The sequence below is a fragment of the Methylobacterium sp. A49B genome (genome assembly GCF_053346215.1).
In genome coordinates, this window is the sequence record NZ_JBKFBO010000150.1 from 1 (window position 1) to 55,082 (window position 55,082).

At 72.1% G+C, this 55,082-nt stretch carries 46 protein-coding genes; 23 read left to right on the forward strand and 23 right to left on the reverse strand.

What is annotated here, in order from left to right:
- Positions 1 to 258 precede the first annotated feature (258 nt).
- From ACLBX9_RS31665 to ACLBX9_RS31675, 3 genes are all read left to right on the forward strand, one after another.
- Complete coding sequence (locus ACLBX9_RS31665) at positions 259 to 1,164, forward strand: NAD(P)-dependent oxidoreductase (RefSeq protein ID WP_447721690.1); 906 nt, start codon at positions 259 to 261, stop codon at positions 1,162 to 1,164.
- 67 nt (positions 1,165 to 1,231) lie between these two features.
- Positions 1,232 to 1,522 carry a type II toxin-antitoxin system RelE/ParE family toxin gene (locus tag ACLBX9_RS31670; protein WP_447721691.1) on the forward strand — a complete coding sequence of 97 codons (291 nt, stop codon included), beginning with the start codon at positions 1,232 to 1,234 and terminating at the stop codon, positions 1,520 to 1,522.
- Between the two features lie 2 nt (positions 1,523 to 1,524).
- Complete coding sequence (locus ACLBX9_RS31675; RefSeq protein WP_447721692.1) at positions 1,525 to 1,821, forward strand: addiction module antidote protein; 297 nt, start codon at positions 1,525 to 1,527, stop codon at positions 1,819 to 1,821.
- 19 nt (positions 1,822 to 1,840) lie between these two features.
- On the opposite strand, the gene ACLBX9_RS31680 is transcribed toward ACLBX9_RS31675, so the two are convergent.
- Together ACLBX9_RS31680 and ACLBX9_RS31685 are read right to left on the reverse strand one after the other, a co-directional pair.
- Positions 1,841 to 3,763: an ABCB family ABC transporter ATP-binding protein/permease gene (locus ACLBX9_RS31680; RefSeq protein ID WP_447721693.1), complete on the reverse strand. Its 1,923-nt coding sequence runs from the start codon at positions 3,761 to 3,763 to the stop codon at positions 1,841 to 1,843.
- Between the two features lie 87 nt (positions 3,764 to 3,850).
- On the reverse strand, positions 3,851 to 4,072 hold the full coding sequence (locus ACLBX9_RS31685; protein WP_447721694.1) for a DUF1127 domain-containing protein: 222 nt from the start codon (positions 4,070 to 4,072) through the stop codon (positions 3,851 to 3,853).
- A gap of 104 nt (positions 4,073 to 4,176) precedes the next feature.
- Between ACLBX9_RS31685 and ACLBX9_RS31690 the strand changes: the two genes are divergently transcribed.
- Positions 4,177 to 5,511, forward strand: coding sequence for an aminotransferase-like domain-containing protein (locus ACLBX9_RS31690; protein ID WP_447721695.1), 1,335 nt, complete (start codon positions 4,177 to 4,179; stop codon positions 5,509 to 5,511).
- Between the two features lie 6 nt (positions 5,512 to 5,517).
- Here the strand turns inward: ACLBX9_RS31690 and ACLBX9_RS31695 are convergent, their stop codons facing one another.
- Complete coding sequence (locus ACLBX9_RS31695; RefSeq protein ID WP_010685568.1) at positions 5,518 to 7,020, reverse strand: LysM peptidoglycan-binding domain-containing protein; 1,503 nt, start codon at positions 7,018 to 7,020, stop codon at positions 5,518 to 5,520.
- Between the two features lie 223 nt (positions 7,021 to 7,243).
- Here ACLBX9_RS31695 and ACLBX9_RS31700 point away from each other — a divergent pair, with 223 nt between their 5' ends.
- Positions 7,244 to 7,840: an LOG family protein gene (locus tag ACLBX9_RS31700; protein WP_010685569.1), complete on the forward strand. Its 597-nt coding sequence runs from the start codon at positions 7,244 to 7,246 to the stop codon at positions 7,838 to 7,840.
- A 16-nt stretch (positions 7,841 to 7,856) separates the two neighbouring features.
- On the opposite strand, the gene otnC is transcribed toward ACLBX9_RS31700, so the two are convergent.
- Both otnC and ACLBX9_RS31710 read right to left on the reverse strand, forming a co-directional pair.
- Complete coding sequence (otnC, locus tag ACLBX9_RS31705) at positions 7,857 to 8,534, reverse strand: 3-oxo-tetronate 4-phosphate decarboxylase (protein ID WP_447721696.1); 678 nt, start codon at positions 8,532 to 8,534, stop codon at positions 7,857 to 7,859.
- Entirely contained in the window at positions 8,531 to 9,538 is a 1,008-nt protein-coding gene (locus tag ACLBX9_RS31710) for a LacI family DNA-binding transcriptional regulator (protein ID WP_447721697.1), read from the reverse strand. Before ACLBX9_RS31710 ends, otnC begins: the two co-directional genes overlap by 4 nt.
- 462 nt (positions 9,539 to 10,000) lie before the next feature.
- Between ACLBX9_RS31710 and ACLBX9_RS31715 the strand changes: the two genes are divergently transcribed.
- From ACLBX9_RS31715 to denD, 5 genes are all read left to right on the forward strand, one after another.
- Positions 10,001 to 11,323, forward strand: coding sequence for an MFS transporter (locus ACLBX9_RS31715; RefSeq protein ID WP_010685572.1), 1,323 nt, complete (start codon positions 10,001 to 10,003; stop codon positions 11,321 to 11,323).
- Positions 11,324 to 11,384: 61 nt separating this feature from the next.
- Positions 11,385 to 12,293, forward strand: coding sequence for an L-threonate dehydrogenase (gene ltnD, locus ACLBX9_RS31720; protein WP_447721698.1), 909 nt, complete (start codon positions 11,385 to 11,387; stop codon positions 12,291 to 12,293).
- 207 nt (positions 12,294 to 12,500) lie between these two features.
- Positions 12,501 to 13,283, forward strand: coding sequence for a 2-oxo-tetronate isomerase (otnI, locus tag ACLBX9_RS31725; RefSeq protein ID WP_010685574.1), 783 nt, complete (start codon positions 12,501 to 12,503; stop codon positions 13,281 to 13,283).
- Positions 13,280 to 14,554, forward strand: coding sequence for a 3-oxo-tetronate kinase (otnK, locus tag ACLBX9_RS31730; protein ID WP_447721699.1), 1,275 nt, complete (start codon positions 13,280 to 13,282; stop codon positions 14,552 to 14,554). The genes otnI and otnK overlap by 4 nt, the downstream gene beginning before the upstream one ends.
- Positions 14,555 to 14,580: 26 nt before the next feature.
- Positions 14,581 to 15,558: a D-erythronate dehydrogenase gene (gene denD, locus ACLBX9_RS31735; protein WP_447721700.1), complete on the forward strand. Its 978-nt coding sequence runs from the start codon at positions 14,581 to 14,583 to the stop codon at positions 15,556 to 15,558.
- Between the two features lie 4 nt (positions 15,559 to 15,562).
- On the opposite strand, the gene ACLBX9_RS31740 is transcribed toward denD, so the two are convergent.
- Positions 15,563 to 15,964 carry a type II toxin-antitoxin system VapC family toxin gene (locus ACLBX9_RS31740; RefSeq protein WP_447721701.1) on the reverse strand — a complete coding sequence of 134 codons (402 nt, stop codon included), beginning with the start codon at positions 15,962 to 15,964 and terminating at the stop codon, positions 15,563 to 15,565.
- Positions 15,964 to 16,203, reverse strand: coding sequence for a type II toxin-antitoxin system VapB family antitoxin (locus ACLBX9_RS31745; protein WP_010685578.1), 240 nt, complete (start codon positions 16,201 to 16,203; stop codon positions 15,964 to 15,966). Before ACLBX9_RS31745 ends, ACLBX9_RS31740 begins: the two co-directional genes overlap by 1 nt.
- A gap of 83 nt (positions 16,204 to 16,286) precedes the next feature.
- Between ACLBX9_RS31745 and recQ the strand changes: the two genes are divergently transcribed.
- From recQ to grxD, 6 genes are all read left to right on the forward strand, one after another.
- Positions 16,287 to 18,128: a DNA helicase RecQ gene (gene recQ / locus ACLBX9_RS31750; RefSeq protein ID WP_447721702.1), complete on the forward strand. Its 1,842-nt coding sequence runs from the start codon at positions 16,287 to 16,289 to the stop codon at positions 18,126 to 18,128.
- Between the two features lie 190 nt (positions 18,129 to 18,318).
- Positions 18,319 to 19,443, forward strand: coding sequence for a hydrolase (locus tag ACLBX9_RS31755; protein WP_447721703.1), 1,125 nt, complete (start codon positions 18,319 to 18,321; stop codon positions 19,441 to 19,443).
- Positions 19,444 to 20,081: 638 nt separating this feature from the next.
- Positions 20,082 to 22,307, forward strand: a complete 2,226-nt coding sequence (gene purL, locus ACLBX9_RS31760) for a phosphoribosylformylglycinamidine synthase subunit PurL (protein ID WP_010685581.1) — start codon at positions 20,082 to 20,084, stop codon at positions 22,305 to 22,307.
- 24 nt (positions 22,308 to 22,331) lie between these two features.
- Positions 22,332 to 22,568 (forward strand): BolA family protein, encoded by a 237-nt coding sequence (locus tag ACLBX9_RS31765; protein WP_007568343.1) that lies wholly within the window; start codon positions 22,332 to 22,334, stop codon positions 22,566 to 22,568.
- A gap of 23 nt (positions 22,569 to 22,591) precedes the next feature.
- Positions 22,592 to 23,086, forward strand: a complete 495-nt coding sequence (locus ACLBX9_RS31770; RefSeq protein WP_447721704.1) for a DUF29 domain-containing protein — start codon at positions 22,592 to 22,594, stop codon at positions 23,084 to 23,086.
- A gap of 42 nt (positions 23,087 to 23,128) precedes the next feature.
- Positions 23,129 to 23,467 (forward strand): Grx4 family monothiol glutaredoxin, encoded by a 339-nt coding sequence (grxD, locus tag ACLBX9_RS31775; protein ID WP_010685583.1) that lies wholly within the window; start codon positions 23,129 to 23,131, stop codon positions 23,465 to 23,467.
- A 157-nt stretch (positions 23,468 to 23,624) separates the two neighbouring features.
- On the opposite strand, the gene ACLBX9_RS31780 is transcribed toward grxD, so the two are convergent.
- Entirely contained in the window at positions 23,625 to 24,281 is a 657-nt protein-coding gene (locus ACLBX9_RS31780; RefSeq protein WP_447721705.1) for a class I SAM-dependent methyltransferase, read from the reverse strand.
- Positions 24,282 to 24,379: 98 nt separating this feature from the next.
- Here ACLBX9_RS31780 and rlmN point away from each other — a divergent pair, with 98 nt between their 5' ends.
- Entirely contained in the window at positions 24,380 to 25,654 is a 1,275-nt protein-coding gene (rlmN, locus tag ACLBX9_RS31785; RefSeq protein WP_039894048.1) for a 23S rRNA (adenine(2503)-C(2))-methyltransferase RlmN, read from the forward strand.
- Positions 25,655 to 25,757: 103 nt separating this feature from the next.
- Here the strand turns inward: rlmN and ACLBX9_RS31790 are convergent, their stop codons facing one another.
- The 4 genes from ACLBX9_RS31790 to ACLBX9_RS31805 form a co-directional block, all read right to left on the reverse strand.
- Positions 25,758 to 26,882, reverse strand: a complete 1,125-nt coding sequence (locus ACLBX9_RS31790) for a mechanosensitive ion channel family protein (protein ID WP_447721706.1) — start codon at positions 26,880 to 26,882, stop codon at positions 25,758 to 25,760.
- A gap of 290 nt (positions 26,883 to 27,172) precedes the next feature.
- On the reverse strand, positions 27,173 to 32,479 hold the full coding sequence (locus ACLBX9_RS31795) for an alpha-2-macroglobulin family protein (RefSeq protein ID WP_447721707.1): 5,307 nt from the start codon (positions 32,477 to 32,479) through the stop codon (positions 27,173 to 27,175).
- A gap of 109 nt (positions 32,480 to 32,588) precedes the next feature.
- Positions 32,589 to 32,888 (reverse strand): antibiotic biosynthesis monooxygenase family protein, encoded by a 300-nt coding sequence (locus tag ACLBX9_RS31800; protein ID WP_010685588.1) that lies wholly within the window; start codon positions 32,886 to 32,888, stop codon positions 32,589 to 32,591.
- Positions 32,889 to 32,904: 16 nt separating this feature from the next.
- Positions 32,905 to 33,765: a Kdo hydroxylase family protein gene (locus tag ACLBX9_RS31805; protein WP_447721716.1), complete on the reverse strand. Its 861-nt coding sequence runs from the start codon at positions 33,763 to 33,765 to the stop codon at positions 32,905 to 32,907.
- Positions 33,766 to 33,972: 207 nt separating this feature from the next.
- Between ACLBX9_RS31805 and ACLBX9_RS31810 the strand changes: the two genes are divergently transcribed.
- On the forward strand, positions 33,973 to 34,422 hold the full coding sequence (locus ACLBX9_RS31810) for a hypothetical protein (RefSeq protein ID WP_010685590.1): 450 nt from the start codon (positions 33,973 to 33,975) through the stop codon (positions 34,420 to 34,422).
- Between the two features lie 189 nt (positions 34,423 to 34,611).
- On the opposite strand, the gene ACLBX9_RS31815 is transcribed toward ACLBX9_RS31810, so the two are convergent.
- Both ACLBX9_RS31815 and ACLBX9_RS31820 read right to left on the reverse strand, forming a co-directional pair.
- Positions 34,612 to 35,625: a GNAT family N-acetyltransferase gene (locus tag ACLBX9_RS31815; RefSeq protein ID WP_447721708.1), complete on the reverse strand. Its 1,014-nt coding sequence runs from the start codon at positions 35,623 to 35,625 to the stop codon at positions 34,612 to 34,614.
- A gap of 152 nt (positions 35,626 to 35,777) precedes the next feature.
- Positions 35,778 to 36,260, reverse strand: a complete 483-nt coding sequence (locus ACLBX9_RS31820; protein WP_010685592.1) for an Hsp20 family protein — start codon at positions 36,258 to 36,260, stop codon at positions 35,778 to 35,780.
- A 194-nt stretch (positions 36,261 to 36,454) separates the two neighbouring features.
- On the opposite strand from ACLBX9_RS31820, the gene ACLBX9_RS31825 reads away from it, so the two are divergent.
- Positions 36,455 to 37,489, forward strand: coding sequence for an alpha/beta fold hydrolase (locus ACLBX9_RS31825; protein WP_447721717.1), 1,035 nt, complete (start codon positions 36,455 to 36,457; stop codon positions 37,487 to 37,489).
- 4 nt (positions 37,490 to 37,493) lie between these two features.
- On the opposite strand, the gene ACLBX9_RS31830 is transcribed toward ACLBX9_RS31825, so the two are convergent.
- Positions 37,494 to 38,018, reverse strand: a complete 525-nt coding sequence (locus tag ACLBX9_RS31830) for a SixA phosphatase family protein (protein WP_447721718.1) — start codon at positions 38,016 to 38,018, stop codon at positions 37,494 to 37,496.
- A gap of 242 nt (positions 38,019 to 38,260) precedes the next feature.
- Between ACLBX9_RS31830 and ACLBX9_RS31835 the strand changes: the two genes are divergently transcribed.
- The gene (locus ACLBX9_RS31835; RefSeq protein ID WP_010685595.1) at positions 38,261 to 39,190 is read left to right on the forward strand and encodes a class I fructose-bisphosphate aldolase; all 930 of its coding nucleotides are present in this window, start codon (positions 38,261 to 38,263) and stop codon (positions 39,188 to 39,190) included.
- Between the two features lie 15 nt (positions 39,191 to 39,205).
- Here the strand turns inward: ACLBX9_RS31835 and ACLBX9_RS31840 are convergent, their stop codons facing one another.
- From ACLBX9_RS31840 to ACLBX9_RS31850, 3 genes are all read right to left on the reverse strand, one after another.
- On the reverse strand, positions 39,206 to 40,057 hold the full coding sequence (locus ACLBX9_RS31840) for an AAA family ATPase (RefSeq protein WP_039894050.1): 852 nt from the start codon (positions 40,055 to 40,057) through the stop codon (positions 39,206 to 39,208).
- A gap of 235 nt (positions 40,058 to 40,292) precedes the next feature.
- Positions 40,293 to 40,934 carry a hypothetical protein gene (locus ACLBX9_RS31845; protein WP_447721709.1) on the reverse strand — a complete coding sequence of 214 codons (642 nt, stop codon included), beginning with the start codon at positions 40,932 to 40,934 and terminating at the stop codon, positions 40,293 to 40,295.
- Complete coding sequence (locus tag ACLBX9_RS31850; protein ID WP_447721710.1) at positions 40,931 to 42,190, reverse strand: ATPase; 1,260 nt, start codon at positions 42,188 to 42,190, stop codon at positions 40,931 to 40,933. The genes ACLBX9_RS31845 and ACLBX9_RS31850 overlap by 4 nt, the downstream gene beginning before the upstream one ends.
- A 298-nt stretch (positions 42,191 to 42,488) precedes the next feature.
- Between ACLBX9_RS31850 and ACLBX9_RS31855 the strand changes: the two genes are divergently transcribed.
- Entirely contained in the window at positions 42,489 to 44,336 is a 1,848-nt protein-coding gene (locus tag ACLBX9_RS31855; RefSeq protein WP_010685599.1) for a cation:proton antiporter domain-containing protein, read from the forward strand.
- A 35-nt stretch (positions 44,337 to 44,371) separates the two neighbouring features.
- Here the strand turns inward: ACLBX9_RS31855 and ACLBX9_RS31860 are convergent, their stop codons facing one another.
- A complete protein-coding gene (locus ACLBX9_RS31860; RefSeq protein WP_447721711.1) occupies positions 44,372 to 44,779 on the reverse strand; it encodes a hypothetical protein in 408 nt (135 codons plus the stop codon).
- A gap of 335 nt (positions 44,780 to 45,114) precedes the next feature.
- Here ACLBX9_RS31860 and ACLBX9_RS31865 point away from each other — a divergent pair, with 335 nt between their 5' ends.
- Complete coding sequence (locus ACLBX9_RS31865) at positions 45,115 to 46,290, forward strand: vWA domain-containing protein (protein ID WP_010685601.1); 1,176 nt, start codon at positions 45,115 to 45,117, stop codon at positions 46,288 to 46,290.
- Positions 46,291 to 46,318: 28 nt separating this feature from the next.
- On the opposite strand, the gene ACLBX9_RS31870 is transcribed toward ACLBX9_RS31865, so the two are convergent.
- The 4 genes from ACLBX9_RS31870 to ACLBX9_RS31885 form a co-directional block, all read right to left on the reverse strand.
- Positions 46,319 to 46,609 carry a type II toxin-antitoxin system RelE/ParE family toxin gene (locus ACLBX9_RS31870; protein WP_447721712.1) on the reverse strand — a complete coding sequence of 97 codons (291 nt, stop codon included), beginning with the start codon at positions 46,607 to 46,609 and terminating at the stop codon, positions 46,319 to 46,321.
- Positions 46,610 to 46,633: 24 nt separating this feature from the next.
- Positions 46,634 to 46,864 carry a hypothetical protein gene (locus ACLBX9_RS31875; protein WP_447721713.1) on the reverse strand — a complete coding sequence of 77 codons (231 nt, stop codon included), beginning with the start codon at positions 46,862 to 46,864 and terminating at the stop codon, positions 46,634 to 46,636.
- Between the two features lie 279 nt (positions 46,865 to 47,143).
- Positions 47,144 to 47,464, reverse strand: coding sequence for a 2Fe-2S iron-sulfur cluster-binding protein (locus ACLBX9_RS31880; RefSeq protein WP_010685602.1), 321 nt, complete (start codon positions 47,462 to 47,464; stop codon positions 47,144 to 47,146).
- 159 nt (positions 47,465 to 47,623) lie between these two features.
- The gene (locus ACLBX9_RS31885; RefSeq protein WP_447721714.1) at positions 47,624 to 47,944 is read right to left on the reverse strand and encodes an Hpt domain-containing protein; all 321 of its coding nucleotides are present in this window, start codon (positions 47,942 to 47,944) and stop codon (positions 47,624 to 47,626) included.
- A 287-nt stretch (positions 47,945 to 48,231) separates the two neighbouring features.
- Between ACLBX9_RS31885 and ACLBX9_RS31890 the strand changes: the two genes are divergently transcribed.
- On the forward strand, positions 48,232 to 55,082 hold a 6,851-nt coding region (locus ACLBX9_RS31890; protein ID WP_447721715.1), incomplete at its 3' end, for an apolipoprotein A-IV repeat region-like domain-containing protein.

Genomic DNA, 55,082 nt, shown 5'->3' on the forward strand with positions numbered 1-55,082 from the left:
CACCGACGCGGGCACCGCCCCGCCCGCGGACCCGCCCGGTCAGCCACCGGACAAGCCCCAGAACGGACGCCACAGGATCGCTCCCGAAGCACCGCGGGCAGGTGCGGTCAGGAAGCACAAAATAGGAACATTGTCAAGGAAATCCTGGCTGCGCGCCGCGGCAAAGCCCGACCGCGATCCGGGAATTGATCGCCGCGCGCCGTCGGACGATCCTGGGACGGGCTGGCCGCTTCGGCACGGCCGCCAGGAGCTGCTTCCATGTCCACCCGCATCGCCCTCCTCGGCCTCGGCGCGATGGGGCATCCCATCGCCCGCAACCTCGCGGCCAAGCGCGGCTCCGAGGCCGAGACGATCGTCGCGGTGGATGCCGATCCGGCCCGTCTCGCCGGCCTCGACGCCCCCGGCCTCGTCGCCACCACGGACCCGGGCGCGATCGACGGCGCCGCGGTGCTGTTCCTGTGCCTGCCCAACGGCGACGTGGTCGAGGCGGCCCTGTTCGGCCCCGGCGGCGTCGCCGGGCGACTCGCCCCCTGGGCCGTCGTGGTCGATCTCAGCACCATCGCGCACGCCAAGGCGCTGGCGATCGGCCGGGCCCTGGAGGCGGCCGGGCGGCTGTTCGTGGATGCCCCCGTCTCCGGCGCGCCGGCCGGCGCCGAGGCCGGGACGCTCACCGTCATGTGCGGCGGCGCCGCCGGGACGGTGGCGCAGGTGCGACCGCTGCTGGAGCGGATCGGCACCAGCATCCTCCACATGGGGCCGGTGGGGTCGGGCCAGCTCACCAAGACGATCAACAACGTGCTCTACGACATCAACATCGCGGCGCTGGCCGAGGTGCTGCCCATGGCCGTTTCCATGGGGCTCGATCCCGCGCAGGTCGCCCAGGTGGTGACGACGGGGACGAGCCGGAGCTACGCGTCGCAGTACTTCGTGCCGCGCATCCTGCAGGGGCGCTTCGACGAGGGCTACCCGATGGGCGCGGCCTACAAGGATCTGGTCGCCGCGGCGGCGATCTCGGCCGAGCGCGGCGTCCCGATGCCGGTCACGGCGGCGGCCACCGCCACCTACCAGATCGCCCTGCGCCAGGGCCACGCCGACAAGGACAAGGGCGCAATGGTGCTGCCGTTCGAGGACTTGCTCGGGGTGCGGGTGCGGGCAGGCGAATAGGTGCTTCGTCGACGCGCCGGCTCAGCCACCCGGTCGCAACTTTGTCGTCATATGACTCCAAAATGGCGTGCCGCTGCTCCGCCGGACGCCGACCGATCAGAGCTGGATCGACGGCCTGCGGGACCGCCGCGCGGCTACGCGCGTCCTGGCGCGCGTCGCTCGTCTGGACCTGGGCAACCCCGGCGACGTGAGGCCGGTCGGCGAAGGCGTGCGCGAGCTGCGGATCGATTACGGCCCCGGATACCGCGTCTACGACGTGCAACACGGCGAGGAGATCGTGATTCTGCTATGCGGTGGCGATGAGGGGTCTCAGATCCGCGACATCCGCGAGGCGAAACGGCTGGCGAAGGATCTCTGACGATGCCCCTCGAAACCCGTCCGTACGACACCGCCGAACACCTGCGGATGCCTGAGGATATCGTCCTCTACATCGAGGCCGTGCTGGAGGATGGCGATCCGGCCCTCGTCGCCGATGCGATCGGCGTCGTCGCGAGGGCGCGCGGCATGGCTCAGATCGCGCAGGAGACCGGCCGATCCCGCGAGCAGCTCTACCGGACTCTCTCGGAGAAGGGGAACCCGCAGCTCGACACGCTGATGGGCGTGCTCAAGGCCATCGGGTTACGCCTCAGCGTGAAGCCGATCGAGACCGAGGTCTGAGCCGGCGCCTGCCGGCACCTTACTCCGCGGCCTCCGTCTCCGGCACCGCCGCATGCCCGGGCCGCGCCGGCAGCACCGGGGCGTCGGCCCGCTGGAGCACCTCCAGCGCCGCGTCGGCCTCCCGCTGGCGGTCCCAGAGCGCCGCGTAGACGCCGCCGGCCTCCAGCAGCTCGGCATGGGTGCCGCACTCGACGATCCGGCCGTGGTCGAGCACCAGGATCGCGTCGGCGTTCACCACCGTGGACAGCCGGTGGGCGATCACCAGGGTGGTGCGGCCGCGGCTGACCCGGTCGAGCGCCGCCTGGATCTCGGCCTCGGTGAAGGAATCGAGCGCCGAGGTCGCCTCGTCGAGGACGAGGATCGGCGGCGCCTTGAGGATCGTGCGGGCGATGGCGACCCGCTGCTTCTCGCCGCCCGAGAGCTTCAGGCCCCGCTCGCCCACCGGCGTGTCGTAGCCCTCCGGCAGGCTCGACACGAACCGGTCGATCTGCGCGAGGCGGGCCGCCTCACGGAGTTCCGCGTCGGTGGCGTCGGCGCGGCCGTAGCGGATGTTGTAGCCGATCGTGTCGTTGAACAGCACCGTGTCCTGCGGGACCATGCCGATCGCCGCCCGCAAGGACGCCTGCGTCACCGCGGCGATGTCCTGCCCGTCGATGCTGATCCGGCCGCCCTGCGGTTCGTAGAACCGGAACAGCAGCCGCGAGAGCGTCGACTTGCCGGCACCCGAGGGGCCGACCACCGCCACCGTCTGGCCCGCCGGGATCTCGAAGGAGACGCCCCGCAGGATCGGCCGCTCGGGATTGTAGGCGAAGCGCACGTCGTCGAACCGCACCGTGCCGCCCGCCACCCGGAGGGGTTCCGCGCCCGGGCGGTCGGCGATCTCGGGGTTCTGCCCGAGGATGCGGAACATGTCGTCGATGTCGATCAGCGCCTGTTTGATCTCCCGGTAGATCATGCCCATGAAGTTCAAGGGCATCGAGAGCTGCACCAGCATGGTGTTGGCCAGCACGAAGCCGCCGATCGTGGTGCGTCCGGCCAGGATGTCGCGCGCCGCGAGCCACATCACCACGGTCATGCCCAGCGTGAAGATCACCGCCTGCCCGGCATTGAGCACCGCCAGCGACACGTAGGTCTGCGTCGAGGCTCTTTCGTATTTCGCCATCGACTCGTCGTAGCGGGACGCCTCCCGGCGCTCCGCGCCGAAATACTTGACGGTCTCGAAGTTCAGCAGCGAGTCGACCGCCTTGGTGTTGGCGTCCGTGTCCGAGGCATTCATCCGGCGGCGAATGGCGATCCGCCACTCGGTCGCCTTGTAGGTGAAGGCCAGATAGGCCGCGACCGTCAGGAAGGCGGTCAGCGCGTAGGTCCAGTTGAACTCGTAGGCGAGCACGCCCAGCACCAGCACGAACTCGACGATGGTCGGCACCAGGGTCAGCACCATCAGGCGCGAGAGCTCCTCGATGCCGGCGCGGCCGCGCTCCAGCACGCGGGTGAGGCCGCCGGTCTTGCGCTCCAGGTGGAAGCGCAGGGACAGGCGGTGCATGTGCTCGAAGGTCTGGAGCGCCAGCCGCCGCACCGCGTGCATCGCCACCTTGGCGAACAGACCGTCGCGCACCTGGGTCAGGGCCGACATGGCGATGCGCGAGACGCCGTAGACGGCGATCAGCAGCATCGGCGCGGCGAGCAGACCCGTGGGCACGGCTTCGTCCTTGCCGCCCACCGCCGCCACCAGCGCGTCGGTGATCCACTTGAAGGTGAACGGCGTCACCATGGTCACGAGCTTGGCGGCGAGCAGGAGGCCGAAGGCCAGGAAGACCCGGCGCTGCAGGTCAGGCCGGCCGTGGGGCCAGAGATGCGGCCAGAGCCGCCGGTAGGTGGCGATCAGGCCGGGGCGCTCGGCCGGAGCGGTCGGCCCGGCCGGGGGCGCGGTGTCGTCGGTCATGGGGGTTCTGTGAGGAGGCGTATCGCGAGACCTGCATATAGGCGGGTGATCGCGCCGGATCACCCGCGCTGCATGCAGGGCACCACCTCACGCCCGCCAGAACGGCTTCCGGATCTCGGCGCGCAGTTCCCAGGGCGCGAGCCCGGCGTCCTGGGCTTGGTCCGGATGGAGCGCCGCGAGGGCGCGGCGGGTGCGGATCCGGTGCAGCCAAGTCCGGAGCAGCGAAGTCCGGAACACCGACGTCCGGAGCGGCGACGCGCGGGTGGCGGGTTGGCGGGCGGGTGACGAAGAGAGCGTGACGGCGGGCATGGCGGACGATCCAATGGCGGGCATGCAGTCCGGCCGGGATTGCGGGCGCAGCATTGATCCGATACATATCTCGAATCAATCGAAACATTGATCTCGGAGCAATAATGCGAGCCGCGGACTTCCGCTCCGTCGCCGACGCCATCGCGGCCGACATCGCGGCGGGCCGGCTGCGGCCCGGGGAACGTCTGCCGCCGCAGCGGGACTTCGCCTACGCGCGGGGCATCGCGGTCTCGACGGCCAGCCGGGTCTACGCGGAACTGGCGCGCCGGGGCCTGACGACCGGCGAGGTCGGGCGCGGCACCTATGTCCGGTCCGAGCCGGGCCGAGCGGGCCCGCTGCAGCCCGAGCCGCCCCCGGCGGCGGTCGACCTCCAGCGGACCCATTCGCGGCTCCCCGAGCAGGAGGCGGTCCTGGCCGAGACCCTGGCGGCGCTCGCGCGGGGCGGGGCCGAGATCGGGTTCAGCCAGTACGGGCCGGCGGGCACGCCCCGGGCGCAGGCGGTCGCCGCCGGATTCCTCGCCCGCGCGGAGTACGCGCCCAGGCCGGGCGACATCCTCTTCACCGGCAACGGGCGGCAGGCGCTGGCCGCCGCGCTGGCGGCACTGGCGGCGCCGGGCGAGCGGATCGGCTGCGAGCCGCTGACCTATCCGGCGGTGCGCGGCATCGCCGCCCGGCTCGGGATCACGCTGGTGCCGGTCGCCATGGACGCGGAGGGTATGTGCCCCGACGCCCTGCTCCAGGCGCACCGGACGGCGCCGCTGAGCGGCGTCTACATCCAGCCGACGCTGCAGAACCCGCTCGGCGTCACGATGGGTCCGGCGCGCCGCGCGGACCTCGCCGGCCTCCTCGATCGGACGGGGCTCACGGCGATCGAGGACGCCGTCTACGGCTTCCTGGCGGAGACGCGGCCCCTCGCCAGCCTCGCGCCGGACCGGGCGATCCTGATCGACAGCCTGTCGAAGCGGGTGATGCCGGCGCTGACCGTCGGCCTGATCGCCGCGCCGCCGCACCTGATCGACCGGCTCGCCGCCTCCGTCCGGCAGGGGGCCTGGACCGCCCTCGGCCTGTCGCTGGCGGCCGGGATGCACTGGATGGCGGGGGGCTCGGCGGCCGCCCTCGTCGCGGCCAAGCGCCGGGACGCCACGGACAGGCAGGCCATCGCCCGGGCGGCCCTGGCCGACCTGCGGGTGGTCGGCGATCCCCACGCCTACCACCTGTGGCTCGAATTGCCCGAGACGTGGCGGGCGGAGGCCTACGCGGCCGCGGCCCTGCGGCAGGGCATCGCCCTGCTCCCGGCCTCGGCCTTCGCGGTCAATCCCGGCTACGCGCCGAACGCGGTCCGCCTCGCCCTGGCCGCGCCCGCCCGGGAGGATCTCGGCGACGCCCTGCGGCGGCTGCGCCGACTGGCCTCCGCGGGGGACGATCAGGTCGTGGAGTGAGGCGGTTCAGCCGCGCTTGCCCACCGGCAGCACGAAGATCTGCCCCGGGTAGATCAGGTCCGGATCGCGGATCTGGCTCTGGTTGGCGTCGTAGATCACCGTGTAGCGTTCGCCGCGGCCGTAGGTGCGCTGGCTGATCCGCCAGAGGTTGTCGCCCCGGCTGATCTTGGCCGTGCTGATCTCCGGCACGAACACCGCCCCGGCCCGGGCCGGCCCCGTCGTGTCCGCCGCGAGATGGCTCGTGTCGGGGGAGGCGGCCTCGCGGGTGGCCTCGCGGGTGGCCTCAGAGGCGGTCCCGCGGGCGGGTTCGGGCGGGGCGGCCGGTCCGGCCGCGGGCCTTCCGTCCCCGCGAGGAGGCGCCTTGGCGGCGTCGGGACTGGAGGATGGGGTGGGCTCGCGGGTCGCGACCTGCGCATCAGGCACCGACAGCGGAACCTCGGCGCGGGCCGCGACCTTGCCGGTGGCCGGGTCGACCTGGTCGATCCGCACCTGGTACTGGCCGGGCTTGATCCCGCGGCCGATCGTGAAGCTCGCGCGGCCGTCCGGGCCGATCGTCCCGGGGGCGATCAGCGTCTCGTTGAGGTAGAGCCGGAGCGGGGTCCCCGGCGCCCCGGACGCCGTCACGAACAGGCGGCCGTTCCCCTGCACGTCGACGCTGACGATCCGGGTCGGCTGCGCCGCCCCGGAGCCGGCCTCCGCGCCGGGCTGCCTTCCGCCGCCCGGGGCCGCGGTGGCGACCCGGGCGCCGGGCGCCGGCGCGTCGGGCTGCGACAGGACGACCGTCGGCGCGTCGGGGGCCGTCAGGGCCACCAGGGGCCGGCGGTCGTGGCCGGGAGCGACGGAGACCGCCACGCTCTGCTGCGACTGGGCGGTGTGGCCGCCCGGGACGGTCATCCGCAGGCCGATCACGCTGGACCCAGTCGGCAGGGCCGGGGGGACGATGGCGAACTGCCCGTTCGCGTCCGCCGTCGCCCGGGCCACGGGCTTTCCGTCGACCAGCATCTCGACGACGGCGTCCGGCGCCCCGCGCCCCGCGACGACGGCGTCGCCGTTCGGTTCGACCCGGACGATGTCGAAGCGCGGCGCCTCCGCGGCCGCGGGGGCCTTGCCCGCCGCGTCGGGTCCCGGCCGCCCTGTCCCGTGCGGCGGCGCAGGCTCGCTCCCGCCGGGGGACACCCCGGGCCGGGTGTCGAGCTTCGCTTCCGGCTTCGGTTCCGACGATGGCCCCGGCTTCGACTCCGACCTCGATTCCGATTTGGGCTCCGGCTTCGCCCCGGCCGGCTTGTCGTCGCGGAAATCGATGGTCGGGTCGGTGCGGTTGGCCATCGCGCCGGGATCGGCGAGGCTCCGCAGGCCGCTCTCCGGCGCAGACGCGGCGGGTGGCTCGGGCACGTCCCGGCCGGTCAGCCGCCGCAGCGACTCGCCGCCGAACAGGGCCAGCACGAGACCGAGGCCGCCGAGGAGACCGGCGAGTGCCAGGGCGAGACTGCGCCGCACCCGTCCCGACATCGCCACCCCAACCTCCCCAAATCCCGCCGCGGTCCTGCGGCTCGCCCATCCGCGCGAAAAGCGTCGACGGCACCGCCCATAATACCGTACATGGTCCCGACACCAAGCCGTCCCGCCGCCCAGGCGGGTGAATCCCGCGCGACTTCAGCAGTTTGGCGCGTGGAGCGCCGGGCGCGGGGCTCCTTCTGACGGCACGCAACGGAAGCGCGACGGAGGGCGCCGGATGGCTCCGGTGAGGACAGTCTGTGTCTATTGCGGCTCCGGCTTCGGCCGGGATCCCGCCTTCCGCGCGGCCGCCGAGACCCTCGGCACCGCGCTGGCCCAGGCCGGGATGCGCCTGGTCTACGGCGGCGGCGACGTCGGCCTGATGGGCACGGTCGCCCGGGCCGCGCTCGCCGCCGGCGGCCACGTCACCGGCATCATCCCGGACTTCCTCCAGGCGCGCGAGCACATGCTGGAGGACGTGCAGGAGACCGTGGTGGTGCCCGACATGCACACCCGCAAGCGGCTGATGTTCGAGCGCTCGGACGCCTTCGTGACCCTGCCCGGCGGCATCGGGACCCTGGAGGAGCTGGTCGAGCAGCTGACCTGGGCGCAGCTCGGGCGGCACAGGAAGCCCGTGGTCCTGGTCTCGGTAGCCGATTTCTGGGCGCCGCTGCTCGCCCTGTTCGACCACATGCGCGACAACGGCTTCATCCGCGAGGGGCTCGATCTCAGCTACCTCGTCGCCCGCGAGGCGGGGGCCGTGGTGCCGATGCTCCGCGAGGCCGGCCACCAGCCCGATCCCGAGGCCGAGGATATCGTCCAGCAGCGGATGTAGCGGGCCCCGGGGGGCCTCACCCGTGGTCGTGCCCCGCATGATCCTCCGCCTCCGGCAGGGTCAGGCCGAAATGGCTCACCAGATCGGCCACCTGCCCGGGGCTGAGCTGCCGCGGGTTGAGGTTGCGCAGCAGCAGGTAGAGCTTGGCGGTCTCCTCCAGCTCCTCGGTGGCGAAGACCGCGCCCTCCAGGCTGTCGCCGGCCACCACCGGGCCGTGATTGGCGAGCAGCACCGAACTGTACTTGCCCGCCAGCCCCCGGATCGCGTCCGCCACGGCCGGGTCGCCCGGGCGGTAATAGGGCACCAGCGCCGTGCCGCCGGTGCGCATCAGGTAGTAGGGCGTCAGCGGCGGCAGGACCTGCCGCGGGTCGATCTCCGGCAGCATCGAGACCGCCACCGCGTGGGTCGAGTGGAGGTGGACGATGGCCTTGGCCTCGCTCCGGCTCTCGTAGAGCGCGCCGTGCAGCGGGATCTCCTTGGTGGGCTTGTCGCCCGAGACGAGGCGGCCCTGATCGTCCAGCCGGGAGATCCGCGCCGGGTCGAGGAAGCCGAGCGACGCGTTGGTCGGCGTCACCAGCCAGCCGCCATCGGGCAGGCGCAGGGAGATGTTGCCGGACGAGCCCGGCGTCAGGCCCCGCTCGAACAGCGAGCGGCCGTAGCGGCAGATCTGCTCGCGCAACGCCGTCTCGCTCATGCGGTCGCTCCCTCGATCAGCTCGAAACCGAGATCAATCCGTTTGGGGCCTTGATCGTTCAGGCAGGCGGCGGCCTGCCGGCCGATCTCCAGGCGCGGCGTGCGCACCGTCGACAGGGGCTGGGGCATCGCGGCGGCGAAGTCGAGCCCGTTGAAGCCGAACAGCGCGAGCCGCCCCGGCACGGCCAGGCCCGCCGCCAGGCAGGCGAAGTAGCCGCCGAGCGCCATGTCGTCGTTGGAGAAGTAGACCGCGTCGAGGTCGGGTTGGCGCGCCAGCAGCGCCTCCAGACCCGCCCGCCCCGAGGCCGGTGAGGACGGCCCAGGCCGGATTTCTCTGGCCTGGAGCGCCAGCCCGGCCGCAGCCAGGGCGTCCTCGAACCCGGCGAGCCGCTTGCCCGCCCGCAGGTCGACCGCGAGGTCGTGCCCGAGATAGGCGATGCGCCGGTAGCCGCGCGCCACGAGGTGCCGGGCGCTCGCCGCCCCCACGGCCCGGTTGGAGAAGCCGACCACGGCGTCGATCCCCTCCCCGTCCGTGTCGATCATCTCGACGACGCGCACGCCCCCGGCCCTCGCGAGGGCGACCGTGCCGGGATTGTGCTCCAGCCCCGTGAGCAGCAGCGCCGCGGGCCGCCAGGACAGGAGGGCGGCGGCGAGCGCCTCCTCCCGGTCCGGATCGTAATCGCTCACTCCGATCACGCAGGGGATGCCCTCGGCATCGAGGGCCGCGGTCAGGCCGCGCAGCAGGTCGGGGAAGACCACGTTGGCGAGCGATGGGATCACGACCCCGACGAGCCGTGCGCTCGCCCCCTGGCCGGCGAGGCTGCCGGCGAGCCGGTTCGGCACGTAGCCGAGGCGGGCCACCGCCTCCGCGACCCGCTCGCCGGCGCGCTTGGAATAGGAGCCGTGGTTGCGCAGCACCCGCGAGACCGTGCTCTCGCCGACACCGGCCGCCCGGGCGACGTCGGCGAGCGTCACGAGCCGCCCCGGCGGCAGGATGTCGTCCATGGCCCCGCTCTCCCGGCGCGGTTTCTTGTTTCGATGACATCGCCGATGAGCCGGATGGATCCGGACAGGCGCGGGTCCCCTCTCCCGTGCGGGCTACACTGTTCACACAACTGCGTGGCGCTCTCTCCTCCCCCTTGCGGGGAGGAGTTGGAGGTGGGGGTGGTGCAGAAGGCACTGCTGCGCCTCATCCTGAACCACCCCCACCCCTGGCCCCTCCCCGCAAGGGGGAGGGAAAAGCGCTTTCTTCTGAAGGCCTTCAGCCTCTGAGAAAAGTGTGAATCCACAAGACCGCACGGGCCAGGGCACGCGTGGCGGCACCTGACATAGCCGCCTGCATTATCGCGCACAACCGGATTGGCAGCGCTGCCAAAAGGCGATATGGCACCGCTCCAGCGCCGCCCGACGAGCGGCGAAGACCACGATCCGTCCGTACTGAACCGGTACGGGCACGGGAGAACGCCCATGCCGGTCCAAGCCGCCCCGCTCGGGGGCGCCACCGCGCCCGCGGACGAGAAATCCTTCGCCGACCGCACCTACGCGAAGGTGTTCTGGCGCCTCGTGCCGTTCCTGATGCTCTGCTACGTGGTGGCGTATCTCGACCGGGTAAATGTCGGCTTCGCCAAGCTCCAGATGTCCCAGGAGCTGAAGTTCTCCGAGACGGTCTACGGCCTGGGCGCCGGCATCTTCTTCCTCGGCTACTTCCTGTTCGAGGTGCCCTCGAACGTGATCCTGCACCGGGTCGGCGCCCGGGTCTGGATCGCCCGGATCATGATCACCTGGGGGGTGATCTCCGGCGCGTTCCTGTTCGTGAACTCCGAGTGGAGCTTCTACGGGATGCGCTTCCTCCTCGGGCTCGCCGAGGCCGGGTTTTACCCGGGGGTGATCCTCTACACGACCTCGTGGTTCCCGGCCCACCGCCGCGCCCGGGTGATCTCGGTGTTCATGGCGGCGATCCCGATCTCCGGCATCTTCGGCAACCCGCTCTCCGGCTGGATCATGGACGCGTTCAACGGCGCCCACGGCCTGTCCGGCTGGCAGTGGATGTTCCTGATCGAGGCGGTGCCGGCGGTGCTGATCGGCATCGCGGTGTTCCTCTACCTCGACAACCGGCCCGCCGAGGCCAAGTGGCTGACCGACGCCGAGAAGCAGCTCCTCGAGCGCGACATCGCGGCCGACAACCAGGGCAAGGAATCGAGCCCGCACTCGATCGCCACCGTGTTCCGCAACGGCCGCGTGTGGTTCATGAGCCTGATCTACTTCGCCTTCGTCACCGGCCAGTACGGCCTGACCTTCTGGATGCCGACGATCGTCAAGGCATCGGGCGTGCAGGGCAACTTCAACATCGGCCTGATCAGCGCGATCCCGTTCGTGTGCGCGGCGATCGTGATGGTTCTGCTCGGCCGCTCCGCCGACCGGATGCGCGAGCGCCGCTGGCACCTGATCCTCCCGGCGCTGATCGGCGCGGCGGCCTTCGTGGTCTCGGCCAATGCCGGCTCGACCACGCTCGCCATCGCGGCGCTCTCGGTGGCGGCGGCCGGGGTGTTGACCTGCTCGCCCCTGTTCTGGTCGCTGCCGACGGCGTTCCTCAGCGGCGCGGGCGCGGCGGCCGGCATCGCGCTGATCAACTCGGTGGGGAACCTCGCGGGCTTCGTCAGCCCCTACGTGATCGGGGCCCTGCGCGACGCCACCGGCAGCACCGCCACCGGTCTCTACGCGCTCGCCGCCATGCTGGTGGTCGGCGCGGTCTGCGTGTTCGTCACGCCCGCCCGGATGGTCAACCGCTGACCGTCGATCCAGGCGTGGATATGCAGAGAACCCCCTCCCCTTCATCCAGGAGCCGCCCCCGATGACCAACGCAACACACCGCGCCGCGGTGATCGGCCTGGGCTCCATGGGCTCCGGCATGGCCGGCTCCCTCCTGCGGGCGGGCTTCTCCGTGGCCGCCTGCGACGTGAACCCGGATGCCGTGGCGCGCTTCGCCACCGCCGGCGGCCGGGGCGCCGCGAACCCCGCGGAGGCGGCACGCGACGCCGACGTGGTGGTGAGCGTCGTCGTCAACGCCGCCCAGACCGAGGCGGTGCTGTTCGGCGAGAACGGCGCCGCCGCGGCGATGCCGGAGGGCGCGGTGTTCGTCTCGTCCGCCACCATGGACCCCGCCGTCGCGCGGGCGCTGGCGGCCCGGCTGGAAGCCACCGGCCGCCACTACCTCGACGCCCCGATGAGCGGCGGCGCCGCCCGGGCGGCCGATGGCGGCCTGACCTTCCTGGCCTCGGGCTCGGCGGCGGCCTTCGCCAAGGCACGGCCCGCTCTCGATGCCATGGCGGGCACGCTCTACGAGCTCGGCGACGCGGCCGGCCAGGGCGCGGCCTTCAAGATGATCAACCAGCTGCTCGCGGGCGTGCACATCGCCGCCGCCTGCGAGGCGATGGCCTTCGCGGCCAAGCAGGGTCTCGATCTCCGGCGCGTCTACGAGGTGATCACCAAGTCGGCGGGCAATTCCTGGATGTTCGAGAACCGGGTGCCCCACATCCTCGACGCCGATTACGATCCGAAGAGCGCAGTCGACATCTTCGTCAAGGATCTCGGCATCGTGCAGGACATGGCCCGCGCGGAAAAATACCCGGTGCCGGTGGCGGCGGCGGCCCTGCAGATGTTCCTGATGGCGTCCGGTGCCGGCATGGGCCGGGACGACGACGCCTCCGTGGCGCGGCTCTACGCGCAGGTTTCGGGCGCGAAGCTGCCGGGGAAAGCTTGAGGTAGCCCGATCTCACCCTGGACCTCATCCTGAGGTGCCCGCGCAGCGGGCCTCGAAGGAGGGCTCCAGGGATCGCAGGGCTGGCTGGAGGGCTCCTTCGAGGCCTGCGCTGCGCTCCGGCACCTCAGGATGAGGGCACGGGTTGGATGATATGGTCCGCTGAGCGGATCGTCGCGTTTCAAGGATCGGGCAGGGAGTCCCAAGAGAATGCCGCGCTTCGCCGCAAACCTGAGCCTGATGTTCAACGAGGTGCCGTTCCTCGACCGGTTCGAGGCCGCGGCCCGCGCCGGGTTCGACGCCGTCGAGTTCCTGTTCCCCTACGAGCATCCGCCCGAGGCCATCGGCGAGCGGCTCCGGGCCAACGGCCTGACCCAGGCGCTGTTCAACCTGCCGCCGGGCGATTTCGCGAAGGGCGAGCGCGGCTTGGCGGCGTTTCCTGAGCGGTTCGATGAACTCAAGGCCGGCGTCGACACGGCCTTGCGCTACGCCGACGCGACCGGCGTCGCCCGGCTCCACCTGATGGCGGGCCTCGCCCCGCACGACGACCCGAAGGCCGTCGAGGCCTACCGCCGGGCCGTCACCTGGACCGCGGAGCGGCTGGCGCAGGCCGGCCTCGACCTCGTCCTGGAGCCGATCAACGGCCGCAACATGCCGGGCTACTTCCTCAACGATTTCGGCCGCGCCGCCGACCTGATCCGCGACCTCGCCCTGCCGAACCTGAAGCTGCAGTTCGACCTCTACCACTGCCAGATCCTGCACGGCGACGTGACCATGCGGCTGCGCGCCCTGATGCCGATCATCGGCCACGTCCAGACCGCGAGCGTGCCCGAGCGCCACGAGCCCGGCACCGGCGAAGTGGCGGATTTCTTCCTGTTCGACGAGCTGGACCGGCTCGGCTACGCCGGCTTCGTCGGCTGCGAGTACATCCCGGCCGCCGACACCGTCGCGGGCCTCGGCTGGCTCGCCGCCTACAAGGAGAGCGCCCGATGAGCCTCGCGCTGGGATGCGTCGCCGACGACTACACGGGGGCCTCGGACCTCGCCAACACCCTGACCAAGGCGGGCCTGCGCACGATCCAGACCATCGGCGTGCCTGAGGCGGGCCGGACCCTGCCGGAGGCCGACGCCGTCGTGGTGGCGCTGAAGAGCCGCTCGATCCCGGCCGACGAGGCCGTGGCGCGCTCCCGCGAGGCGGAGGCCTGGCTGCGCGCCCGGGGCGCCGCCCACGTGATGTTCAAGGTCTGCTCGACCTTCGACTCCACCGATGCGGGCAATATCGGCCCGGTGATGGACGCCCTGCGGGCGGAGGCCGGCGAGGCCATCGCCCTCGTCACCCCGGCGTTCCCGGAGACCGGGCGGAGCGTCTACCAGGGCAACCTGTTCGTCGGCGCGGTGCCGCTGAACGAGAGCCCGCTCAAGGACCATCCGCTCAACCCGATGCGCGACGCCAACCTCGTGCGCGTGCTCGGGCGCCAGAGCCGGAGCCCGGTCGGGCTGGTCGACACCGCCACCGTCGCGAGGGGCGCGGAGGCCGTCGCCGCCCGCCTCGACGCCCTCGCGGCCGAGGGCAAGGGCGCGGCCATCGCGGACGCGATCTTCGACAGCGACCTCGAAGTGCTCGGGCGGGCGATCATCGACCGCACGTTCTCGGTGGGGGCCTCCGGGCTCGGGCTCGGCCTCGCGCGGGCGCTCGCGGCCGACGGGCGGGGCACGCAGGACGCCGCCGGCGCGGCCGTGGGCGAGCCGGTGGGCGGGGCCTCGGCCTGCCTCGCCGGCAGCTGCTCGCAGGCGACGCTCCAGCAGGTTGCCGCCGCTGAGGCGATCATGCCGGTGCTGCGCCTCGACCCGGCGCGGCTGCTCGCCGGCGACGACGTGGTGGCCGAGGCCCTGGCCTTCGCGGAGACGCACCTGGCCTCGGGCCCGGTGCTGATCGCCACGTCGGCCCCGCCCGAGGCGGTGCGCGCCCTCCAAGCCGCCCACGGGGTCGACGCGGCCGGCCACGCCATCGAGGCGGCGCTGGCGGCGATCGCCGAGGGGCTCGTCGAGCGCGGGGTGCGCCGGCTCGTGGTGGCCGGCGGCGAGACCTCCGGCGCGGTGGTCGACCGGCTGGGCCTCGCCGCCTTCCTGCTCGGGCCCGAGATCGCCGCGGGCGTGCCGGTCCTGCGCACCGCCGGACGGCCGGAGCCGATGCTGCTCGCCCTCAAATCCGGCAATTTCGGCGGCGCCGACTTCTTCGGCCGCGCCCTCGACATGATGGCCTGACGCCACAACCCGACGGGAGGTACTCCATGCACGCCCTGATTCTCGGCGCCGCCGGCATGATCGGCCGCCGCCTCGTGGACGCCCTGGTGAAGGACGGCCGGGTCGGCGGGCAGCCGCTCACCGCCCTCACTCTCCTCGACGTGGTCCCGCCATCGGCGCCCGAGGGCTTCTCCGGCCCGGTGCGGGCCGAGGCCGCCGACCTCACGGCGCCCGGCGCCGCCGAGGCCGCCATCGCCGAGCGGCCGGAGGTGATCTTCCACCTCGCCGCGGTGGTCTCGGGCGAGGCCGAGGCGAATCTGGAACTCGGCTACCGGGTCAACCTCGACGGCACCCGCCTGCTCCTCGACGCGATCCGCAAGGCCAACGCGGCAGACGGCTACCGGCCGAAGCTCGTCTTCACCTCCTCGCTCGCGGTGTTCGGGCCGCCCTTCCCCAAGGTCATCCCGGACGACCACATCCTGCGCCCCGCCTCCTCGTACGGGGTCCAGAAGGCCATGGGCGAGCTGATGCTCGCCGACTACGCGCGCCGCGGCTTCCTCGACGGGATCGGCCTGCGGCTGCCGACCATCTGCGTGCGGCCGGGCAAGCCCAACAAGGCGGCCTCGGGCTTCTTCTCGGGCATCATCCGCGAGCCGCTCGCCGGCCAGGAGGCGATCCTGCCGGTGCCCGACACCGTGCGGCACTGGTTCGCCAGCCCCGCTGCCGCGGTGGGCTTCCTGGTCCACGCCGCCGGGCTCGACCTCGCGGCGATCGGGCCCCGGATCAGCCTGACCATGCCGGGCGTCTCGGCGACGGTGGCGGAGGAGATCGAGGCCTTGCGGCGCGCGGCGGGCGACAAGGCCGTCGCGCTGATCCGGCGCGAACCCGACGCCACCATCGCGCGGATCGTCGGATCCTGGCCGGAGGCGTTCGAGCCGGAGGCGGCGCTCGCCCTGGGCTTCCGGGCGGATCAATCCTTCGACGCGATCGTGGCCCAGCACGTGGCCGAGTTCCACGGGGGCTGAAGCCTCAGGCGAGGGCGGAGCGGATGTCGGTCTGCGGGAAATCGTCGCCGACATAGAGCAGCGGCACGCCGTGCACCTGCGCGCAGGCATAGGCGAAGCAGTCGCCGAGGTTCAGGCGCGCCGGGTGGCGGCCCTTGCCGTAGCGGGCATGGGCCGCAACGGCGATGCTGATTTCTGCAAGGCCGAGGGCGACCACCCCGATACCGACCGTCTCGCGGAAGCTGTTCACGAGTCTCTCGGCGGTCTCAGGCGGCAGCGACTGAATGCGAGCCACCGCCAAGACAGCCTCGAACTGGGCGAGGGCGCTGGTCAGACGATGCGGAGCTTGGCGGAGACAATCTGCCACCCGTTCATAGCCCTGCTCCCGGCACAGGATCGCCACCAGCGCCGACGCATCGATGAACATCAGTCCTCATAGAGGCTGTCGTAGAAGGTCTTGTCGGCCTTGAGGCCGGTCTTCGGGTAGGCGGCCAGGGCCTCCTGTATCGGGCGAATCTTCTCCAGAAATTCGGTCAGCGACTCGTCCCGCCGATCCAGCTCGTTCTGAAGCGCGATCCGCACCGCCTCGGTCTTGCTCACGCCGGCCCGCGATGCCAGCTTCTCGGCCAGCTGATTCACCACTTCGCTGCGGATGTTGAGCGGCACGATCGCCTCCGTGTAGACACGCGAGGCTAGTGTCTACACATCCGCGCCGCAAGCCCGGTGCAGACACCCGATCAAGGATCCCGATGACCCGCCTCGACGAGGCCCGCGCCGCGCTGAAGAAGACGTTCGGTTACGAGGATTTCCGGCCCGGACAGGACGAGGTCATCGGCGCGGTGCTCGACGGTGCCGACGTGTTCGCCGTAATGCCCACGGGCTCGGGCAAGTCGATGACCTACCAGCTCCCGGCGCTGGTCGATCCGGGGCTCACCGTGGTGGTCTCGCCGCTCATCGCGCTGATGCACGATCAGGTGCAGCAGATGCGCAGCGTCGGCATCCAGGCCGCGACCCTCAACTCGACGGTGGCCGAAACGGAATCCCGCGAGACGTGGCGCACCCTGCGCTCCGGCGAGCTGCGACTGCTGTTCGTCTCGCCGGAGCGCCTGCTGATGGACGGCTGCATGGACGCCCTGCGCGGGGCCGGCGTCCGGCGGCTGGCCGTCGACGAGGCGCATTGCGTCTCGCAATGGGGCCATGATTTCCGGCCGGAGTACCGGGAGATCGCCCGCGCCCGGACCGCGCTGGGCAACGTCCAGACCGTGGCGCTCACCGCCACGGCCGACGCCGCCACCCGCGCCGAGATCGCCGAGCGGCTGTTCCCGCAGGACCGGCCCCCGAGGATCTTCGTCCACTCCTTCGACCGGCCGAACATCCGGCTGACGTTCCAGCCCAAGGACAACCCGGCCCGGCAGATCGAGCGCTTCCTGAAGCACCGGCGTTCGGAGAGCGGGATCATCTACTGCTCGTCCCGCAAGCGCACGGAACAGCTCGCCGAGACCCTGCGGAAGGACGGGTTCGACGCCCTGCCCTACCATGCCGGCCTCGACCAGGGCACGCGGATGCGCAACCAGGACCGGTTCCTGCAGGAGGACGGGGTGGTGATGACCGCCACCGTCGCGTTCGGCATGGGCATCAACAAGCCGGACGTGCGCTTCGTCTGCCATGCCGACATGCCCAACAACGTCGAGGGTTACTACCAGGAGATTGGCCGCGCCGGCCGCGACGGGCTGCCCGCCGACACGCTGACTCTCTACGGCCTCGACGACATGGCGCTCCGGCGCCGCCAGATCGACGAGAAGGAGATCTCCGACGACCGCCGCCGGGTCGAGCGGCGCAAGCTCGAGGCGATGATCACCCTGTGCGAGGGGGCTGCCTGCCGCCGCCAGTCGCTGCTCGCCTATTTCGGCGAGGCGAGCGGCGCCTGCGGCCGCTGCGACCTGTGCCGCGGCGGCGTCACCCTGGTGGACGGCACGGTCTCGGCCCAGAAGATCCTCTCGGCGATCGTGCGCACCGGCCAGCGCTTCGGCGCGGCCTATATCTGCGACGTGGTGCACGGGAAGGAGAGCGACCAGATCCGCCGCAACGGGCACGCGAGCCTCAAGACCTTCGGGGTCGGCGCCGACAAGCCGGTGGCGGCGTGGCGGGCGATCCTGCGCCAGCTCTTCGCCGCCGGAGCGATCGCCGAGAACGCCGACGGCTACGGCGGCCTGTCGATGACCGAGAAGGGCGAGGCGATCCTCTACGGGCGGGAGCCGGTGCAGCTCCGCCCGGATCCGGAGCCGAAGGCCGAGACGCGCGAGCGCCGGCGCGCCGCGCCGCGGGAGGACGGCGAGATCGCCCTGTCCGAGACGGACGAGGCTCTGTTCCAGCACCTGCGCGGCCTGCGCGCCACCCTCGCCCGGGCGGAGGGGATCGCGGCCTTCATGGTCTTTCCCGACCGCACGCTGATCGAGATGGCCCGTCAGAAGCCCGTCGACCTCTGGGCGCTGCGCACCGTCCACGGCGTCGGCGAGCGCAAGCGCGAGGCCTACGGCGAGAAGTTCGTGGCGGCCATCGCCGAGTTCCTGGCACATCCCCCGGCGGCGTGAGCCGGGGGATGGCGGGGCCAGTCCTGGCGTGTCGCGCGGGATCGTGTAGGGAGGGCGCCCCTCCAGCGAATCGATCGGAACCGTCATTTCGATATCCGCGCCCGTCGCCGAAGCCCCGTCCCGGACGGCTCCGGACGAGACCGAAACCCGATCGGGCCGGCGCGATCCGCGGACGCTGACGTCCCGCATCGTGTTCTACCTGCCGGGCTTCGACCCCCGCGAGCCCGAGACCTACTGGGGCCTGTTCCGCCGGGAGGCCCGCCTCACCGCGACGCGTCGCGGCGCGGCGATCACGGTGGGTGATCCGATCCGCTCGGCGGACGGGCTCGAACTGGCCTGGACGGTGCGCTCGCGCGGCGTCACCACCCGCTACGTCCTCCTGCGCTGGGAGGATCTCGTCCGCGCGCGGTTCCCGCAATCCGGCTGGGCGCGCCTGCGGGGCGTGCCGGCGCTGCTGTGGCGGCTGTGGCGCTCCGGCTATGCCGCCGACCTGCGCCGGGAGGGGTGGCGCTTCTCCACGGTGATCTTCGGCGTCCACGGGATCTACCTGGCGCTCGTCCTCCTCAGCCTCGGGCTGGCGGGGAGCCTCGCCGCCCTGGCCCCGTCCGTCCTGCAGCCCTGGCCTCTGCTGGCGGTGCCGCCGCTCGCCTACGCGATCCTCGCCGGGCTGATGCGGGCGACCCGCGGCAAGCCGCTCTACGTCTCCCATCTCGTGGACGACACGGCCTTCACGCACGCCTACGCGGCGGGCCAGGCGCCCGAAATCGCCCCCCGCCTCGATGCCTTCGCGAACCGCATTCGGGCCGCCGAGGGGCAGACCGACGAGGTGGTGGTGATCGGGCATTCCTCGTCGAGCTTCCTCGGGATCGAGGTTCTGGACCGGGTGCTCGCCCGGGATCCGGGCTTCGGCGCCCGCGGCACGCCGGTCTCGTTCATGAGCATCGGCAGCGTCATCCCGTGGCTCGGGCTGGATCCGGCTGCGCGCGGGTTCCGCGACGCGCTGCTGCGCTTCGGCCGGGCGCGGCAGATCCGCTGGATCGACGTGCGCGCTCCCTGGGACTGGCTGTCGATCCACGGGCAGAGCCCGCTGGCCGCCTGCGCCCTGGCGCCGCCCGATCCCGAACGTCCGGCCGTGCTTGGGGTGATGATCAACGACCTGATCACGGGAGCCGACGTCGGCCGGCGCCAGTGGAACCTGTTCCAGATGCATTTCCAGCTGCTCATGGCGAGTCAGAGCCGGACCGGATTCGACTATCTCGACCTGATGACGGGGCCCGAGCCGGTGTACGCCCTCGCCCCGGTGCCGGGTGGGTGACGTCTTCCGGCTCCTTGCCCCTCAGAGGGTATGATGCTCACATCTGCGCCGACGCGCTCTTCTCCCCAGGCGATCTCGGGCTTGCCCGGGATCGCTTGAGCTTGTGGGGAGGAGTTGGGGGGCGGGATAGGGCGATGCGGTGCCGTCTGCACCACCCTCACCCATGACCCTTCTCCCGTGCGGGCTACGCTCTTCACACATCTCTATTGGAGAGGGCCTGAACGGTGCCGCGCGTCTCCCTCCCCCCTCTGCGGGGGAGGGTGGCCCCCGAAGGGGGTCGGGAGAGGGGAGCGACGGTGCAGGATGGAGCTGTGCCCGTTCCGCCGGCCGCGTCCTATTCTGAACCCGGGTTCCCCTCTCCCGACCCGGCCTGACGGCCGGGCCACCCTCCCCCGCAGAGGGGGGAGGGAGAGCGCGTGGGAGACACGGACCGTCAAACTTACCAACGAGGCGATGGTCCCAAACCCGATGTGTGAATCCGCGAGCCCGCAAGGGTTCCGCCTCCGTCGGAATACCCGCGGATGTTGCCAGGGCAGGCGCTTCCGCTCTAGAGCCGGGGCAGCCAGGATCCCCGCCCGGTCCGGGCTCGCCGCGGCGCCGGCCTCCGGCACGGACCGCTCTCTGCCGAGACCCTTCGCATGTTCCGCAACGACGTTCCGATCACCCCCGAACTCGTGGCCCAGCACGGCCTGACGCCGGACGAGTACGCGCGCTTCCGCGGCCTGATCGGGCGCGACCCGACGCTGACCGAACTCGGCATCGTCTCGGCCATGTGGAACGAGCATTGTTCCTACAAGTCCTCCCGCAAGCACCTGCGCGGCCTGCCGACCTCGGCGCCGTGGGTGATCCAGGGACCGGGCGAGAACGCGGGCGTCATCGACATCGGCGACGGCCACGCCTGCGTCTTCAAGATGGAGAGCCACAACCACCCGAGCTACATCGAGCCCTACCAGGGCGCGGCGACCGGCGTCGGCGGCATCCTGCGCGACGTCTTCACCATGGGCGCGCGGCCGATCGCGGCGCTCAACGCCCTGCGCTTCGGCTCCCCCGACCATCCGCGCACGCGCAGCCTCGTTTCCGGCGTGGTCGCGGGAATCGGCGGCTACGGCAATTCCTTCGGCGTGCCGACCGTCGGCGGCCTGACCGGCTTCCACAAGCGCTACGACGGCAACATCCTGGTCAACGCCATGGCGGTGGGCCTCGCCCGCACCGACGGCATCTTCTACGCGGCCGCCGCGGGCGTCGGGAACCCGATCGTCTACCTCGGCTCCAAGACCGGCCGCGACGGTATCCACGGCGCCACCATGGCGTCGGCGGAGTTCGACGAGGAATCCGAGTCGAAGCGCCCGACCGTGCAGGTCGGCGACCCCTTCGCCGAGAAGCTGCTGCTGGAGGCCTGCCTCGAGCTGATGGCCTCCGGCGCGGTGATCGCCATCCAGGACATGGGCGCGGCCGGCCTGACCTGCTCGGCCGTCGAGATGGGCGCCAAGGGCGACCTCGGCGTCGAGCTCGACATCGACAAGGTGCCGGCCCGCGAGGCGGGCATGACCCCCTACGAGATGATGCTCTCGGAGAGCCAGGAGCGCATGCTCATGGTGCTCAAGCCCGGCATGGAGGCCGAGGCCGAGGCGATCTTCGTGAAGTGGGGCCTAGACTTCGCGGTCATCGGCCGGACCACCGACACCCTGCGCTTCGTGATCAAGTGGCACGGGGAAACGGTGGCCGACCTGCCGATCAAGGAGCTGGGCGACGAGGCCCCGCTCTACGACCGGCCGCACTTGGCCAACACGCACCTGCCGGTGCTCTCGGCCTCTGAGGTCCCGGCGCCGGCCTCGCTCACCGACGCCCTGAAGCGCCTCGTCGGCTCGCCCGACCTGTCGTCCAAGCGCTGGGTCTTCGAGCAGTACGACCACTTCATCTTAGGAAACACCGTCCAGAAGCCCGGGGGCGACGCCGCCATCGTGCGGGTCGAGGACGGGCCGAAGGGGCTGGCGATCACCTGCGACGTCACCCCGCGCTACTGCGAGGCCGACCCGGTCGAGGGCGGTCGGCAGGCGGTGGCCGAGGCGTGGCGCAACATCACGGCGGTCGGCGCCAAGCCGCTGGCCATCACCGACAACCTGAACTTCGGCAATCCCGAGAAGCCCGAGGTGATGGGCCAGCTCGTCGGCTGCCTCCAGGGCATCGGCGAGGCCTGCCGGGCGCTGGACTTCCCGGTCGTGTCCGGCAACGTCTCGCTCTACAACGAGACCAACGGCGTCGGCATCCTGCCGACCCCGACCATCGGCGGCGTCGGCGTGCTCGACGACGTGGAGCGCCACGCCACCATCGCCCTCAAGCGCGAGGGCGACGTGCTGGTGCTGATCGGGGCGGGCGAGGGCTGGCTCGGTCAGTCGGCCTACCTGTCGGTGATCGCGGGCCGCGAGGAGGGCGCGCCGCCGCCCGTCGACCTCGCCCTGGAGCGCCGCAACGGCGACTTCGTCCGCGGCCTGATCCAGGCGGGCACCGTCGACACGGTCCACGACCTGTCGGATGGCGGCCTCGCGGTGGCGCTCGCCGAGATGGCGATGGCCGGCGGAATCGGCGCGGCCCTGCCGGAGGTGCCGGTGGATCTGGCGCCCCACGCCTACCTGTTCGGCGAGGACCAGGGCCGCTACCTGCTGGCGGTCGATCCGGAGGCGGCGAGCGACCTCCTCTACAGCGCCTCGGCGCAGGGGATCGACGCGGCGGTGGTCGGCGTCACCGGCTCCGACCGTTTGACCCTGCCGGGCGGCGAGACCATACCGCTCGCCGAACTCTCCGCGGCGCACGAGGGCTGGCTGCCCGCCTACATGGCGAGCCAGCCGGCGGCTCCGGCGTCCTGAACCCCTGACCCGAGGAAATTCCCGATGCCGATGGATGCGGGCGAGATCGAGCGCATGATCCGCGAGGCCCTGCCGGACGCGCAGGTGGAGATCCGCGACCTCGCGGGCGACGGCGACCATTACGCCGCCACCGTCCTGTCGGCGGCCTTCAAGGGCAAGACCCGGGTGGCGCAGCACCAGATGGTCTACGGCGCCCTGCAGGGCCGGATGGGCGGTGTGCTCCACGCCCTTGCGCTGACCACGGGCGTCCCGCAGGATTGAGCCTTCGCGCGGGAGCGCTCCCGATGGACCGACCGAGTCGCCACGATCACGACATCGTAAGCTGGGCCGAAGAGCAGGCGGCGGCCCTGCGCGCGCTCGCCGAGCGGCCCGACCTGTCGAACGCGGTCGATTGGGAGAACGTTGCCGAGGAGATCGAGAGCGTGGGGCGTGCGCATCTGCGGGCCGTCGAAGGGCTGCTGATCCAGACGCTCGCCCACCTCCTCAAGCGTGCGTCCGCCCCGCTCGCGCCGGCAAGCTTGCATTGGCGGGCTGAGATCGCGACATTCCAGATCACGGCGTGGAATGCCTACGAACCGTCGATGCGGCAGAGGTTGAACTGGCCCAGAATCTGGAAATCCGCGGTCACGGCCGCGGAGGCTGGTCTTGGTGCCTATGGGAACGAGCTTCTTCCGGGATTGCCGGATTCATGCCCGATCGTGCCTGAGGATCTTCTCAACGACCGCTTCGATGTCGATCATGCACTCCGCGTGATCGCTGCCTCGGTTGCGCGCCGCTGATCGAGACAGCACATACGAGACCGAATAGCTGAGGACAGAACGATGACCGACGCCAACACGACCATCCAGAACGAGATCGCCTCCCAGGACGTGGTGGTGTTCATGAAGGGCACGCCGCAGATGCCGCAATGCGGCTTCTCAGGGCAGGTGGTGCAGATCCTCAACTACCTCGGCGTGCCGTTCAAGGGCGTGAACGTCCTGGCCGACCAGGAGATCCGCGAAGGCATCAAGGCCTTCTCGAACTGGCCGACCATCCCGCAGATCTACGTGAAGGGCGAGTTCGTCGGCGGCTGCGACATCACCCGCGAGATGTTCCAGTCGGGCGAGCTGCAGACCTTCCTGTCCGAGAAGGGCGTGCCGGTGAAGACCGCCGCCGCCTGATTTTTTCTGAGACCTGGCACGATGAATGAGGGCGCCCGCGGGCGCCCTTTTTCGTGCCCGTCCTTGCGCGCGGAGCGAAGCAACCCAGGGCAGCGCGAGGCCGGTTAGCGTGGCGCCGCTGGATTGCTTCGCTGCGCTCGCAAGGACGGTGGCCGGCTCAGCGCGGGTCCCGCGCGACGAACAGCGCCACGCAGCCGACGACCGTGATCTCCACCGACCGGAACCGCTGCTCCAGCGCGGCCCGCAGCGCCGGTAGCGTGTCGGCGGCGTTCGAGAACACTTCCTTGCGGTTGTAGACCCGCATCAGCGCCCGCGCCGCCGCCGTGACCCGGACGCCCCCCGACAGGATCGTGGCGCCGAACACCACTCCGCCGTCGGCCAGGCACGGCCGCACCGTGTCGAAGGCCTTGGCCTTCGCGGCGATGTCCCCCGGCAGGCAGTGAAGCAGGTAGGTCATCCCGATCGAGTCGAACGGCGCGATGCCGCTGGCCGGCGCGCCGAGCACGTCGACCCGGTAGGTCTCCGGCCGGTAGCGTGCGATCCGCTGGGCCGCGAAGGCGAGGCTGTCGGCGTTGAGGTCCATCAGGCCGATGCGCGGCGCGGAGGACGGGAAGCGGCACCGGTCGAGGTACCAGCCGGTCCCGACCCCGACGTCGAGATGCGCGAGGCCCGCATGTCGGTCGTAGAGATCGAGGATCCGCGCCGTGGGGCAGCGCCAGATCAGCGGGTTCGACAGGCGCAGCACGACGAGGTCGTAGATCTGCAGCGTCCGCGGATTGTAGATCGCCTGCCCGGCCTGCGTGTCGGTCGCCATCGCTCTCCGTGGGGTCAGCTGTCGCCGACGCGCATTCGCATTCGCCGGCGCGATCGCCTATATCAGACCCTTTCCAACGTATGGATCGTTTGAACGCCATGGCGACGCCGTCGCTCGACAGCGCCCGCGCGGCCGATGCCGCGATCGAGAAGGCGCCGGATCTCCTCCCCGAGGCGCTGCCCGGCCGCCGCCCCTCGCTGGTTGGCCTGACCCGCGACGCCCTCAAGGCGCAACTCGTCGGCATGGGCGTGCCCGAGCGCGAGAGCCGGATGCGCGCCGGCCAGGTCTGGCACTGGGTCAATTTCCGCGGGGCGTCCGACTTCGCCGAGATGACCAATGTCGGCAAAGCCCTGAAGGCGCAGCTCGCCGAGCACTTCACCCTGGAGCGCCCCGAGGTGGCGAGTCGGCAGGTCTCCCGCGACGGCACCCGCAAGTGGCTGCTGCGCATGGCCCCGACCAACCGGCAGGAGCACAACCGCGGCGCCGAGATCGAGTGCGTTTACATTCCGGGCCCGGACCGCGGCACGCTCTGCGTGTCCTCCCAGGTCGGCTGCACGCTGACCTGCTCGTTCTGCCACACCGGCACGCAGCGCCTCGTGCGCAACCTCTCGGCGGCCGAGATCGTCCAGCAGCTCGTCACCGCCCGGGACGAGCTCGGCGACTGGCCCGGCCAGATGCCGAGCCGCGATGCCGGCGGCTCCGGCGAGGTCGGCCGGCTCGTGACCAACATCGTGTTCATGGGCATGGGCGAACCCCTCTACAATCTCGACGCCGTGGTCGACGCGGTCGGGGTGATGTCGGACCAGGAGGGTCTCGGCCTGTCCCGGCGGCGGATCACGGTCTCGACCTCGGGGGTCGTGCCGCAGATCCCGCGGCTCGGCGAGCAGGCCAACGCCATGCTGGCGATCTCGCTCCACGCCGTGCGCGACGACCTCCGCAACGAGCTGGTGCCGCTCAACCGGAAATATCCGATCGCCGAATTGCTCGCGGCCTGCCGGGCCTATCCGGGCCTGAGCAACGCCCGCCGGATCACCTTCGAGTACGTGATGCTGAAGGGCGTCAACGATTCGGATGCGGACGCGCGGGAGCTGGTCCGCCTGCTCAAGGGCATCCCGGCCAAGATCAACCTGATCCCGTTCAACCCCTGGCCGGGCAGCCGCTACGAATGCTCCGACTGGGACCGGATCGAGCGCTTCTCTGAGATCGTGTTCAACGCCGGCTACGCCTCGCCGGTGCGCACGCCCCGCGGCCGGGACATCCTGGCGGCCTGCGGCCAGCTCAAGAGCGAGACCGAGAAGCTGCGCGCCCGCGCCCGGTTGATGCAGGAAGAGGGCATCGGCGTGGAGAGTTTTTACGCGGGCGCCGACGACTGACACCCGTCCTTGCGAGCGCAGCGAAGCAATCCAGGGCGGCGCCACGCTGCCAGATGTCGCGCTGCCCTGGGTCGCTTCGCTGCGCTCGCGATGACGGTGGCTGTCACGCCGCGAACCGCCGCTCCTCCCCCCGACGCAGGGCCGGCTCCTCGGCGCCGACCCATTCCGTGCGGTGCCGCGGCAGGGCCTCCGGGTGCGCGGCCTGGAGCCACGTGATCATCGCCTCGCGGACCACGCAGCGCAGGTCCCAGGCCTGGGGCGCGTTGCGGGCGCTCACCAGCATCCGGATCTCGATCGTCGCTTCCTTCGCGTCCGAGACCTGGAGGTTGACCACCTTGCCGTCCCAGAGCGGTGTGCCCCTGGCGATCTCGGCGAGCTTCTCGCGCATCGCCGCGACCGGCGCGCGGTGGTCGACGTAGACGAACACGCTGCCGATCAGCGAGGCGCCGTCGCGGGTCCAGTTCTGGAACGGCTTCTGGATGAAGTAGGTCAGCGGCAGGACCAGCCGGCGCCAGTCCCAGAGGCGGACCACCACGTAGGTCGCGGTGATCTCCTCGACCCAGCCCCATTCGTTCTCGACGATGATCGCATCCTCGATCCGGATCGGCTGAGTGATGGCGATCTGGATGCCGGCCACGAGGTTCGACAGGACCGGCTGCATGGCGAGCCCGAGCACGAGGCCCGCCGCGCCCGCCGAGGCGAGCAGGCTGACGCCGTACTGGCGCACCGGCTCGAAGGTCATCAGCGCCACCGACAGGGTGACGAGGGCCACCAGCGTCACGCCCGCCCGCTCCAGGATGCGCATCTGGGTGAAGTGCTTGCGCGCCAGGAGGTTGTCCTCGGCGTCGAGCTTGAACCGGCGCAGGTAGATCACCGTGGCGATGTGGAGCGCGGTGGCGCAGCACCAGCCGGTGAGCGTCACGAAGGCCACCAGCAGGATCTGGTTGAGGGCGATCCGCACCTCCCAGGACAGGTGCACGGTGGTCGAGGCGAGGCTGATCGCCACCACGATCAGGCCGAGTCGGCTCGGCCCGCGGGTGCGCGACACCAGCGAGCGCCAGAACAGGCTCCTGGCCGCGACCGCCCGCTTCATCGCCCGGTAGACGACCCCGTGCAGGGGCATCACCACGGCGCAGCAGGCGACGATGAGGATCAGGCTCTCGGCCCACCACGGCAGGTAGGCCAGCGCGCGGGCTGCGGAGCCGGCGAGCGCGTCGAGGTCCGGCATCGGGCATCGCTCCACGGGTTCCGAACGGGACCCCATGGGAATGGGTGGGCGCTCGCGGGGGTTCCGCACTGCACCATGTGCCAGCCGCAACGCAGCAAACCGGCCCGGCGGGTTGCGCCGTCACGTCCGAGGCTGGGTCTGGATACCGTGTTGAACACCACGTCTTCGCGAGCGCAGCGAAGCAATCCAGAGCAGCGCCACGGTCACCGATGACGCGCCAACCCTGGCTCGCTTCGCGGCGCTCGCGATGACGGCGAAGCCAGGTCGATCGAAGCGTCCGAACGCCCGCCCTACTTGGCCGCCCCGACCGTCACGCTGCCCGAGGCGGTCCGGCCGAACCGCGCCGGCCGGTACATGTCCTCCACGGTGGCGCCGGGATGGACGTAGGTCCCGGGCGAGACCGCCCGCACCGTGTAGGCCACGGTGAAGAAGGCCGACTGGCTCGGGTCGCGGTCAAAGGCCGCCACGAACCGGTCGTCGCGGAACTCGGTGTGGACCGGCTGCACGTCGGACTTGGCGAAGGCGAGCCCCTGGAGCGCGTCGGCGTCGAGGAGTTTTGGGTTGTCGATCTCCAGCCCCGCCGGCAGCGGATCGACCAGCAGGAGCCGCGCCGCCTCCGCCTTCGCCTCCGTGACCTTGAGCACCACCACGAGCCGGTCGTTCTGGCGCAGGCCGCTCGCCGGGTCGATGGTGCTGCCGTCCAGCCGCCGGAAGCTGCGCTCGATCGTGTAGCCCTGCTGCGCCGCCGGCTCCGGCGCCAGGGGGCTGCCGTTGACGGTCACGGCTACCTGCACAGGCGCGCGGCCGGTATTGGTCAGCTGAACGCCCCTTTCGGCCAGGGCCGCCTCCCGGTAGACCCGCGCCAGCATCCCGGTCTGCGGCGCGCCGTCCAGGCTGAACGACAGCGTGCCCGCCTCGTTCGACAGGCTCTCGGCGGCGAGCACCATCCAGGCATTCTCCTGCGTGCTCGTCGGGCGCTCGGATTGCTGCTCCTCGCCGAGCACGGAAGCCGCGGGGCCCAGCGCCCCCTGCGCCAGCCCGCTCTCGGCGGCGAGCGTGATCAGCCCGGCCCCGTCGCGGAGTCGGGAGCCGTAATCGGCGCGGTAGACGCCCTTGTCGCGCTCGGCGCGCAGGACGGTGAGCGCCGATTCCATGCTCTTGGCGGCCCGGCCGCGGTCGCCGAGCAGCGCCAGGGCTGCGGCGAGCTGCGCCCGCCCGAGGGCGGAGGAGAAGTCGCCGATCTTGGTGTCGGCGAGGTAGCGCAGGTCGCCCATCACCGGCCGGCCGTTCCGGGCGAGCACGTAGGCCGCGTAGGCGAGGTCGGCACCGCCGCCCCGCACCTCGGTGGCGTTGGCGACCGCGTTGCGCAGGTAGTCGAGGGCCTGGGCGAAGGCCTTCTGCGGCACGGAAAAATTGCGCTCGCGGGCGCGGGTCAGGAAGTCGGTCACGTAGGCGTCGAGCCAGAGGTCGCTCGACCCCTGCGCCGACCACAGGCCGAAATCGCCGCTCGAATCCTGGCGGGCGAGCAGGCGCTCGATCGACTCCCGCACCCGATCGTCGGCACCGGTGTCGAGGGCGAGCTTCTCCAGGGCCGCGAGCTTGTTGACATAGAGCAACGGCATCGCCCGGCTCACCACCTGCTCGGAGCAGCCGTAGGGGTAGCGGTCGAGCGCACGGAGCAGGGCCGCCACGTCGACCCCCGGGAGGGCCGTGGCCGAGAGCGAGACGCTGCCGGTCCCCGGCTGCAGGTCGGCGAGGAGGTCCGAGGACAGCGTCAGGTTCGCCCCGGGGGCGAGGCTGCGCACCGAGCGGCGCAGCAGGGCGCCGGTCCCCGGCGCGATCCCGAGGGCGAAGCTCTGGTTGAGGGCGGCCGGCAGGCCCGGCCCCGACAGGGCGAGGTCGAGGCGGGCCGTGCCGGGTCCGGCGGCGGTGAGCGGGATCGCGAACTGGCCCTTGGCGCCGGCCTCCAGCCGCAGCGTCTGCCGCAGCGCGCTGGCGCCGACCACCACCGGGCCGGCCGGGTTCAGGTCGACCGTGTACTCGCCCGCCGGCCCCTCGACGTTGTCCAGGGCCACGAACAGGCGCGAGCGGTCGCCGGTGTCGAGGAAGCGCGGCAGCGTGGCGCTCAGCACGACCGGGTCGCGGATGATCACGTCGGCCTGCGCCTGCCCGACCCGGTCGCCGCTCCAGGCGGTGACCATCACGCGCCCGGTGCCGTTGAAGGCCGGGATCGGGAAGGTGACGCTGGCCGCGCCGTCTGGCCCTACGGTCACCACGCCGGAATAGAGCGCCAGCGGCGCCTGGGTCGGCGGGGAATCGGCGAGCTCGCCGCCGCCCGCGTCGCCGCCGGAGCGGATCGCCCCGGCCGAGCCCTGCATGCCGTCGATCAGGTACCCGTAGAGGTCGCGGAATTCCGGCCCGAGCGCCCGCTGGCCGAGGAAGTACTGGGTCGGGTCCGGCGCCGCGTAGCGGGTCAGGTTGAGGATGCCGACATCGACCAGCGCCACAGTGATCCGCGCCGCCTCGCCGGCCCTCAGCCCGGTGAGCTGGACCGGCACGGTCAGGTCCTGGCGCGGGCGCGCCCGCTCCGGCGCCTTCAGGGCGACGCCGAGGCTGCGCCGCTCCCGGTCCACCGAGAACCACGCGAGGCCCAGCGCCCGGCCGGGCAGGCGCTTGGCCGCCTGATCGAGGGGCCGGTAGGCGGTGGCCACCAGGTAGGCGCCGGCGCCCCATTCGGCCTTCACCGGGATGCTGACCGTGGTGCCGCCCTCGGGCACGCTGACCTCCAGGGTCTGGTGCACGCGGTCGCTGACGACCATCAGGCTGGCCTGACCCTTGAACTTCGGGCTGAGCTTGGCCCGCAGCGTGTCGCCGGCCGCGTAGGCGGCCCTGTCGAGGGTCAGGTCGAGCAGGTCGGGCGCCTCCGCGGTCTCGGAGCCGCCCCAGCCCACCTCGAAGCCGAGGCTCGCACTCGCCTCCGGGGCGCCCGCGGTCGAGACCTCCAGCCGGTAGCGGCCGAGGCCGACCGGCGCCTCGATCCGGCCCGGGCCGGCGGCCGTGAGGTCGACGGTGCCGCTGGCGACGCGCCGCGCGGACTTCACCGGCTCGAACGACCAGCGCCCGTCCGCCCGGTACCACTGGTACGACTGGTCGATCCGCGACAGGGTCCAGCTCACGCCCGGCCGGGCGAGGAGTGCCCCGTCGGGGCGCGCGAACACCGCGTCGAAGCCCGCGATCCCGCCTTCCTTGAGGTCGGCGAAGCCCTTGCGCAGGGCGAGGACCGGGTTGGCCGGGAGGATCGGCAGGGTCAGGCTGCGCGACAGCGCCCGGCCCCCGGGCTCGCCGACCGCCAGCGTGATCTTCGCCTCCAGCGCCCGCGGCGCCGCGACCTGCGGCACCGGCACCGTGACGGTGGTGGCGCCCTGCGCGCTCGTGGTGGCGTGGTCCTGCAGTTCCTGGGTCGCCGGCTCCACGGCCTCGTCGTCGAGACCGATGGAATAGCCCTCCAGCCCCTTGATGCCGCTGGTGGCCACCGCCTGCACGGTCACGCTGCCCGACACGTCGAGATCGGCGCCCGGGGCGCCGTAGAGGTAGCGGGCGGCGACGTCGACCTGCGCGGCCTCGCCCCGGTTCAGGGCCGCCTGCCGGGCCTTGAGGGTCACCTCCAGCCGCTCGGGGACGTAGTCTTCCACGAGGAAGCTGGTCTCGCCGATCGCGGACGCCTTCGGGTCCGTGTAGGCGGAGACCCGCCAGGTGCCGTGCATTGCCCCCGACAGGAGCGGCAGCGGCAGGGCCCGGCCGCCGAGCCCCTGGTCGGGCACCGAGACGCGCCGGTACTCGACGCCGTCCGGCCGTTTCACCACCAGGGTCAGCGGCAGATCCGGCACGGCGGCGCCGCGGGGATCGCGCAGGAGCGCGGTGAGCTGGACGGTCTCGCCGGTGCGGTAGACCCCGCGCTCCGGGAACAGGTAGGCGTCGAGGCCGCCGGTCTCGGGCCGCCCCTTCACGCCCCGGTCGGTGAGGTCGAAGGCGCCCAGGTTGAGGTCGAGGAAGCCGTAATCGCCGCCCGCCTGGGCGACCACGAGGCTCGGCGCCAAGCCGCCCTCCCCGCGTGTGAGCCCCGGATCGAAGGCGACGTGGCCCTGCGAATCCGTGGTCCGGGTGCCCAGCACCTCGTTGTTGCGGGCGACCAGCCGGATCTCGGCGCCCGGCATCACCTGCGCGGAGGCGAGCGAGCGCAGGACCACGGTGACCCCGTCCCGGCCCTTGGTGGCGGTCAGCCCCAGGTCGGAGACCACGAACCACTGGGTCGCCTGGGTGTCGTACTCCTCGTCGGAGGCGGCGGTGCCGGAGGGGCGGGCCAGCATCACGTAGAGGCCGGGCTCCAGCTTGCCCACCGCCTGGAGGACCGGGAAGGCGGTGACGGCCTCCTGGTTCACCTCCGCCTTGGCGGTGTCGAGGGTGCCCTTCCAGACGCGCACGCCCTTCTCGGAGGCGATCGTCCGGGCGGTGGACCCGCTGAGCTGGCCCAGGAAGTCCTCGGAGCGCAGGGTCGGCAGCAGGCCGCGGTCGCCGATGCGCAACACCTCGACGTCGAGCTTGGGCGCGTTCACCGAGACCAGGGGCACGCCCGCCTGACCGGTCCGGGGCAGGACGTAGTTGCGCCCGGTGAAGCGCACCTGCGGGGCGCGGTCGCGGACGTAGATCTCGTAATCGGCGGCCTTGAGCAGGCTCTCGCCGACCGCGGAGGGCAGGCCCTGGCGGACCACGATGGCGTAGCGGCCCCCGTGCTTGAGGCCGTCGACGCAGACCTGGGAGCCCTCCCCGGTCACGGCGGCCGCGCTGCTGCCCGACACGGCGACGAAGGGCGCGTAGTCGGCCTTGGGCTTGATCGCCTCCGAGAAGGTGAAGCAGGCCCGCGGGGCGGCCGCGTCGGAATCGACCTTGTAGTCGAGGATGCGGAAGCCGTGCTGCGCCCGCAGGGTCTCGTAGGTCTCCCGGACCGGGCCGGCATCCGCCAGGGCGAGGCTCGCCGCGTAGGCGTCGAGCGCCGGGCGCCAGGATTCCTGCTCGGCCTCCGCGGCGCCGAGCGCGGCCAGCGACGCCGCGGCGTCGGCCGCCGTCCCGGCGCGCTCGTAGGCGCGGTAGGCGGCGGCCGTCACCCGGCCGCGCAGGCGCGACCGGCCCTGGTAGTCGTTGTCGTCGAGGGCACCCAGGGCCGCCGCGGCCCCGCGGGCATAGGTCTGCCAGTTGCGCGCGTCGGCCGGATCGGCCGCCACCGCGGCGGTGAGCGGCGCCAGCGCCTCGTCGGGCTTGTCGGCGGCGAGCAGGGCCAGCCCGGCGGCGCGGGACTGGCCGGCCGGCCGCAGCGGGCCGCCGGCTTCCGCCTTCAGCGCCGTCTCCAGGCGGACGGCCGCGCTGGCGAGGTCGGGCCGGACGAAGGTCCTGGCGATGGGCGCGGCGAGGGGGGTGACCGGCCGGGGCGCGGTGCGGGGCGCAGGTGGGGACTGGGCGGGCGGGGTCTGGGCGAGGGCCGGACCGCCCGCGCTCCCTCCGAGGAGCGCCAGGGCACCCGCGAGCCGTCCGAGCCGCGCCATCAGCCTGTTCCCCACCCGCCGCGACCCCGATGATTCGCTTCGGAGCCGGTCGCGCGGGAGCCTAGCACCGGCGGAGTGCGTCGCAACGCTGACGCGCCAGCGGCTCCGATCAGAACGCCTTCAGCACCTGCTCGGCGTGCTCCACGGCCACCGGGCCGGCGAAGCAGTGGGAGACCAGGGCGCGGTAATCCTGCCAGGGCTGCGAGCCGGTGAAGTCCTTGGTGTGGGCCTCCAGCGTGTCCCAGTGGATCAGCAGCCGGTAGCGCTGCGGGTGCTCGATGGAGCGCCGGACCTCGAAATGCCGGCAGCCCTTCGCCTGCTTGAAGATCGCCGAGGCCTCGGTGATGCCCTTCTCGAACTCGGCCTCCAGGCCGGGCTTGATCTCGATCTGCGCGATTTCGAGGATCATCGGTGAGGTCCCTGTCTCATGTGCGAAGAGCGCGGCCGAGCTTGGCCGCCAGGATGCGCTGCGGGCTTAAGGTTGGGTCGGCCTGGTCGGCGACCGGCAGGTAGGCGGTCTGCTCCAGCATGTAGCGGCCGCCCATGGCGCCGTGCATCACGAGGTCCGAGAAGGTCACCCAGGTCTCGCCGGGGTGGAACTGCACGTCGGCCTGGGGCGCCGACGCCTGATACGCCTCGTCCTGCTTGAGGGCGTCGTGCAGGTGCAGCATCAGGTGGTCGTATTCCGAGCGCTTCGCCTTGGTGATGCGCAGCGCGGCGAGCAGGCGCGCCGAGAGCGGGGAGTAGCCCGGCAGCCGCGGCAGGAACTTCTCCGCCATCGACCCGAAATCCTCGCCGACCCGCCAGAGGCGCGGTTCGCCCGCGGGATTGATGTTGCGGAACACCCGCAGGATCCGCTTCTCGCCGATCGGGTTCGACGGGAAGGCGTCGACGTGCAGCCGCGTGTCGTCGCGCCGCCAGCTCAGCTTGCGCCGGTCCACGTCGAAGGGCCGGTAGGAAGTGCCGGCGAGGCTCACCCGGTCGAGATACGCGGGCAGGTACGTGCCGATCAGGTCCTGGGCGAAGGCGCGGTAGCGGATCAGGAGCTGGCGCAGGGCCTCCTGCTCCTCCGGCGTGCCGGACGCGCCGCGCAGTTCCGCGGCCGCGCCGCGGATGTTGACGTTCTTGGCCTTGCCGTCCGCGAAGGGCCGCTCGGTGAAGCGGCGCTCGAGGTCGCTGAACGGGAAGGGCAGGTCCGGGAACAGCAGCACCGCCCCGGCCTCCAGCTCCCGGGCCAGGGGGCCTCGGGGCTCGCCGGGAACGACTCTGCGGATCGGGCTGATCATCGTGCGCGGGCGGGGCCTGCCGTGTCGGATGCGGCCCGTGTAGCCGAGGGGCCGCGGGCAGGCCAGGGGCGGCATTTCCGGTGGATGACATCGCGCGTCCACCGACACCGGGTCGGGCACCCGCCCGGAAAGCTTGCGCAACCGCTTCGTTCCCGGCACGTTCCCCGGCCAGTAACCGGCCCCTGAGCCCGGCGGAGGTTGGCGCCGATGGCGACCCTGAAAGAGTTCGAGGAAGCCCTGCGCGAGCACGGCATGAACATGGCGCTGGCGCTGCTGGAGCGCCTGCGCGAGCGCGACCGGGCGACCCGCACGGTCAAGCCGGCACGGCGGCTGACGGGCCAGAAGATGACCCCGGAACTCGCCCGGGCGATCCTGGACCTGCACGCCACGACCGGCATGACCCAGCAGGAGATCGCCTTCAAGGTCGGGGTGAACCAGGGCCGCGTGAACGAGGTGATCAAGCGCGGCAAGTGGCTGACGGACGATCCGAGCGCCCCGGAGGCGGTCGCCCGCGACAAGGCGGTGGCCCGGATGCGCGGCGATCCGAAGCCCAGGAAGCCGGCCGCCGCGCGCGCCGCCTCGGGCCGGACCAAGGAGCGCAAGGCCGCGCCGCCGAAGGCGCGCAACCAGGGGCAGCTGGCCCTGGGGGATCTTTAGGACGCAACCGCATGGTGTTTCGTCCTTCCCACCCGTCTCCCTCATCCTGAGGTGCCGGAGCGCAGCGCGGGCCTCGAAGCAGCCCTCCAGAAAGCGTCGCGCCCCCTGGAGCCCTCCTTCGAGGCCCGCTGCGCGGTCACCTCAGGATGAGGTGGAGGGTGGGATCGACTTAGGACGCCGACCCGCCCCTCACGACGCCGGCGCGAAGTGCCCCCGGTAGCGGGCGCCGATCGCCTCCACCGGCAGCGTCACGAACACGTCCGTCGTGCCGAACTGGCGGTCGATGACCGCCCCGTCCCCGAAGGTCGCGCCGAGGCGGAGATAGCCCTTGATCAGGGGCGGGAGCGCCTGCAGGGCGGCCTTGGAATCCACCGCCTCCTTCGGCAGCCGGTCCATGGCCACCGCCCGCTCCGGCAGCGCGCGGGCGCGCCAGCCCTCGGGCGCGCGGGCGTGGTGGTGCAGGAAGGCGAGCGGCAGCGCCAGCCGGTCCGGATCCGTGCCTTCCAGGCTCGCGCAGCCGATCAGCGCGTCGATCCGGTGGTGCAGGACGTAGGCGTAGATCCCCTGCCAGAGCAGCTCGACGGTGCGCTTGCCCCGGTAGGGCTTGAGCACGCAGGAGCGGCCGAGCTCCAGGAGCCGCCGATGGCCCTGCGCGGCGAGCAGCGGCGCGAGGTCGTACTCTCCCTCGGAGTAGAAGCCCGCGTGGCGGTCGGCCACCTCGCCGCGGAGCAGCCGGTAGGTGCCCACCACCTTCGGCCGGGGCTTGGCGAGGTGCTTGGCGAAGGGCTTCTTCCGCTTGGGCGGGGCATGATCGAGGACGAGGAGGTGGTCGCAGAGCGCGTCGTAGCTGTCGACGTCGCGCCGCGACAGGGCGGCGAGCCCGGTCGGGACCGCCGACATCTCCTCGTAGAACACCTTGAAGCGCAGGCGCTGGGCCCGGCGGATCTCGGACCGCTTCGTCGCGAGCCGCACCTCCAGGTTGCCGATTCGACCGAGGCTGCGCCCCTCGAACGGTTCCGGGAGGCGGATCGCCCGCTCGGCCGAGAGGACGTCGGCGATCCCGGCCGGGACGCCCTCGAGGTCCCGGGCCTGCATCTGCCGGCGGCGCAGCTTCGCGATCGGCGCGCCGACGCCCCACTGCATGCCCCTGTGCCAGCCGGCTCCGAGCGCGCTGTAGGCTCCGCGGGCGAGATTGGCGACCATGGTCGGGTATCACTCCGGGTGCGCGTCATGCACCGTCCGGGCGGACTTAAGAGCACGACGCGCACACGGCATTATGACAGCGCCGACAGAAAAAACGCCCCGGCCGCGGGGCCGGGGCGCTCCATCAGTCTAGCGTTCCGCGTGAGCCTGGATCAGGCGGCCTGCGGGACCGAGTCGGTGCGGACGTCGCCCTCGATCACCGGGGCGCTGGCGCGGCCCGCCGTGGCGATCTGGATGCGGCGCGGCTTCTTCGCCTCCGGAACCTCGCGGACGAGGTCGATGTGGAGGAGGCCGTTCTCGAGGGCCGCCCCCGTCACCTGGACGTGGTCGGCGAGCTGGAAGCGGCGCTCGAAGGCGCGGGCCGCGATGCCCTGATGCAGGAACTCCGCCTTGCCCTCGGCCTTGCGCTCGCCCTTCAGCGTGAGCGCGTTCTCCCGGACCTCGATCGACAGATCGGACTCCGTGAAGCCGGCGACCGCGACGGTGATGCGGTAGGCGTTCTCGCCGGTCCGCTCGATGTTGTAGGGCGGGTAGGTGGGCGCAGCCTCGGCGCTGGCGAACTGGTCGAGCGCGGAGAACAGCCGGTCGAAGCCGACTGTGGAACGGTAGAGGGGCGCGAGATCGAACTGACGCATGACATATCCTCGTGTGAGCAACATGCAATTCCGGTCCGCCCGATGGGCCGGACCCGTCTTTCGTGCCGCCCGAAGGCCGGCACAGACGAGATATCGGAGGGGGAAAATCCCGGTTCAAGACCCCGGCCGATGGCAGAAATCGAGATTTTTTCGGTAGGGTCCCGTCCCGGACGGACGCGCGTGAGGTGAGCCCTGTGGGACTGTTCGACGGTGAGACCGGGCGGCAGCCGCCGCTCCTGACCCTGCGCGGCACGCCCGACAACCCGGTGCCGCCGGGCGGCACGCTCATCGCGGTGGGCACAAGCGACGACTGCACCCTCCGGGCGGCCCACTGGCAGACCACGGCGCGGACCTGCCGCGGCACGGTCTGCCTGCTGCAGGGCCGGGCGGAGTTCATCGAGAAGTACTACGAGACCATCCACGAGCTGCGGGCGCGGGGCTTCGCGGTGGTGGCCTTCGACTGGCGGGGCCAGGGCGAGTCCGATCGCCGGGTGGACGATCCCCACAAGGGCCACGTCGCCCGGTTCGACGATTACCGGCTGGACCTGAAGGCCGTGGCCGAGACCGTGCTGGTGCCGCTGATGCCGGAACCGCATATCGGCCTCGCGCACTCGATGGGCGGCTGCGTGGCCCTTCTCGGGGCGCTCGACGACTGGCTGCCGTTCCGGCGCCTCGTGGCGCTGGCGCCGATGCTGTCGATCCGGATGATCCGCTGGCCGGCCGGCGCCGCCGTCCTGTCGCGGGCCCTGCAGCGGCTGGGCCTCGGGAGCCGCTACATCCCCTTCGGCAAGCCGGTCTCGATCGCCACCAACCCCTATGCCGGCAACCGGCTGTCGCGCGATCCCGTCCGCTACGCCCGGAACGCCGCGGCGGCCCGGCAGGTCGGCGCCGGCGCCGTGGGCGACCCGACGATCGCGTGGCTCGCCGAGGCGTTCCGCGCCATGGCGCGGCTGCGCGACCCGCGGGCGGCGCCGCGCATCACGCTGCCGACGCTGATCCTCGCGGCGGGCGCCGACCCGGTCTGCGGCACCGCCGACACCGAGCGCTTCGCGGCCCGGCTCAAGGCGGGCCACATCCTGGTCCTGCCGGATTCGCGGCACGAGATCCTGACCGAGCGCGACGCCATCCGGCAGGATTTCTGGGCGGCCTTCGAGGCCTTCGCGCCGGGCTCCGCCCTGCCGACCCACGCGGAGGTCGAGGCCCACGCCTCCGCGGTGCCGGTGGCGTGAGCGGTCAGCCCGCGAGATCCGGGTCGATGTCGCGCGGGCGCACGAACCGGTCCAGGCGCCCCCGGCCCGGGGCGATCTCCGCCCAGCGGGCGGTGTCGAAGTCGATCACCGCGTAGGCCGCGGTCGGAAACTCCAGGGCGAGGCGCGTGCGGACCTCGCGCGGCCCCTCCCCGGCCAGGCCCGCCGCAAGGTCGCCCAGGCCCGGATTGTGGCCGACCACGATCACCGTCCCGGCCGCGTCGGAGGCGTTGCGGATCACCGCCAGGATGCGTTCCGCCGGCGCCTCGTAGATCTCGGGCTGCCAGTGCGTCTCCGGATCGCCGAGCCCGGCCGCCATTGCCTCCCAGGTCTCCCGCGTGCGCTGGGCCGTCGAGACCAGGGCGAGGTCGGGGCGCAGGCCTGCCTTCGCCAGATGGGCGCCCACGGCCGGCGCGGCCCGGCGGCCGCGGGGATTGAGCGGACGGTCTCGGTCGGCGACGCCGGCCGGACGGTCCGACTTGGCGTGCCGCAACAGGATCAGCCTGCGCATGACATGGACCTCTGACATGAGCCTCCGGAGCGCCATTCCCGGCGTCGTCGTGGCGTTGCGTTGCGGTGTCCACCGGAGCGGCGCCGTGCAAGCCGCGCGCCCGGTTAGCCGAAAGCGCGGCGTGCGGGAACCTCGGCTTTCCTCGGCCGGTTCGGAACCCGGGCCGCCGAGCCGGCGCGGATGGCCGGCGCGGTTGGGCCCGCGCGGAAGGCGTGCCGGCCCTTGGCGAAGGAGGCTGCCCGATGGACCGATCGCCCCGCGTCACCGAGATCCTGTCCTGGTACGGGGCGGACAGCCCCGGGACGCTCACCAACCTCGCCCGCATGCTGGAGCACGGGCGGCTCGGCGGCACCGGCAAGATGCTGATCCTGCCGGTGGACCAGGGCTTCGAGCACGGCCCGGCGCGCAGCTTCGGCCCCAACCCGCCGGCCTACGACCCCCACTACCATTTCGAGCTGGCTCTGGCGGCGGGCTGCAACGCCTACGCGGCGCCGCTGGGCTTCCTGGAGGCCGGCGCGCGGGACTACGCCGGGCGCATCCCGCTGATCCTCAAGCTCAACGACCACGATCTCCTGGCCGACGAGGAGGATCCCGAGCAGGCGATCACCGGATCGGTGGCGGACGCCCTGCGGCTCGGCGCCTGCGCCATCGGCTTCACGATCTATCCGGGCTCGACCCATCGCAACGCCATGTACGGCCAGATCCGGGAGATCGCCGAGGAGGCCAAGAGCGTCGGGCTCGCCGTGGTGATCTGGTCCTACGCGCGGGGCTCGGCCCTGTCGAAGGCGGGCGAGACCGCCATCGACGTGATCGGCTACGCGGCGCAGATCGCCGCCCAGCTCGGCGCGCACATCATCAAGGTCAAGCTGCCCACCGACCATATCGAGCAGCCGGCCGCCAGGAAGGTCTACGAGTCGACCGGAATCGCGATCGGCACCGCGGCCGAGCGCGTCCGCCACGTGGTGCAATGCGCCTTCAACGGCCGGCGCATCGTGATCTTCTCCGGCGGCGCCCATGCCGAGGAGGCCACGTTCCTCGACGAGATCCGGGCGATCCAGGCGGGCGGCGGCTTCGGCTCGATCGTCGGCCGCAACGCCTTCCAGCGCTCCCGCGCGGACGCGCTGACGCTGCTGGGACAGATCACCGACATCTACGCGGGCAAGACCGGCTGACGTGGGCGGCGAGCCTCAGCCGCCCCGTTGCTCCCGGCGCATCATGAAGGCGAGCTTCTCGAACAGGCTGACGTCCTGCTCGTTCTTGAGGAGCGCCCCGTGCAGCGGCGGGATCAGCTTGCGGCCGTCCTGCTCGCGCAGGGTCTCGGGGGCGATGTCCTCGGAGACGAGGAGCTTCAGCCAGTCGAGCAGCTCCGAGGTCGAGGGCTTCTTCTTGAGGCCCGGGACCTCGCGCATCGCCAGGAAGGTCCGCAGGGCCTCCTCGACCAGGCGGTGCTTGATGCCCGGATAGTGCACGTCGACGATGCGCTGCAGCGTCTCGGCATCGGGGAACTTGATGTAGTGGAAGAAGCAGCGGCGCAGGAACGCGTCCGGCAACTCCTTCTCGTTGTTCGACGTGATGATCACGATCGGCCGGCGCACGGCCTTCACGGTCTCGCCGGTCTCGTAGACGTGGAACTCCATCCGGTCGAGTTCGGTGAGCAGGTCGTTGGGGAACTCGATGTCGGCCTTGTCGATCTCGTCGATGAGCAGGACCGGGCGCTCGGGCGCCGTGAACGCCTCCCAGAGCTTGCCGCGCCGGATGTAGTTGCCGATCTCCGAGACCCGCGGGTCGCCGAGCTGCGAATCCCGCAGGCGCGAGACCGCGTCGTACTCGTAGAGCCCCTGCTGCGCCTTGGTGGTCGACTTGATGTTCCAGACGATCAGCGGCGCGTTCAGCCCCTTGGCGATCTCCTCGGCCAGCACGGTCTTGCCGGTGCCGGGCTCGCCCTTCACCAGGAGCGGCCGCTCCAGGACCACCGCGGCGTTGACCGCCGCGGTGAGGTCGGGGGTCGCGACGTAGGTCTCGGTTCCGGAAAAGCGCATCGCGGTCTCGGTGAGGTGATCCTGGGGGAACGGGTAACGCGGGGCGCGGGCGTGCCGCAAGCGCCGTCCCCGTCCGGCCGTCCCGGCCGGCGCGCTCGCCGAAGGGCCCACACCGTCATCACGCGCGAAGCGAAGTGACCCAGGGTAGCGGGACGTTCCGAGGCGTGGCGCCGCCCTGGATTGCTTCCCTCCGCTCGCAAGGACGGGGCGCCGGATCCTTCAGCGGGCGTGAGTCTTACCCCTTCTCGTGCCAGACGCAGTTCCGGGCCAGGATCTCCAGGTTCACGTCGGACTTCTGCGGCTGCGGCAGGGTCTTGCCGTCCATCGCGAGGTCGATCTTGATCTCGACCTGCCCCTTGGCCTCGTTGGAGCGGCGGGAGAAGTAGCAGTACTGCTGGTAGGGCTGCTCGGCGCTGTCCTTGAAGTTCCAGCCGGTCACGATCTGCCCGTCGAGATAGGGCACCTGCTTGAAAACCGTGAAGGTGGTGTTCACCGCCGCCTTCGAGGCCGGGGCGGCGTCGCTGCCGAGCTGGGCCTTGGTGGGCGTCGGCGTGGCGGCGGCTTTGGGCAGGCCCTCGAGCTTCAGCACGTTGTCGGTCAGCGTGACCTCGCCCTTGGTCTTGAGCGTCACGTCCGACAGCGCGGCCTGCATGGCGGCGGCGATCTTCTCGGCGGCGGTGTCGAACTGGTTTAGCGTCGCCCAGCCGTAGGCCGCCGCCCCGACGCCGATGCCGGCGAGGCACGCGAAGGCGCCGAAGCCCAACGCCCGGAACAGGAAGGCCCGGGCGGCGACGTAGCTCGAATCCGCCCGCAGACGGGAATTCACCTGCTGGGCGAGGGCGATGTTCTCGGGCGTCCCGTTCGCGACGTAGTTCATGCGCCCGCTCCCGCGGCAGGCAGGGTCTGGCTCGGACCGGTCTGGCCGGGCAGCGCCTGCTGGCCCGTGGCGGGCCGGTTCATCGGGATCACCGCGCCCGAGGCGTTGGCGGCGCGCGGCAGGATCGGCTCAGGATGCGCGCGCAGGGCGTCGGCGATCGCGTCCAGCATGTAGGGGGCGGCCTCCGGGTTCACGGCGGCGCCGAGGTCGTCCTCGTCCATGAAGGTCCGGCGGGTCGAGACCGCGCAGAGCGCCAGGATGGTCGACGCGAAGGCGGCGCAGAGGGCCGGCAGGAACACGAAGATCCGCAGGAAGGCGTGGACCTGGCTCTCGGTCACGTCGATCGGGTCGACGCCGTAGACCATGGCGGTGAAGGAGTGCAGCTGGGAGCGGTTGACCGCGTTGCGGTAGGCCTGCTCGGCATCGGCCACGCGCCGGTCGGCGGCGCCGGGATCGAGGGCGGCGCGCGCCTTGCGGGCCTCCTCCAGGTCCTTGATCATCGCGGCGCGGTCGGCCGAGGCCTTGGCGACGCCCCCCGACAGGGCGGCGACCCGCGGGTCGGCCACGCATTTCAGATTCTGATACTTCCGGCCCTTGCTGTTGGTGCCGAACACCCGCTCGCAGCGCTGTGCGGGCAGGCCGGCGAGCTGCTGGGCGTTGTCGGCGGAACGCTTCTCGATCTGATCGAGCTCGGCCGTGTACTGGGCGACGCGCTCGTCCGCCGCCTTGATCCGGTCGCCGATCGTGGCCCGGTCGGCCTGGGCGTCCTTCAGGGCGGTCTTGGTCCGGGCCGCCTCCATCAGGCGGGGATGGAACATCATCTCGCCGAGCTGCGACACCGACTTGGTGGTCACCCCCGCGGCGAAGATGATGCCGATCACCGCGAGCCCGCGCACGAAGTAGGAGCGCTGCGTGCGCGCCAGGATGCCCAGCGGCACGCGGCACAGCTCCACCGCGGCGTAGACCAGCGGCGCCAGCAGCATGAAGTAGAAGGCGTGCCAGTCGCCGTCGCTGTAGACGCCCGCGAACAGCCACGCGCCCCAGAGCGAGGCGCCGATCACCATGAACTCGACGAGGTACGCGATCGCCACGTAGCCCCACTTGACGCGATAGCCCCGGTCGACGTGGCGCTGGTGGCGCCACCGGTCCGATTCGAGCTTCCACTCGCGCTGCTCGCGCTTCAGGTCGCGGTTCGGAGGGGCTGCCGGGCCGGAGAAAATCGATTTGATGGAGATCATCGGCCTCGTCGCATCCATCGGGTCCAGTCCAGGGCTCGGCCCGCCCGAGCATAACCCTCGGTTAACTCCTGCGTGTATGCGCGCATTGTGCCGATTTTGGGCCGCATTGCACGCCTTGACCGCCCGGGCGGCTGGGGGCGGCGGACCGGTGGCGGAAATGTCTCACCCGGCTCGTGTATCCGGCTTGTGTCAGAACGCACCTGCGCTGGGGCGATCCGGGCGCGAAACCGGTTGCCCGCGGGCCGGTGCCGACCCATGATCGCGAAGCCGTGACCGGCCTTCCCGCCCCCGCAAGACGAGGTTCGATCCGCCGCCGATGCCAGAGGTCCACGCCGGCTCCTACAAGGAAGCGATCCTGTTTCTCGTCACAGCGGGCATCGTGGTGCCGCTGTTCCACCGCCTCCGGATCTCGCCGGTGCTCGGATTCATCGGCGCCGGTGCCCTGCTGGGGCCGTTCGGGCTGGGACGGCTGGCCGACACCTATCCCTCGGTCCACCTCTTCACCATCGGCAACCGCACCGAGATCTCGCACCTCGCCGAGTTCGGCGTGATCTTCCTGATGTTCATGATCGGGATCGAGCTGTCCTGGGAGCGCCTGCGGGTCCTGCGCCGACTCGTCTTCGGCCTCGGCTCCCTGCAGGTGGGCTGCTCCGCGCTGATCCTCGGGGCGATCCTCTACGGGCTCAACGTGCCGCTCACCGGCGCGGCGATCGTCGGCATTGGTCTCGCCCTCTCGTCGACGGCCGTGGTGCTGCCGGTGCTGGCCGAGCAGCGGCGGCTCAACGCGCCCACCGGGCGGACGAGCTTCGCGGTCCTGCTGTTCCAGGATCTCGCGGTGGCGCCGGCGCTGTTCGCCATCGCGGTGCTCGGCCGCGACGACGGCGGCGACAAGGGCTGGGCGCTGGCCTTGGCGCTGGGCCAGGCCGCCGTCGCCCTGGTGCTGATCGTGGTGGCGGGGCGCCTCGCCCTGCGGCCGCTGTTCCAGCTCGTGGCGCGCACGCGCTCCACCGAGCTGTTCATGGCGGCCTGCCTGCTGGTCATCGTCGGCACGGCGCTGACGGCGGCGGCGAGCGGCCTGTCGATGACGCTCGGCGCCTTCGTGGCCGGCCTGCTGCTCGCCGAGACCGAGTATCGCCGGGCGATCGAGGCGACGATCGACCCGTTCAAGGGCCTGCTCCTCGGCGTGTTCTTCGTCTCGGTGGGCATGAACCTCGATCCGGCCCAGCTCATGGCGACGCCGGGCGCGATCCTCGGCCTGTCCCTGGCGCTGGTGCTGATCAAAGCCGCGGTGGTGATGATGGCGGCACCCGTGATGAAGATCCCGCAGCCCGTGGCCCTGGAGACGGCCCTGCTGCTCGGGCCGGGCGGCGAATTCGCCTACGTGCTGATCGGCGGCGCCATGGCCACCGGTCTGGTGCCGGAGGAGGTCGGCGCCGCCGCCCTCGTGGTGACCACCGTCACGATGATCATGATCCCGGCGCTGGCGGCGATCGGCCGGCGGCTCAAGCAGCGGGCTTCGGCCAGCACCCAGGCCGCCGTAAAGGCCGAGCCGGTGCCGGAGCGGGTCGAGAACCGGGTGATCGTCGCGGGCTTCGGACGCGTCGGGCGGCAGGTCGGCGAGATGCTGGAGCGGCACAAGATCCCCTACATCGCCCTCGATTCCGACGCCGCTCGGGTGGCCGAGCAGCGCCGGGCCGGCGCGCCGGTCTATTTCGGCGACAGCGGCAACACCGAGATCCTGCGCCGCTGCGACATCGCCTCGGCCCGGGCTCTGGTGGTGACCCTCGACAACCCCCGCGCCGTCGAGGCGGCGGTGGCCGCCGCCCGTGCCGAGCGGCCGGACCTGACCATCGTGGCTCGGGCGCGCGACGCCCGCCATGCCTCGGCGCTGTACGAGCTCGGCGTCGACGACGCGGTGCCGGAAACGATCGAGGCCTCGCTTCAGCTGTCGGAGGCCGTGCTGGTCGATGTCGGGGTGCCGATGGGACTCGTCATCGCCTCGATCCACGAGCGGCGGGACGAGTACCGGGCTCTGCTCAAGAAGCGCGAGAGCGAGGCGAAGCCGATCTTCCGCGCCCGCCGCACGGTGGGGAAGGCGCTCGGCAAGCCGGCGGCCAAGCGTGAGCCCGAGCGCCAGGGGGCTGCGGCCGGTCAGGAGGCCTGATCACGGCTTGCTCACGGGGCCTGGCCGGGGCCCCGTCAGGCCGGGACGGGATGCGCCTCGGCGATCTTCGGGCGCCGCGCCGTCCGGCTGCGCGGTGCCGGCTCGAACCCGTCGGCGAAGCTGCAGCGATAGACCAGCTCATCGGCCGGCCCCAGCCCGGTGACCAGCGGGACCGTCACGGTATCCCCGGAGAAGCGCCAGCCGCGGATGCCCTTGTCCCAGTAGAGCCAGACCGTCCCGGGATAGCCACGCAGCGTGAAGACGGCCGCCTTGCGCGAGAGGGCCTGCACGGCGCGGGGCGCGTACATGCCCTTGTTGCGGTAGGCCTCCTGCGTCGCCTCGGGCTGGCGATCCATGAAGGTGTTGCGCACCAGCTGAATCGTCGCCCCCGGCTTCCCGAGAAACCGCTTGAATTCCGTCAGATTCCGCAGGATGACCGCCATCGCAGGTCTCCACGCTTGCCTGGTCCGGCACGCGTCGCCGCGCCCGCACTCACTCGATGTGTCGAGTTGAGCGATTCCCATGACCGAGTGAGTGACTGAGCGAGGCTTGGCCGGACACATATCAACAGATTCGATGACTTATGCCCAGGTTATGAGTCCCATCGACCTGCGGAGACTCTGTTGGGACGTGGAATCAGCCCGGTTCACAGTCCTGAATCTTGTCGACCATCGGCGAAGATTCAGGATCGGGGCCGGAACGTCCGGCCCCGCCTGACCCCGGCCCGTGCGATTCGCGCAGACTTGACCCGGGCGCGCGGCTGGCGCGTTCTCCCGGCATGCTGCTGCACTTCTTCACGGCCCTCCGGGACGCCAAGGTCCCCGTCTCGCTCAAGGAGTACCTGACCCTCCTCGGCGCGCTCGACCGGGGCCTTGCCGAGCGCGACGTCGAGGCGTTCTACTTCCTGTCGCGCACGGCGCTGGTGAAGGACGAGGCGCATCTCGACCGGTTCGACCGGGTATTTGGCACCGTGTTCAAGGGACTGGAGACCCTCGGCGAGGCGGTGGAGCCCGCCGCCGTCCCGGAGGAGTGGCTCCGCAAGCTCACCGAGAAGTACCTGACCGAGGCCGAGAAGGCGGAGCTGAAGGCGCTCGGCTGGGACAAGCTGTTCGAGACGCTCAAGCAGCGGCTCGCCGAGCAGAAGGGGCGCCACCAGGGCGGCTCGAAATGGATCGGCACCGGCGGGACCTCGCCCTTCGGCGCCTACGGCTACAATCCCGAGGGGATCCGCATCGGCCAGGACGGCAACCGCAACTTCCGGGCCGTGAAGGTCTGGGACAAGCGAGAGTTCAAGGACCTCGACGACGACCGGGAGATCGGCGCGCGCAACATGCGGCTGGCGCTCCGGCGCCTGCGCCGCTTCGCCCGGACCGGGGCGGCCGAGGAGCTCGACCTCGACGGCACGATCCGCGCGAGCGCCCGCCAGGGCTACATCGACGTGAAGCTGCGCCCGGAGCGGCGCAACGCCGTGAAGGTGCTGCTGTTCCTCGACGTCGGTGGCTCGATGGACTGGCACATCGAGCAGGCGGAGGCGCTGTTCTCGGCGGCGCGCTCGGAGTTCAAGCACCTCGCGCACTACTACTTCCACAACTGCCCCTACGAGGCGGTCTGGACCGAGAACCGGCGTCGGCACGAGGCGAAGACGCCGCTGCTGGAGGTGATCCGTACCTACGGCAGCGACTACCGGCTGGTCTTCGTGGGCGACGCCTCGATGAGCCCCTACGAGATCGCCACGCCCGGCGGCTCGGTGGAGCACTGGAACGAGGAGGCCGGCGCCGTCTGGATGCAGCGGCTCTCGAACCACTTCCCGAAGGTCGCGTGGCTGAACCCGGTGCCCGAGACGCACTGGGGCTACACGCAGTCGATCGGCATGATGCAGCGGCTGGTCGCCGGGCGGATGTTCCCGCTCACCCTGGAGGGGCTGGACGCGGCGGCGCGGGCGCTCGTGCGGTGAGGTGCGATTGAGCCGGTAGGAGGCGGCCTCAGAGGCTGTCCCGGCTCTGCCCTGGGCCGAAGACGCGCAGCACGGTTACGAGGCCGGCGTGGTTCTCAACCACATAGATGATGCGATAGCCTGCGACGCTGCGCGAGCGCGTGCCCGGGTGCTCCCCTTCAGGCCACTGAAGCGGGTCGTTTCGCAGGTCTCGTAGGGCTCTGCTGATCCGAGCAAGACGCTCGGCGGCCATTTCGCCGGCGCCGGGCTGGCGAAGCCATTCGCGCGCGGACACGAGATCGGCCGCGGCGGCACGCGAGATCCGGACGTCCCAGGGCACGGGTTCCAATCCGGAGAGCGGTGATCAGAGCTTGGACGCGGGGGTCGGGGCCTCGGGTAGCGCCACGGCCGTCCCCTTTTCCCACGCTTCAAGCCAGCCATCCACATCGCTGTCCGCGATGAAGCGGCCGGCCGCGAGATCGGCTTCCGCGACTGCCAGCAGCGAGGCTTCCGCTTCGAGCCGCGCCTCCCGTTGCCGGAGAGTTTCTCCGGACGAGGACAGTCCTCGCTCCCGCCGAGACCTGACTGTCGTCATGTCCGTGTTCCCGCGACTCGATCGACGCTTGGTCAAGTCTGCATGAAGGCGGACGACATTGCACGCGGTTCCCGAGGGCGATGGCTGTGGTTTAACGACGGGCGTGTGCCGGCGGTGTCGCCCCGATTGGCTCGCGAAGCAGGGTCGCTGTCGTCTCCGCGAACTCGGCATAGCAACTCAGCGGCGCCAATCTTACCGACGGCGCGCTCCCCCTGGGTCACTTCGCTGCGCTCGCGATGACGCGTGAGAGGGAAGAACCTGATGACGGCCGGAGCCGGATCAGCCCTGCTGGGAGGGCGTCGTCACCACGAGGCCGTCGAGCGCCGGCGTGATCTTGATCTGGCAGGACAGGCGGGAATTCTCGCGCACGTCGCTGGCGAAATCGAGCATGTCCTGCTCCATGTCGGCGGCCTTGCCCACCACCTCGATCCACGCATCGGCAACGTAGACGTGGCAGGTGGCGCAGGCGCAGGCGCCGCCGCATTCCGCGTCGATCCCCGGAACGTTATTGCGCAACGCCGTCTCCATCACGGTCGCGCCGACGCTGCCTTCGACGGTCCTCTCCGTCCCGGCGTGGTCGACGTAGGTGATCTTGGGCATGCTGGGGCTCCGGGCTCGCGTCGAGCGCAATCTGTCCGACGGGCGGCGTGCCTGCTTGGCGGCAGAGACCGCGGAATGCAAGCGCAGCGGTTGGCACGCGTCCCGGATCCATCGCCGCATCGCGGCCGCATCGCGCGCGGGGCCGGCCCGGGCCGGCCGTCAGGGTGTCCGGCCCTCGATTTCAGCGAGCGCCGCCGCGACCGCCTCGGCAAGGTCGTCGAGCGGCACCGGCCCGTCGCCCGCACGCAGGCGCGGCTCCGCGGCGTCCGCCAGCGCGCGCACCCGCTCGGCCCCGACGCCCGCGGCCGAGCCCTTCAACGTGTGGGCGAGGTCGGCCCGGCGATCCGGGGGAAGCGTAGCGTCGACGAGCCGGGGCAGGATCGACCGGCACTGCCCGGCGAACAGGTCCAGCACCTCGCGGGCGAGGTCGGCGTCGCCGGCCGTCTGGAGGTCGAGCGCCGCGCGGTCGATGGCCTGCATGCTGGGGTCCCGGGATCCGTGTTCGTCGTGGATGGCGGAGCTGATCCACACAATTCACCCCCCGATTCGCGGGGCGGGGATCGCGCCGGACCCCTCCTCTGCGGCAGGATGGTCGCGGCGGTGAACGGCGGCCGCGGTAACCATTCGGTTAACGTTTTCTGGGGCCGGCCGGAGGCTCGGGTATCGGCAATCGCTGCCCGCGTCTAATCTTGTAATGGTAAACGGGGTGTTGCGTCTCCGGCATCAGCCTCCCCAGGTGCCGGTGAACCCGTGTAACGAGGCGTTGAATGGCGACCGAGAAGAAGCTGAAGGACCCGGCCGAGGCCGCGCTCTCTGCGATCGAGCAGGCGCTGAACCTCGACGCCCTGACGCCGACCGGCACCGACACCCGGGCCGAGCCGCGCCTGCCCGACGTCGGCGACACGGATCCGCTGCTCGACGGCACCCTCGACCCGGCGGGCCGCACCATGCCGCCGCGCCTCGACCTCGACGCGCCGCTCGTCTCCGACCTGCCCCCGCCCGGCCTGGACCGGCCCCGCCGCGAGGGCGGGCTGCTGCCGCCCGACCGCTCCCTGGTGGCCAACGACGACCGCCGCAACATCGGCATCCTGCAGCAGACCCTGCGGGTGCGGTCCTCGCCCAAGCCCTACCTGTTCGCGCTGGCCGCCGGCCTCGTCTGGATCGGCGCCCTCGTGCTGATCGCCTGGACGAAGTCCGGAGGCGACCTGCGCGAGGTCGTCTCGGGGCTCACCGCCCTGCAGGCGAGCGTCGGCGCCGCGGCCTTGTTCGGCCCGGTGGTACTGTTCGTGATCGCCGCCATGCTGGCGGTGCGAGCCCAGGAGATGCGCCTCGTCGCCCGCGCGGTCGGCGAGGTCGCGGTGCGGCTGGCCGAGCCCGAGAGCTTCTCCACGGACGCGGTCCTGACCATGTCGCAGACCGTACGCCGCGAGGTGGCGGCGGTGGGCGATGGCGTCGAGCGGGCGCTCGCCCGGGCCGGCGAGCTGGAGACCCTGGTGCGCGGCGAGATCGCCACCCTGGAGCGGGCCTACTCCGACAACGAGATCCGCATCCGCTCCCTCGTCGACGAGCTGGTGGCGCAGCGCGAGGCGATCGTCACCAACGCCGACCGGGTCCGCAATGCCATCACCGGCTCGCACCAGAGCCTAAGCGAGGAGCTGGAGGGCGCCTCCGACCGGATCGTATCCGCGGTCACCGGCGCGGGCGAGCGCGTGACCGGTGCGCTGGAGACCCGCGGCGCGGCGATCACCGCGTCCCTGGGCGAGGCCGGCGACCGGGTGGTGGGCCTGATGACGGCCCGCGGCAGCGATCTGATCGACAACCTCACGGCCACCAGCCAGGACGTGCGCGGCACCCTTCAGGAGGTCGGCGAGACCCTGACCCGCGCCTTCGAAAGCCGTGCGGGCGAGGTGACCGGCGCCTTCGAGGCGGCCGGCACCGCCCTCACCGACCGGATCACCGCGAACACCGACGCCCTGACCCGGGGGCTTGCCGACACGGGCACACGCGTGAGCGAGACCCTGGACCGTCAGGCCGGCGCGGTGCGCGAGAGCTTCGAGCGCTCGGTGACGGGCCTCGAGACCGTCTTCCTGTCCCGGGGTTCGGACCTGACCGAGCGCTTCAGCGCCATGGGGGCGGAGATCACCGCCCGCTTCGCCGAGACCGGCGCCGCCCTGACCCACGACATCGCCGGCCGCAGCACGGCCCTGCGCGCCGAGATCGAGACCGCCGGCCTGTCGGTGGCCGAGATGATCGAGGGCCGCGGGCGCGACGCGCAGGCCGCCCTCGCGCTCGCCGCCAGCGGCGCCGGCGAAGCCCTGACCACCCGCGCGGGCTCCGTCCGCGACGACCTCATCGGCACGGCGGAGCGGATCGCCGACGCGCTGTCGGATCGCGGCGGCGCCCTCGCCGAGCGGATGGACGGCATCGCCGCCCGCCTCGACGAGACCGTGACGGTGCGGGCCGCGGACCTCGAGAGCCGCGTCGTCGCGGCGGCCGAGCGCGCCGGCAGCGGCATCACGCACCAGACGGGCACCGCCGCGGCGAGCCTGGAGGCCGCTTTCTCGGCGCTGGGCCAGGGCTTCGAGGCCGGGGCCGCCGCCGCGGTCGGCTCCCTGCGGGGGGCGGTCGAGACCCTGTCGGGCGCCATCGACGGCCGCACCGCCGAGGCGGTCGCGGCGCTCCGGCGCGGGACCGAAGAGGTCGCCACCGCCCTGCACGGCTCGGCCGAGGACGCCACCGGCGCGGTCGAGGCTCGAACCCTCGAGGCCGTGAAGGTGTTCGAGCGCCGGGTCGCGGAGTCCGCCGCCGCCCTTTCGGCGCGCACCGAGGAGGCGGCCGAGGCGCTGCGCGCCGCCGCCGACCAGGCTGGCACCGCCGCCGAGACCCAGACGCGGGACGCCGCTGCCCGGCTCGCTGCGGCCCTGGAGACCCTGCGCAATGCCTCCGGCGAGGTCACCGGCGCCGTCGAGGCCGAGACCGCGATCCTCACCGCCCGGTTCCGCGACGCCGCCGACCGCGCCGGCACCGAACTCGGCGAGCGCGGCCTGGCGGCGGTCTCCGCCGTCCGCGCCGCCCTCGACGAACTCAACCGCGAACTGGCTGCCCGCACGGGCGACGCCACCGGGAGCCTCGCCGAGGCTGCCCGCGCGATCTCGGCCGACCTCGCCGCCCGGATCGGCGAGATGGAGGCCGCCTTCGGCGAGCACGGCCGCGGCGTCGCCCAGCTGCTGGCGAGCCACGCCGACGAGACCCAGGCCCGCATCAGCGGCACCGGCCGCGACATCGTGCTGGCGGTGGCGAGCCAGGGCGCGCGCATCGCCGACACCCTCAGCCAGACCGGCGCGAGCTTCACCGAGACCGCAGACGGCCGGGTCCGGGCGATCGACGAGACCCTGGGCAGCCGCCTCGCCGCCCTGCAGGAGACCATCGCCCGCGGCGACATCCTGGCCGAGCGGATCGGCCGCGACACCGCGGCGCTCGGCGAGAGCGTCGGCGCCCGGCTGGAGGAGATGGACCGGCTCATCACCGGCAAGGGCCAGCAGGTGGCCGAGACGATCTCGGCCCAGGCCCGCGAGGCCGGCAGCCTGATCGAGACCCATCTCGGCGGCCTGGAGGACCGTTCCGCCAAGCGGACCGCCGAGATCGGCGCGGCCGTGGCGGGCCTCGTCGGCGAGATCGACGCTCATCTGGGCTCCCGCGCCGCCGCGGTGGACGAGGCGCTGCGCGCCCGGACCGATGAGATGGCGCGCATCATGGCGGAGGGCCACCGCGGTCTGATCCAGATGCTGGAGGGCCGGACCACCGGCCTCGGGGAGGACATCGCCCGGCACACGGCCGAGATCGCCCACCGGATCGCCGAAAGCGCGGGCCAGTTCGACGCCGGCGTGATCGGCCGCCTTCAGGCGATCGCCGAGGCGCTGGACGAGCGCGCCCGCCTCGTGGACGAGAGCTTCGGCGTGCAGGCCTTCGAGGCGATCCGCCTCATCGAGGCGCGCACCCGCGCGGTGGACGAGGAACTGGCCGGCCGGACCCGCGACCTCGTCGCGATGATCGAAGACCGGACCGGCGGCCTCGACGGCGCCATGGCCGAGCGCGTCCGCGCCCTCACCACGACCATCGAGGAGTCGACACGCGGCCTGGAAGCGTCCCTGTCGAACCGCGCCGAGGCGATCGTCCGGCTGGTGGACGAGCGCGCCGAGAGCGCCGACGCCGCGCTGGCCGCCCGCACCGAGGCCGTGCGCACGGCCTTCTCGGAGCGCGCCGATCTGCTCGGCCGCCTGATCGACGAGCGCATCGCCGCCTTATCGGGCGAGCTCGACGAGAAGGGCCGGACCGTGTTCGGCGCGATCGGAGGCCGGATCACCGAGCTCGGCCGCCTGTTCGACCGCGGCGGCAACTCGCTCGCCGAGCTGATCGACCAGCGCGGCGACAGCGTGCTCGCCAAGCTGCAGCAGACCATCGCGGATGCCGAGCGGATGCTCGAGGCCGGCGAGGGCCGCCTCGGCCACACCCTGTCGAGCCGCACCGCCGACATCAGCGGCCTGCTCGATGACGGCGTGCGCACGGTCCATACCCTGCTGGACGACCGCACCAACCAGATCCGCGTCCTGCTGGACGACCACGCGGGCACGCTGGCCGCCACCCTCGACGGCCGGATGGGCCCGATCAACGAGGCGCTGGACGGCCGCGGGCAGGCGCTGGTCGCCGCCCTGGAGGGGGCGTTCGGCAGCGCGAACGGCGCCCTGGAGGACCGGGCCCGGCAGCTCGGCAGCCTGTTCGACGAGCGCCTGGGCACCCTGGAGAGCCTGGTCGAGGGCCGCGGCAACCGCCTCGCCGACACGCTCACCGCCCGGGGCCAGGCCCTGCGCACCCTGTTCGAGGAGGCGCAAGCCGCCCTCGACGCGATGGTCGAGGGCGGCAGCGGCCGCTTCGCCGCCGCGGTCGACACCCGGATCCAGTCCCTGCGGACCGTGCTGGAGGAGGCGCCCGCCGCCGTCTCCGCCCTGGTGGAGACCCGCGAGCGCCAGCTCGCCGCGACCCTCGACACGCGCACGCAGCGCCTGCAGGCCCTGTTCGAGGAGGCGCAGAACGGCCTGCGCGACCTCGTGGACGGGCGCGGCCAGGAGGTCGCCGACGCCATCGCGGCGCGGACCGAAGGGCTGCGCACGACCCTCGACGCGGCCCCGACCCGGATGGCGGAACTGCTGGAGTCCCGCGTGTCGGACCTTCAGGCTCTGTTCGAGCGGGCGCAGGGCGAGATCGAACGCTTGGTCGAGGATCGCGGCCGCCAGATCGCCGGGACGATCGAGCACCGCACGCAGGCCCTGCAGGCGACCATCGAGCAGGCCAACCCCGCCATCGCGGGCCTGCTGGAGGCGCGCGAGGCCCAGATCGCCGGGACCCTGCAGGAGCGGACGGGCGCGCTCCAGGCCGTGTTCGAGCGGGCACAGGAGGAGATCGATCGCCTGGTCGAGGGCCGCGGCCGCCAGATCGCCGGGACGATCGAGCACCGCACGCAGGCCCTGCAGGCGACCATCGAGCAGGCCAACCCCGCCATCGCGGGCCTGCTGGAGACGCGCCACGCCGAAATCGCCGAGACCCTCAAGGCGCGCACGGGCGAGCTGCAGGCCCTGTTCGAGCGGGTCCAGGATCGTCTCAGCGCGAGCGTCGAGGGGACCGGCCGCGACGTGTCCGAGCGGGTCGATGCGCGGATCGCCGCCCTGCGCGACACCTTCGAGCAGGCGCGCGCCGCGATCGAGGGGCTCCTCGACGACCGCAGCCAGACGCTGATCGCGGCGGCCGAGGGCCGCACGGGCGCCCTGGTCGAGACCTTCGACGCCCGTCTGCGCGACCTCGACGGCGTCGTGGAGGGACGCACCGCGGCCCTGGCGCAGGCCGTGGAGACGCACAGCGAGGCGCTCGCCCGCGGCGTCGAGGCCCGCGCCGACGCCTTCACCCAGCGCATCGACAGCCGCATGCGCCTGTTCGCGACCCTGGTGGCGCAGCGCGCCGACACCTTGGCCACCGCCTTCGACGACCGCCACGACGCCTTCGCCGGCCTCATGGACGAGCGCACGGCGGCGCTCGCCGCCGCCCTCGACGAGCGCGCGCGGGCCCATGCCGAGCAGGTCGACGCCCACAACGCGGCGCTGGCCGAGACGCTCAGCAGCCGCGAGGCGGCGCTCGCCGGCCTGATCGATGCCCGCACCGAGGCCCTCGGGGCCGGGTTCGAGCGGCGCGTCACGGCCCTCGGCGCCCTGGTGGATGCCCGCGGCGAAGCCCTGTCCCGCCGCCTCGCGGAGAGCGCCGAGGCCCTGGTCCGCGCCATCGAGGAGAAGGGCGGCGCCCTGCTCGCCAGCGTCGAGGGCAGCGGCCGCGCGGTCGGCGACAGCGTGGAGGGCCATGTGACCCGCCTGCGCGAGGCCGTCGACGGGCCGATGCTCGACCTGTCCCGGGCCCTGTCGGACCGGGCCGAGGCGATCGAGCGGGCCCTGGCCGAGACCGGCATGCCGCTGGCCGAGACCCTGCGGGAGCGGACCGAGGAGCTGGCGGTGCAGTCGCGGGCCTCGGCCGAGCTGCTGCGCGCCGCCGTCGAGGACGGTGCCGGCCGCACCCTCTCCGAGCTGTTCGAGACCAACGACCGGATGGGCCGGGAACTGGGCGCCCTCCTCCAGAGGATCGAGACCGCCAACACGGCGCTCAGTGATCTCGTGGCCGGGGCGGACACCAATCTCGGCGCGATCGAGCAGGGGCTGTCGGGCCGGATCGAGCAGATCCAGGGCGCCCTGGAGCGCATCGCCGCCGAGACCGGTCAGGCCAGTGCCGGGGTCTCGGCGCAGGTCGAGGCCCTCCGCGGCGCCGCCGACGGGGCGCTCCAGGAGGCCTCCCGCCTCGCCGAGACCCTCGACGGGCGGGGCCGCTCGCTCGGCGAGCAGACGGCCGCGCACGTGGCTGCCCTCGACCGGGCGGCCGCCTCGCTGGCCGCGATCGAGGAGCGTCTGGGATCGACGCTGACGGGCCGCGAAACCGCGCTGACGGAGGCGCTGGCCGCCTTCGAGGCGCGGGCCGCCGCCCTGGAGCAGAACGGCAAGGCCCTGGAGCGGACCATCGAGGAGACGCTGCGCGCCGCCGAGGAGCGCGCCCGCAGCGTGGGCGAGTCCCTGACCCAGTCGGCCCAGGGTGCCGGCGCCTCGGTGACGAGCGCCTTCGCCGACCTCAAGGACAGCGCCAGCGCCGAGGGCGAGAAGGCCGCCCAGGGCGTGCGGCAGGCCCTGGAGGAGGCCGCCCGCGAGATGCGCAGTGGCTTCCAGGAGGCCCAGGCCAGCTTCGGCGACTCCTTCTCCGCGCTGCGCGAGATGGCGGGCTCGATCCGCGGCGAACTCGACGCGACCCGCGCCGAACTCGCCAAGGGCGTCCTCGAACTCCCGCGCGAGACCCAGGATGCCACCGGCGAGATGCGCCGGGTGGTGTCGGACCAGATCAAGGCGCTCAACGAGCTCTCGTCCCTGGTCTCCCGCTCCGGCCGCGCCTTGGACGTCGCCCAGCCCCAGGCCCAGCCCCAGCGGCGGGTGGCCGAGGGCGGCGGCCGTGCCGCCCCGGCTCCGACGGTCGCTCCGGC

Bases quoted from the DNA above. Each gene is read 5' to 3' on its own strand.
- ACLBX9_RS31665 (WP_447721690.1), top strand. From the start codon at position 259: ATGTCCACCCGCATCGCCCTCCTCGGCCTCGGCGCGATGGGGCATCCC.
- ACLBX9_RS31675 (WP_447721692.1), top strand. From the start codon at position 1,525: ATGCCCCTCGAAACCCGTCCGTACGACACCGCCGAACACCTGCGGATG.
- ACLBX9_RS31680 (WP_447721693.1), bottom strand. From the start codon at position 3,763: ATGACCGACGACACCGCGCCCCCGGCCGGGCCGACCGCTCCGGCCGAG.
- ACLBX9_RS31685 (WP_447721694.1), bottom strand. From the start codon at position 4,072: ATGCCCGCCGTCACGCTCTCTTCGTCACCCGCCCGCCAACCCGCCACC.
- ACLBX9_RS31690 (WP_447721695.1), top strand. From the start codon at position 4,177: ATGCGAGCCGCGGACTTCCGCTCCGTCGCCGACGCCATCGCGGCCGAC.
- ACLBX9_RS31695 (WP_010685568.1), bottom strand. From the start codon at position 7,020: ATGTCGGGACGGGTGCGGCGCAGTCTCGCCCTGGCACTCGCCGGTCTC.
- ACLBX9_RS31700 (WP_010685569.1), top strand. From the start codon at position 7,244: ATGGCTCCGGTGAGGACAGTCTGTGTCTATTGCGGCTCCGGCTTCGGC.
- otnC (WP_447721696.1), bottom strand. From the start codon at position 8,534: ATGAGCGAGACGGCGTTGCGCGAGCAGATCTGCCGCTACGGCCGCTCG.
- ACLBX9_RS31710 (WP_447721697.1), bottom strand. From the start codon at position 9,538: ATGGACGACATCCTGCCGCCGGGGCGGCTCGTGACGCTCGCCGACGTC.
- ACLBX9_RS31715 (WP_010685572.1), top strand. From the start codon at position 10,001: ATGCCGGTCCAAGCCGCCCCGCTCGGGGGCGCCACCGCGCCCGCGGAC.
- ltnD (WP_447721698.1), top strand. From the start codon at position 11,385: ATGACCAACGCAACACACCGCGCCGCGGTGATCGGCCTGGGCTCCATG.
- otnI (WP_010685574.1), top strand. From the start codon at position 12,501: ATGCCGCGCTTCGCCGCAAACCTGAGCCTGATGTTCAACGAGGTGCCG.
- otnK (WP_447721699.1), top strand. From the start codon at position 13,280: ATGAGCCTCGCGCTGGGATGCGTCGCCGACGACTACACGGGGGCCTCG.
- denD (WP_447721700.1), top strand. From the start codon at position 14,581: ATGCACGCCCTGATTCTCGGCGCCGCCGGCATGATCGGCCGCCGCCTC.
- ACLBX9_RS31740 (WP_447721701.1), bottom strand. From the start codon at position 15,964: ATGTTCATCGATGCGTCGGCGCTGGTGGCGATCCTGTGCCGGGAGCAG.
- recQ (WP_447721702.1), top strand. From the start codon at position 16,287: ATGACCCGCCTCGACGAGGCCCGCGCCGCGCTGAAGAAGACGTTCGGT.
- purL (WP_010685581.1), top strand. From the start codon at position 20,082: ATGTTCCGCAACGACGTTCCGATCACCCCCGAACTCGTGGCCCAGCAC.
- ACLBX9_RS31765 (WP_007568343.1), top strand. From the start codon at position 22,332: ATGCCGATGGATGCGGGCGAGATCGAGCGCATGATCCGCGAGGCCCTG.
- ACLBX9_RS31770 (WP_447721704.1), top strand. From the start codon at position 22,592: ATGGACCGACCGAGTCGCCACGATCACGACATCGTAAGCTGGGCCGAA.
- grxD (WP_010685583.1), top strand. From the start codon at position 23,129: ATGACCGACGCCAACACGACCATCCAGAACGAGATCGCCTCCCAGGAC.
- ACLBX9_RS31780 (WP_447721705.1), bottom strand. From the start codon at position 24,281: ATGGCGACCGACACGCAGGCCGGGCAGGCGATCTACAATCCGCGGACG.
- rlmN (WP_039894048.1), top strand. From the start codon at position 24,380: ATGGCGACGCCGTCGCTCGACAGCGCCCGCGCGGCCGATGCCGCGATC.
- ACLBX9_RS31790 (WP_447721706.1), bottom strand. From the start codon at position 26,882: ATGCCGGACCTCGACGCGCTCGCCGGCTCCGCAGCCCGCGCGCTGGCC.
- ACLBX9_RS31795 (WP_447721707.1), bottom strand. From the start codon at position 32,479: ATGGCGCGGCTCGGACGGCTCGCGGGTGCCCTGGCGCTCCTCGGAGGG.
- ACLBX9_RS31800 (WP_010685588.1), bottom strand. From the start codon at position 32,888: ATGATCCTCGAAATCGCGCAGATCGAGATCAAGCCCGGCCTGGAGGCC.
- ACLBX9_RS31805 (WP_447721716.1), bottom strand. From the start codon at position 33,765: ATGATCAGCCCGATCCGCAGAGTCGTTCCCGGCGAGCCCCGAGGCCCC.
- ACLBX9_RS31810 (WP_010685590.1), top strand. From the start codon at position 33,973: ATGGCGACCCTGAAAGAGTTCGAGGAAGCCCTGCGCGAGCACGGCATG.
- ACLBX9_RS31815 (WP_447721708.1), bottom strand. From the start codon at position 35,625: ATGGTCGCCAATCTCGCCCGCGGAGCCTACAGCGCGCTCGGAGCCGGC.
- ACLBX9_RS31820 (WP_010685592.1), bottom strand. From the start codon at position 36,260: ATGCGTCAGTTCGATCTCGCGCCCCTCTACCGTTCCACAGTCGGCTTC.
- ACLBX9_RS31830 (WP_447721718.1), bottom strand. From the start codon at position 38,018: ATGCGCAGGCTGATCCTGTTGCGGCACGCCAAGTCGGACCGTCCGGCC.
- ACLBX9_RS31835 (WP_010685595.1), top strand. From the start codon at position 38,261: ATGGACCGATCGCCCCGCGTCACCGAGATCCTGTCCTGGTACGGGGCG.
- ACLBX9_RS31840 (WP_039894050.1), bottom strand. From the start codon at position 40,057: ATGCGCTTTTCCGGAACCGAGACCTACGTCGCGACCCCCGACCTCACC.
- ACLBX9_RS31845 (WP_447721709.1), bottom strand. From the start codon at position 40,934: ATGAACTACGTCGCGAACGGGACGCCCGAGAACATCGCCCTCGCCCAG.
- ACLBX9_RS31850 (WP_447721710.1), bottom strand. From the start codon at position 42,190: ATGGATGCGACGAGGCCGATGATCTCCATCAAATCGATTTTCTCCGGC.
- ACLBX9_RS31855 (WP_010685599.1), top strand. From the start codon at position 42,489: ATGCCAGAGGTCCACGCCGGCTCCTACAAGGAAGCGATCCTGTTTCTC.
- ACLBX9_RS31860 (WP_447721711.1), bottom strand. From the start codon at position 44,779: ATGGCGGTCATCCTGCGGAATCTGACGGAATTCAAGCGGTTTCTCGGG.
- ACLBX9_RS31865 (WP_010685601.1), top strand. From the start codon at position 45,115: ATGCTGCTGCACTTCTTCACGGCCCTCCGGGACGCCAAGGTCCCCGTC.
- ACLBX9_RS31875 (WP_447721713.1), bottom strand. From the start codon at position 46,864: ATGACGACAGTCAGGTCTCGGCGGGAGCGAGGACTGTCCTCGTCCGGA.
- ACLBX9_RS31880 (WP_010685602.1), bottom strand. From the start codon at position 47,464: ATGCCCAAGATCACCTACGTCGACCACGCCGGGACGGAGAGGACCGTC.
- ACLBX9_RS31885 (WP_447721714.1), bottom strand. From the start codon at position 47,944: ATGCAGGCCATCGACCGCGCGGCGCTCGACCTCCAGACGGCCGGCGAC.